The following is a 57,671-nucleotide window of genomic DNA, read 5'->3' as shown; positions in this document are numbered from 1 at the left end:
GCGCATGCAAGGTGGCCAGCACCTTGTCTTCCATCGGCAGGCCTAGCGCCTTGAAATAGCTGGGGTGCTTGATCTCCGGAATCAGCCCGATGGGGCGCCCGGTCGCTGCCGATTCTGCGGCGACGAAATCGATGATCTCGTCGAAGGTCACGATCTGGAAGTGCCCGTCCCAGCGCGTACCGCGCAGCTGCGGCAGCCGCTCGCGCGCGCGTAGCGTCTTCAACTCGGCCAGGCTGAAATCTTCGGTAAACCAGCCTTCCATCGCCTGACCGTCGATGGTCTTGCGCGTTTTGCGCGCAGCGAACTGCGGATGGCTGGCCACATCGGTGGTGCCGCCGATCTCGTTCTCGTGCCGCGCGATCAGCACGCCATCCTTGGTGGACACCAGATCCGGCTCGACAAAATCGGCACCATCGACAATGGCTTTGGCATAGGAGGCCAGGGTGTGTTCCGGACGCAGCGCACTGGCACCACGGTGCGCGAAGATCTGCACCGTCTTCGCCAGCGGCGCTTCGGCAACCGCCGGGCCGCTCATGCCCATCATCATCGCTCCCACCAGGCAAAGCCGACCGAACTGCATCATGCATGTCTCCACGGAAAACAGATACCGAATCAACGGGTGATCGCAAGGCGGACCTGGCCGATGCGCGATGCGCAATGACGACTGTACACGCGCATCGCGCATCATCTGCAACGCCCGACACTCACGCGTGAGGTCGTATCACCCGCCCTAAAAACCGTCTGCGTCGACAGACGTCGGAAATCGGCGCAACCGCCACACCGCTTTTGCGATTGCCCAATCCCGATTCCCGATTCCCGTCCTCAGAACCTGGCATCCAGCGTCAAGAACACCTGCCGCGGCGCGCTGGCATGGAAGGCCAGCTGACGCCCGTTCGGGTCGGTGTTGGCGAACGCGGTGAGGTTGGAGGCGTAACGCTTGTCGGTGAGGTTGGTGACGTTGAGCGAGAGCTTGAGCCCCTGCAGCACGCCAACCTGGCCGAAGTCATACCCACCGCCCGCATCGAATGAGGTGTAGCCGCCAAAGCCCTGATCGTTGGTGTAGGTGTAGTAGCGCTGGCCGGTGTACTTCCCGCGCAGGTTGAGATTCCACGGCCCGTTATTGAAGGCCAGCTCGCTGGCGAACATGCGCTTGGGCGTGTCGACGGTGTACTTGCCGGCGGTGGGAATCACCACGCCGTTCTGCACGTAGTTGTCGTCGTAGGTCGAACGGTTGATCGAAGCCGAGTTGTACCACTGCAGGTAGCTGGTTGGTTTCCAGATCACCGTCAGTTCGCCACCGCGGCTGCTCACCGAGCCGACGTTGAAGAAGCGCGTGGTGCATGCCGGCGTGGTGCCCTGCTGGATGCTGGCGCACGGGTTGAGCGAAAGCAGGCGGTTGTCGAAGGTCACGTCATAGCCGACCAGCGAAGCTTCGAAGCGGTCGCGCACGAAGCGATAGCCCGCTTCCAGCGTGCGCGATTTCTCCGGCTCCAATGCGCCGACGCTGGCATCGAACGAGGCCTGGGTCACCAGCAATGGGCCGCCCGCGCCGCCACCCTGGAACGCTGCGATGTTTTCCGCGTACGAAGCGAACACTTCCTGGCCTTCGGCGAGGCGATAGCCCAAGCCGATCTGCGGCAATACCGATTCGCTGGCCTTGAGCGAGCCGGTGGCCACCGGCGCTTCCACCGCCACACCCGGCGTCTCGCGCGCGGTCATTTCGGTGCTCGGGCTCTTGATGCCCAGGTCCAGGCTCAGGCGCTCATCCAGGAACTTGAAGTTGCCCTGCACATAGAACTGGCGGGTGGTGATCACGTAGTTCTGCGAGAACAAACGACGGTTGGGATTCTGCAGGAACTTGTCGTCGCTGACCGGGCCGGTAATCCAGTAGAAATTGCGCTCCACATCGTGGTGATTGCGCTCGTACCACAGGCCGGCTTCCAGATGATGCGGGCCCACCTCCCATCCGAGCGAGGCGATGCCGCCAGTGCGGTTGATCCAGTAATTGGTGCTGCGGATGGAGATCGGCAGTGCCTGCGGCGTCCCTGGGTTGGACGCCTGGCCCGGCGACCACCAGTGGCCCTGGCCCTTGTTTTCGTGGTGATAGACCTGCGTGTGCAGGCTGATCGCATCGTTGGGCTGGAAATCGCCGGCCACGTAGAACAGGTCGTCGTCGCGCAAGGCGCGGCTCTGGTAATACGCATCGTCGATGTTGTCGACACCGCCGCTGAAACCGCAACGCGCGGCATTGCGCGTGGCCGGTGCGCAATACGCTGCGGCCAATGCGCGGTTCCAGTCCGGCGCGTACAGATTCCAGTCCCAGCCCAGGCCACGCGCCATGCCGCTCTTGGACAGGTACGCGTAGTCGGCCTGCGAGGTGCGCGATGTGTCGGCGAATGCGGTCAGCTTGCCGCCATCGAACTGGTACACGCCCTTGGCATTGAACTGCCGCGTGGTGGTCGGCGATTCCGGGCGCGCCCACATGTCGGCTTGGGCATTGATGCCGGACAGATACGCCGAAAACCCGTTGTAATCGCCGGTATCCACGCGCAGGAAGGTGCGGCGGTTGGCATCGGAACCCACCGTCTGCGACACCTGCCCGCCGAACACGCTGGACGGATCGGCCGAGTAATACTGGATGGTGCCGCCCAGGTTGCTGGTCGACGCGGTGCCCAACGCACCGATGCCGGAGGCCAGCTCCACGCCGCCGAAGTTTTCCGCAATCAACGCGCGGCTGATGTTGAGGCCGTTGTAGTTGCCATAGGCGTTGTCGCCCAGCGGCAGACCGTCGAGCGTATAGCCCAGGCGGGTGCCGTTGAAGCCGCGCAGGCTGATCGTCTGCGATTCTTCGTTGGCACCGAACGCATCGTTGGATTGCACGTTCACGCCCGGCATGCGGTTGAGCAGCTTCTGGATGCTGGTGCCCGGCGGCAACACCGCAATGTCCTGCTGGGTGATGCGCTGCACCTGACGCGTTTCGCCCTGGCCGATCACCGACACCGCATCGAGTTGCTGCACGGTCGCACCGGTATCAGCAGACACTTCAAGGTCGGCGGCGTAAGCGGCAGGCGCGAGCACGAGCGCGGCGAGAACGGCGGCACTTAACTGATGGGTCTTGGGCATGAGCGGCGTTGGGGACGAGTCAAGAGATGGCGGCAAGCGTGCGACAGTTGTCTTGCGCCGGTGCGACCGAAACATGACAGTGCAACGACAACCGTTTCGCATCCCTCGCCGTTGCTGCGTCGCGTTGGCATGCAGCTGTCATCGAGCCGTCGTAATGTGCGAGCTCTTCCATTGGTGTTGTCTGAGGTCGCCATGTCGCAGCGCATTGCTTGCCACTCTCATCGGACGCTGGTCAGCGTTGCCATCGCCGCACTGTTGATCGGCAGCGGCATCGCAAGTGCACGCGACAAGGCAGCCTCGAAAGATTCGGTGCTCGCCACCGACGCGCATGGGTACCTGGAGAAACAACAACTGCCCGACAGCGTGCAGCTGGTGCCACCGCCACCGCAGGATGGCAGCGCTGCGCTCGCCAACGACGAGGCGGTCGCCAAGGCCATGCTCGCCCTGCGCGGCACACCGCGCTGGGAGCTGGCCGCGCAGGACGCGGTCCTGAGCTTTCCGGCTGCGGCCACGCACTTCAGCTGCGCGCTCGGCATGCAGATCGACCAAGCCAGCACCCCGCATCTGATCGGTCTGCTCGAACGCAGCATGCGCGATGCCAGCACCGCGACCAGCGCCGCCAAGGCACGCTATCAACGTCCGCGTCCTTTCATGCGCAACGCGCAACCGATGTGCACCCCGGCCGATGACGCGGCCCTGCGCAAGAACGGCTCCTACCCCTCCGGCCACACCGCCATCGGCTGGACATGGGGCCTGATCCTGTCCGAAATCGCCCCCGCCCACCGCGACGCCCTGCTCGCGCGTGGCCGCGCCTTCGGCGACAGCCGCCTGGTCTGCAACGTGCACTGGCAGAGCGATGTCATCCAGGGCCGCATGGTGGGCGCCGCCACCGTTGCCGCCTTGCACGGCAATCCTGCGTTCGAAAAAGACCTGGCCGCCGCACGCCGCGAGATCGAACAGGCGCAGGCCAAGCAGCCGGCAGCCTCCCCGGTGGCTGCGTGCAACGCGGAAAGCGAAGCGCTCAAGACCGCATTGCCCGGGGTGATGTAGTCCACGGCAAGCGCACAGCCGCTGCGCCTGGGTTGCTCGGACGGTGTGCGACAGGTTGCGCACGCATCGCCGCCCACGCAGGTATTGTGCTGGGGCGAATGGGCCTCGGTGCCGACTGGTTCCGACGGTTCCCGCGCTTCATCGCACCGGGAACCACCGCATCACTTGCCGATGCAAAAACTCGAGAAGATCTTGCCGAGCAGGTCATCGGCACTGAGCTTTCCGGTGATCTCGCCAAGCGCTTCATGTGCCAGGCGCAATTCCTCGGCAGCCAGTTCCAGCTGCTCGAAACCGAGCTCCAGATCGGCAGCATCGGCATGCTGTTCGGCCCGACGCAGCGCCTCGACATGCCGCGTGCGAGCAGAGAACTCGCCGTCGACGCTATCCACGCCATCGCCGAGCGCAAGCGCGCGCAGGCGAATGTGCAATTGCTCCAGTCCTTGTCCGGTCACGGCAGAGACAGCGATCGCATTGGCATCGAGCGATGCGGCATTGCCGAGCAGATCACATTTGTTGTGGATCCACAGCTGACGCGGCACGGCATCGATGGCATCGCCGATGGCGTCGCGGGCGGCCTGCGGGTCGCGTGCATCCAGCACCACCAGCGCCAGGTCGGCGCGCTCCAGTTCGACGCGTGCGCGGCGCATGCCTTCGCGTTCGATCGCATCGCCGCCATCGCGCAGGCCGGCGGTATCGACCAGGGTCAACTCGAAACCGTCCAGCTGGATGGCTTCGTGCAAGGTGTCGCGGGTGGTGCCGGCAACATCGGTGACGATCGCGCGGTCGCTTCCGGCCAGCGCATTGAGCAGCGAACTCTTGCCGGCGTTGGGCGGACCGATCAACACCGCATGCAGGCCGTCGCGCAGCTTGCGTCCGCGTTCGGCATCGCGCAGCAGCTGTGCGAGCACGTTGCGCGCCTGGCCCAGGCCATCGCGTACTTGCTTGCCGCCCAAGGTGTCGAGCGGCTCGTCGGCAAAGTCGATGGCTGCCTCGACATGGATCCGCAGGCGGGTCAGGGTCTCGGCCAATGCATCGACCCGTTGCGAAAACACGCCGTCCAGTGCGCGTCGCGCCGCGCGTGCCGCCCGCAGGTCGCCGGCTGCGATCAAGTCGGCAATGGCTTCGGCCTGTGCAAGATCGAGTTTGCCGTTGAGAAACGCACGTTCGCTGAATTCGCCGGCGCGTGCCTGACGGGCACCCAGTGCGATGCAGCGGGCGACCAGTTGCCGCAACAGCACTGGGCTGCCATGGCCTTGCAGCTCGACGACGTCTTCGCCGGTAAAGCTGTGCGGCGCGTTGAACCACAGCGCAATGCCATCGTCGATGACGGCGCCCTGCCCGTCGCGAAAACGTGCGTAGTGCGCATGTCGCGGCCGCATCCGCGCAATTCCAAGGTGCGCTGCGATCTGCACCGACTGCGGCCCGGACAAGCGCACGATGCCCACGCCGCCGATTCCGGCAGCACTGGCGATGGCAACGATGGTCGAGGTGGAAGACGACATGGGCACTGCTCTATGGTGGATTGAAAGAGGACATGTGGATTTTAGACGGCGCAGCCACCAGCGCCGAGCCACATGTTTGCCGGCACTTTTAAGGCGCCTACCGTTGCGACAATCGCGCTGTCTGGCGTCTGCACGCCATGTCGTGTCGCTACTTCGGTCACAACGATTGCAGCTGCGTACGCGCCTGCTCCACGCCACTGCCTTGCGGCTGCAATTCCAGGTACGTGGAATAGGCCTTGCGCGCCTTGTCGCGATCGCCTGCCTTTGCATATGCATCGCCGAGATTGAGAGAGGCCACCGCGCGCGAGGGATCGATCTTCAAGGTATTTTCCAGCCAACGCGCCGATTCGGCAAAGCGCACCTGACGGTAATACACAACGCCCAGGTTGTTGGCCGCCAGCGCGAAATCCGGGCGCAGCTTCAGTGCTTCGGCAAATTGCTCGGCCGCATCGGCATAGCGCTTTTCCTTGTACAACTGCAGGCCGCGTTCGTTGGCCAGTTGTACGCGTTGGCGATCGCTGCTCTTCACTGCGGTGGGCACACCAGCCTGGCTTGCCCGCCTTGCAGCGTCTTCACCGTCACCGGCGCCGCAGCCACCGTCGCACCGGCTGCGGCCGGCGCAGGGGGCACTGCATCCACGCGTCCGTTGAGCGCAATCGCATCGGCCGACAGCTGCGCGGTCTCTGCAGTGAGAAATTCTTCGCCGCTGGGCACCTGGAACACGAATTCGCCACCTTGCGAACCGGGCAGGCTGCCCAATGCCGGCGTCTGCGCCGAGACTGCCGACACCGCAGGCGCCACGTACGCGGCCAGTTCGGTCCCGGTAATCAAGCCGTCGCTATTGAGGTCGCCCTTGCCGGTCAGTGCCTGCAACAGCACCCAGGTGAACACCGAATGCCCATTGGGCCCGCTATCGGCCACCTGTTGATCGGCGCCGCCGTCGGTGAGCATCTGGCGCGCGACACGCCGCGCGTTCTCGCGCAGATACGCGCCGGACGTCGGCCCGCCACGCGTCAATCCCAGCCCGCTGTAACACGCATCCATCACGAACAAGACGTGCTTGGCCTGCAGGCTTTCGGCGCAGATTCCACCTCGTCCGGCACCGCGGCAATCGTCGCGAACCGGCGCGCCTCCTCGAAGATCAGCACGGTGTCGAACGATGCGGCGATGCGTTCGCGTTGCTCCAGGTTTTCATGAAACAACTGCTGGCCCACGTTACTGGAGGTGACGCGATCGCGTGGCCCTTGTTTGTCCTCATCGGCCAGCACGATGATGCGACGGTGCCGGTCCCGTTGTTGGCGCAGTTGCGCGATCAAGGCACGCGTGGCGTCCCCGGTCTTGTCCGCCTGCGTGCCAGCGGCGGCAGCATCGCTGACGTCATGCCTGCCGCAGCCGGCCAGCGCCAGCACGCCCATGCAACTTGCGCACAGCAACAGGCGATGCAACGGCGATGTGGTCACGACGGCGTCCTTGGCGAGAGAGAAACAGGCAATAAATGCGGGCTGACATGCAGAAAGCCCGCCTTGCGGCGGGCCTTCTTGAACTTACTTGGCGTTGGCCTGGATGATCTTGCTCGGCTTCTCGCCGTGCTGGCGGATCATCCACCATTGGATCAACAGACCCAGGCCGCCGTTGACCACCCAGTACAGCACCAGACCGGCCGGCATGAAGGCCATCATGACGCCGAACACCAGCGGCATGAACTGCATCATCTTGGCCTGCATCGGGTCCATGCCCGGGGTCGGGGTCAGCTTCTGCGTCGCCCACATGATCGAGATGTTGAGCAGCGGCAGGATGAAGTACGGGTCGCGCGCAGTCAGATCCTGGATCCAGCCCAACCACGGCGCCTGGCGCAGTTCCACCGACTCCACCAGCACCCAGTACAGCGCGAAGAAGATCGGCATCTGGATCAGCAGCGGCAGGCAGCCGCCCATCGGGTTGATCTTTTCCTTCTTGAACAGCTCCATCGTCGCCTGCTGGTACTTGACGCGATCGTCGCCGTAGCGCTCCTTGAGTTGCGCCAGGCGCGGCTGGAAGCGGCGCATCTTGGCGCCGGACTTGTACTGCGCGGCCGACAGCGGATACAGCGCCAGACGCAGCAGCACCACCAGGCCGATGATGGCCCAGCCCCAGTTGTGCAGGAAGCTGTGCAGATGGCTCAACACCCAGAACAGGCCCTGGCCGATGATGGCCATGATCGAGAAGCGGCTGTAATCGACCACGCGGTCCAGGCCCTTGACGTCTTCCTTGGCGATCAGGCTGACCAGCTTCGGGCCCACCCACAGGCGCGCTTCGGTGCTGGCGGTCTGGCCAGGCGCCACGGTAAAGGCCGGGCCGCGCAGTTCGGCCACGTCGCGCGGGCCGTCCTGGGCCAGCACGTACAGCGAGGCCTGGTCCTTCTGCGGAATCCAAGCGGTGAAGAAGTGGTGCTGTAGCAGCGCCACCCAGCCGCCGGTGATCTGGCGATTCAGGCCACCGTCGTCCATGTAGTCCTTGAACGCACGACGCTCATAGCCTTCCTGCGGGCTGTACCAGGTCGCACCATTGAAGCTGAAGGAGTCCGGATTGGTCATGCCGCGGCTGAGAATGGTCGGCACCCGGCTCAGCTTGCGGAACACGTAGCCGTTCCAGGGCGCGCCACTCTTGTTGATCACCTCGTCCTTGATCGAGATCGCATAGCGGCCGCGCTCCAGGGTAAAGGTGCGACGGATCGAGACGCCGTCAGGGCCATTCCAGACGAACGGCACCACCAGCGTGTTCTGGCCCTTGGCCATTTCGAACGTCGTGCCCGGCTGCTCGGCGCGGAAGCCTGCCACGCCCGGCACCGGCGAACGCTCGCTGGCCCAGCCGCTGGTGGCGTTATACGGGTGCGCCGGATCCTCGGTCAGCAGGCTGACCGGCGCGGTGCCGTCCTTGGTCTGCGGGAATTGCAGCAGCTCGGCATCGAGCACGCTGCGGCCATCCAGCTTCAGGCGCAGCACATCCGAGGTCACGGTTACCACCGGTGCAGCGCCGGCAGCAGCCGGTGTCGCCGCAGTGCTACTGGTCGCCGGCACAGTGCCCGGCGCGCCGGCCTGCGGAATGGACTGGGCCGCGGGCACATTGGCCGCGCTCGGCGCCGCCGCATCGAGATCGCGCGCCGCCGGCACCGACTGCGTCGCCGCGGCCACCGGCGCATTGGCAGCCGCCTTGTCCTTGCCCCACTCCATCCACAGCAACGCCGCGACCATCAGCCAGGCAAAAATCAGGAAAACACGGGTCTGGTTCATCGGGCAGCAACTCGCTCAGTCGGAACTACAGTTCCGGCTCTGTCGGGGAAGGGGAGGATGGGCGCACCGTCCTGGCGGGCGGCATTGTGCCGGGCGCAGCAGGCAGGGGCAATGCGCCGGCACGGCGCAGCAGACGCACGAAGGCATCGCGAATCTGTGGATTGGTCGCTTTTGCCGCCGCCGAGCGCGCTACGATGACGTAGTCGCCACCGGCCAGTTCGGGCAAGAGATGCCGCATGGCGTCGCGCAGCACGCGCTTGATGCGGTTGCGTCCGACCGCGCGCGTATCGACCTTGCGCGACACTGCCATGCCCAGACGCGGCGGCGTATCGCCGGTGCGCCAGTGCAGGCTCAAAAGTGGGTCCGAGGTGCGACGTGCAGTATCGAAGACGATCGTATATTGCGCACGCGTACGAACCCGCGCAGAGCGAGGAAATCGCCTGCACGGGTTCGATGCGTTCACGGTAGGGACTGCCTCGGCCGCAGGGAGCGGCGCGGCAATCAAGCGCTCAGGCGCTTGCGGCCCTTGGCGCGGCGGCGAGCCAGGATCTTGCGGCCGTCGGCGGTTGCCATACGTGCGCGGAAACCATGGTCGCGTGCTCGCTTGAGATTGCTGGGTTGGAAAGTACGCTTGGTGGCCATGGGGCCCTCTGCATGAATGGAGACTAATAGAACCGGCAATTCTATAGGCCTTGCGCGCCGCCGGTCAACACCCTGCTCGCTTTACTGCGGATGAGGACACCACCGGCCTGTGGATCGCCCTGTGAATAACTCTGGGAAAACCCTGCCCTCGGTGCTAGGCTGGTCCATCCTCTTTTCACTACCGGGCTGCGAGCACGGCGCTTTTCTGCGCGCCGCAGCCAGCAACAGATGATCACACGTTGATGGATGCTTGGCCCCGCTGTCTGGAACGTCTCGAAGCCGAATTCCCGCCCGAAGATGTCCACACCTGGTTGAAACCCCTGCAAGCCGAAGATCGCGGCGACAGCATCGTGCTGTACGCCCCGAACGCCTTCATCGTTGACCAGGTGCGCGAACGTTACCTGCCGCGCATTCGCGAACTGCTGGCGTATTTCGCCGGCAATGGCGAAGTCGCGCTGGCGGTCGGTTCGCGTCCACGTGCGCCCGAGCCGGCCCCTGCACCCGTGGCCGTGCCGAGCGCGCCGCAGGCTGCACCGATCGTGCCGTTCGCCGGCAACCTGGATTCGCATTACACCTTCGCCAACTTCGTGGAAGGCCGTAGCAACCAGTTGGGCCTGGCGGCCGCGATCCAGGCTGCACAGAAGCCCGGCGACCGTGCGCACAACCCGTTGCTGCTGTACGGCAGCACCGGTCTGGGCAAGACCCACCTGATGTTCGCGGCCGGCAATGCGCTGCGTCAGGCCAATCCGGCCGCCAAAGTGATGTATCTGCGTTCGGAGCAGTTCTTCAGCGCGATGATCCGGGCGCTGCAGGACAAGGCGATGGACCAGTTCAAGCGCCAGTTCCAGCAGATCGATGCGCTGCTGATCGACGACATCCAGTTCTTCGCCGGCAAGGACCGCACGCAGGAAGAGTTCTTCCACACCTTCAACGCGCTGTTCGATGGCCGCCAGCAGATCATCCTGACCTGCGACCGCTACCCGCGCGAGGTCGAAGGCCTGGAGCCGCGGCTGAAGTCGCGCCTGGCCTGGGGCCTGTCGGTGGCGATCGACCCGCCGGACTTCGAGACCCGCGCGGCCATCGTGCTGGCCAAGGCGCGCGAGCGCGGCGCCGAGATTCCCGACGACGTGGCATTCCTGATCGCCAAGAAGATGCGCTCCAACGTGCGCGACCTCGAAGGCGCGCTCAACACCCTGGTGGCGCGTGCCAACTTCACCGGGCGCTCGATCACGGTGGAATTCGCCCAGGAGACGCTGCGCGACCTGCTTCGCGCCCAGCAACAGGCGATCGGCATTCCCAATATCCAGAAGACCGTGGCCGATTACTACGGCCTGCAGATGAAGGATCTGCTGTCCAAGCGGCGCACCCGCTCGCTGGCGCGCCCGCGGCAGGTGGCGATGGCGCTGGCCAAGGAACTCACCGAGCACAGCCTGCCGGAGATCGGCGACGCCTTTGCCGGCCGCGACCACACCACCGTGCTGCATGCGTGCCGCCAGATCCGCACGTTGATGGAGGCCGACGGCAAGCTCCGTGAGGACTGGGAAAAGCTGATTCGCAAGCTCAGCGAGTAAGCCCTCGGCTACCATCGGCGCCGGGCTGGAAAAAAGCGTGGAAACGTTGGGGTCAAATGCGGGAGAATCTGTGGATAACGTTGCACCGCAGTCCGGTTGTAAAACTATCCACAGGTTGTCCGACCAGCTCAGGCGCACTAGTCCAACGCGTTTCAGATGCTGAAATGTCTTTGGAAACAAACAGTTATGGTGGTTATCCGCTGAAAACGGCCCTACCATCACCACCAAGCTTTTGATTTATTCCATATCTTTTAAAGCATAGGGGCACGGAACCACATGCGTTTTACACTGCAGCGCGAAGCCTTCCTCAAACCATTGGCACAAGTGGTCAATGTGGTCGAACGCCGTCAAACCCTGCCCGTCCTGGCCAATTTGCTGGTGCAGGTCAAGGATGGACAGGTGTCGTTGACCGGCACCGACCTGGAAGTGGAAATGATCTCGCGCACGCTGGTGGAGGACGCGCAGGACGGCGAAACCACAATTCCGGCGCGCAAGCTGTTCGACATCCTGCGCGCCCTGCCCGACGGCAGCCGCGTCACCATTTCGCAGACCGGCGACAAGGTCACCGTGCAGGCCGGGCGGAGCCGCTTCACTCTGGCGACGTTGCCGTCCAACGACTTTCCGTCCGTGGACGAAGTCGAAGCGACCGAGCGCGTCGTGGTGCCCGAAGCCGGTCTCAAGGAGCTGATCGAGCGCACCGCGTTCGCCATGGCCCAGCAGGACGTGCGCTACTACCTCAATGGCCTGTTGTTCGACCTGCGCGACGGCTTGCTGCGCTGCGTGGCCACCGACGGCCATCGTCTGGCGCTGTGCGAGATGGAGTTGGAAAAAGCCGGTGGCGCCAAGCGTCAGATCATCGTGCCGCGCAAGGGCGTGACCGAGTTGCAGCGTCTGCTGGAAGGTGCCGATCGCGAGGTCGAGCTGGAAGTGGGCCGCAGCCACATCCGCGTCAAGCGTGGTGATGTGACGTTTACCTCGAAGCTGATCGACGGGCGGTTCCCGGACTACGAGGCGGTGATTCCGATCGGCGCCGATCGCGAGGTCAAGGTGGATCGTGAAGCGTTGCGCGCGTCGCTACAGCGTGCGGCCATCCTGTCCAACGAGAAGTACCGCGGTGTCCGTGTGGAAGTGTCTCCGGGTCAGCTGAAGATCAGCGCGCATAACCCCGAGCAGGAAGAGGCGCAGGAAGAGATCGAGGCCGATACCAAGGTCGACGACCTGGCCATTGGCTTCAACGTCAACTATTTGCTCGACGCGCTCTCGGCATTGCGCGATGAACACGTGGTGATCCAGCTGCGTGATGCCAATTCGTCTGCATTGGTACGTGAAGCCAGCAGCGAGAAGTCGCGTCATGTGGTGATGCCGTTGCGGCTCTGATATCTCGTTCCACGTGGAACACGGGAAGCCCGGCGAGTGCCGGGCTTTTTGTTTGTGCCGGTCTGTCGCTTGCGATGTGTAGGTAGCTTTCGTGGTCCGGTCGCCTGTGGCGCCCCCACGCGGGGTGGGCTGAGCGACCGCAATCGCGCACGACTTGCAGCGATAAAGCCCTTAGCGCAGTCGTCGCGGGTGTGGGTCCGGCACGTTTGATCGACCAAACGCGCCCCAAGCCCTTGCCACCTGGGTGTGTGCGTTCGCTAGACACCGGCACAGCGGCGAGCCTCGTACAAATCGAGTGCCAGAGTTCTCCGGTGACGGCCGGCGACCAAGCTTCGCGCTAGCCAAAGTCGCGGCTACCGCGTGCGTGGGGCCATCGTGGAGCTGCTGCCATAGGCGCGCATCGCTGCATCACGTGTCTGCAGTGTTTCAAAAGCTCGGACGTGGTTGGCAATTTGCGGATCCGTCAGGCCGCTAGTCTCGACCTGGCCGGAGCCGACCCGGTTCATTCGCCCGGTCTTTGATCCTAGCTACTGGCTTGGTTCCAGAGGCAGCAAGAGCAAGCAGAGAGAACTACCTTGTCTCCCACTAGCAAGTTGAGTTTTTAAAGTTTCACCTTGGTTGAAACTGAATGTGTTCAGGACTCAAGCTCGGTCGGCGGAGTTGCTGTCGGCTATACGCGGTGCACGCGCTCGGTTCCCTGGTGTTTTTGACTTATACACATCGCACTTTGCTTTTAAATCTATAAATAACTTAAGAGCTTTGTGGTGATGGTAGGGGCAGATTTTGCGTAGAAACATACCAAGTGATTGTTTGTAAAGGAAATTGAGGGTTCGAAACCCTGTGCTTATCGCCCTGTTTTCCCATCCAGAAGCTGTGGATAAGCAGAAGCACCTCCATAGACCATGTTTTTATCCACATGTTATCCCCTGCCTGTCCAGTCAGTCCTGGGGGCCATGTCTGCACAGGTTTCATGCCGATCCCGTATCCTTCGACCCGACCGGCATGCCGGATTACAGCCCAGAGCACACCGATCGATGCATGTAGTGAGGTTGTCCATTCATCGGCTGCGCCGGTTTCAAACCGTCGAGCTTCATCCCTCCAGTGCCTTGAATCTGCTGACCGGCGACAACGGCGCAGGCAAGACCAGCGTGCTCGAAGCGCTGCACCTGATGGCCTACGGCCGCAGTTTCCGCGGGCGCGTCCGTGACGGTCTGATCCAACAAGGCGCCAACGACCTCGAAGTCTTCGTGGAATGGAAAGAAGGCGGCGGCGCTGCGGGCGAACGGACGCGTCGAGCTGGCTTGCGTCATAGCGGGCAGGAATGGACAGGGCGTCTGGACGGGGAAGATGTGGCTCAAGTTGGCTCTCTTTGCGCTGCGCTGGCCGTGGTGACGTTCGAGCCCGGCAGCCATGTATTGATCAGTGGCGGTGGTGAACCCCGCCGCCGTTTCCTGGACTGGGGCTTGTTCCACGTGGAACCCGATTTCCTGACCTTGTGGCGCCGCTACGCACGGGCACTCAAACAACGCAACGCGTTGCTGAAACAAGGCGCGCAGCCACGCCTGCTGGACGCATGGGACAACGAACTTGCCGAATCCGGCGAAAACCTGACGTCCCGGCGCATGCGCTATCTGGAACGCCTGCAGGACCGGATGGTTCCAGTGGCAGATGCCATCGCGCCAGCGCTGGGACTGTCTGCGCTGACGTTCGCCCCGGGCTGGAAGCGCCACGAGGTCTCGCTGGCAGATGCCCTCCTGCTTGCGCGCGATCGCGATCGCCAGAACGGCTATACCTCGCAAGGCCCGCACCGCGCAGATTGGATGCCCAGCTTCCTCGCACTCCCGGGCAAGGATGCGCTGTCCCGGGGACAGGCCAAGCTCACGGCCCTTGCCTGTCTGCTCGCACAGGCCGAGGACTTCGCCTTCGAACGCGGCGAATGGCCGGTCATCGCCCTGGATGATCTGGGTTCGGAACTGGACCGGCATCATCAGGGGCGCGTGCTGCAGCGGCTTGCTTCCGCGCCGGCGCAGGTGCTCATCACCGCAACCGAGACCCCGCCGGGCCTTGCAGACGCCGCTGCACGATTGCAGCAGTTCCACGTGGAACACGGCCAGATTGCACGACAGGTAGCGGCCAACTGAGCCGCAACGGCCGGCACGGGCCGACTGGTATAATTTGTTCGCTATCCCCCTTTTCTCACGGCGCGGAGCGGCGATCGCTGCCTTCGCCCGTGTTGTGGAGCCAACGGCACGCGCATGACCGACGAACAAAACACCCCGCCAACACCCAACGGCACCTACGACTCCAGCAAGATCACCGTGCTGCGTGGCCTGGAAGCCGTCCGCAAGCGCCCCGGCATGTATATCGGCGACGTCCATGACGGCACCGGCCTGCATCACATGGTGTTCGAGGTGGTCGACAACTCGGTCGACGAAGCCCTTGCCGGGCATGCCGACGACATCGTGGTAAAGATCCTGGCCGATGGCTCGGTGGCAGTTTCCGACAACGGGCGCGGCGTGCCGGTCGACATCCACAAGGAAGAAGGCGTGTCGGCGGCCGAGGTGATCCTCACCGTGCTCCATGCCGGCGGCAAGTTCGACGACAACAGCTACAAGGTCTCCGGCGGCCTGCACGGCGTTGGCGTCTCGGTGGTCAACGCGTTGTCCGAGCACCTGTGGCTGGATATCTGGCGCGACGGCTTCCACTACCAGCAGGAATACGCGCTGGGCGAGCCGCAATACCCGCTCAAGCAGCTGGAAGCCTCGACCAAGCGCGGTACCACGCTGCGCTTCAAGCCGTCCGTGGCCATCTTCAGCGACGTCGAGTTCCATTACGACATCCTGGCGCGGCGCCTGCGCGAGCTGTCCTTCCTCAATTCCGGCGTCAAGATCACCTTGATCGACGAGCGCGGCGAAGGCCGTCGCGACGATTTCCATTACGAAGGCGGCATCCGTAGCTTCGTGGAGCATTTGGCGCAGCTGAAGTCGCCGCTGCACCCGAATGTGATCTCGGTGACGGGCGAGCACAACGGCATCATGGTGGACGTGGCCCTGCAATGGACCGACGCCTACCAGGAAACCATGTACTGCTTCACCAACAACATCCCGCAGAAGGACGGCGGCACCCATCTGGCCGGCTTCCGTGCGGCGCTGACGCGTGTGCTCAGCACCTACATCGAACAGAACGGCATCGCCAAGCAGGCCAAGGTCGCGCTGACCGGTGACGACATGCGCGAAGGGATGATCGCGGTGCTTTCGGTCAAGGTGCCCGACCCCAGCTTCTCATCGCAGACCAAGGAAAAGCTGGTCAGTTCAGATGTACGCCCGGCGGTGGAAAACGCCTTCGGTGCGCGTCTGCAGGAGTTCCTGCAGGAGAACCCGAACGAAGCCAAGGCCATCACCGGCAAGATCGTCGATGCCGCACGCGCGCGCGAAGCCGCGCGTAAGGCGCGCGACCTGACCCGCCGCAAGGGTGCGCTGGACATCGCCGGCCTGCCGGGCAAGCTGGCCGACTGCCAGGAAAAGGATCCGGCGCTGTCGGAACTGTTCATCGTCGAGGGTGACTCGGCAGGTGGCTCGGCCAAGCAGGGTCGCAACCGCAAGAACCAGGCGGTGCTGCCGCTGCGCGGCAAGATCCTCAACGTGGAACGCGCCCGCTTCGACCGCATGCTGTCCTCCGACCAGGTCGGCACGCTGATCACAGCGCTCGGTACCGGCATCGGCCGCGACGAGTACAACCCGGACAAGCTGCGCTACCACCGCATCATTCTGATGACCGACGCCGACGTCGACGGCTCGCACATCCGCACCCTGCTGCTGACCTTCTTCTACCGGCAGATGCCGGAGTTGATCGAGCGCGGCTACATCTACATCGGCCTGCCGCCGCTGTACAAGCTCAAGCAGGGCAAGAGCGAGTTGTACCTGAAGGACGACGCGGCGCTCAACGCCTACCTGGCCAGCAATGCGGTCGAAGGTGCGGCGCTGATTCCGGCCACCGACGAGCCACCGATCACCGGCGAAGCGCTGGAGAAATTGTTGATGCTGTTCACCAGCGCCAACGAAGCGATCGCGCGCAACGCCCACCGCTACGACCCGGCCCTGCTCACCGCGCTGATCGACCTGCCGCCACTGGATGTGGAAAAACTGCAGGCCGAAGGCGACCAGCATCCGACCCTGGACGCGCTGCAGGCCGTGCTCAATCGCGGCACTCTGGGCACCGCGCGCTATCAGTTGCGCTTCGACCCGGGCAGCGACAACGCGCCTGCCACGTTGGTGGCCATCCGCCGCCACATGGGCGAAGAGTTCACCCAGGTGCTGCCGATGGGTGCCTTCGAAAGCGGCGAACTGCGCCCGCTGCGCGAGGTGTCGCTGGCCCTGCACGACCTGGTGCGCGAAGGCGCGCAGATCGTGCGCGGCAACAAGAGCCACCCGATCACCAGCTTCGCGCAGGCGCACGCCTGGTTGCTGGACGAAGCCAAGAAGGGCCGTCAGGTGCAGCGCTTCAAGGGCCTGGGCGAAATGAACGCCGAGCAGCTGTGGGAAACCACGGTCAATCCCGACACGCGTCGCCTGTTGCAGGTGCGCATCGAGGACGCGGTGGCCGCCGACCAGATCTTCAGCACCTTGATGGGCGATGTGGTCGAACCACGCCGCGACTTCATCGAGGACAACGCGCTGAAGGTGTCCAACCTGGATATCTGAGTCACCAGCCCCGGCCGGCACGTCGCAACCACGGCGTGCCGGCCGGGGCGGTGTCCGCAGGACGACGATGCGCACCGATCTTCCACCGCCTCCGGCACCACGCACGGTTGCCGGCAAGCCGCCGCTGCTGCCCGTGCTCGTGGGTTTCTGGGTCGACGTGCTCATCGCCGCCGGCCTGTTGCTGACGCTCAGCGTGGCCGGCTTTGCGTTGTGGGGCGCGGTGCGTGGCTTTGGCTATGTACAGGCGGCCAAGGCGCAGGGGCTGACCCCCTCGCCTACCGAGGTCATGGCCGCCATTGGCCAACCCGGTGTGATGGTGCAGCTGCTCACCGCGCTGGTCAGCACGGCCACGCCGGCGCTGCTGTTGTACTACTGGCGTCGCCGCGCCACCCCTGCCGAACAAACCGCTTCGCGGGCTGCCGCGCGCCGCGCCTCCACCTGGGGCTGGACCGCGCTGATCGCCGCCGCCGTGTTCCTGCTGAGCAATCTGGTCAGCGCGGCGGCTTCGGCGTTGGGCATCAAGCCGGTGCCCACCAACCTGCCGTTGATGAAAGAAGCGCTCCAGCAATGGCCGCTGGCACTGACGCTGTTCGCGGTGGTCATCGCGCCGGCTTACGAAGAACTGCTGTTCCGTCGCGTGCTGTTCGGGCGCCTGCTCGCTGCCGCTCGCCCGTGGCTGGGGATCGTGCTGAGCGGGGCGATTTTCGCGCTGGTGCACGAAGTACCCGGCATCAGTGGTAACGGCCCGGCCGCGATCGCGCAGCTGTGGCTGGTGTACGGCAGCATGGGCGCGGCGTTCGCATGGCTGTACTGGCGTACCGGCACGTTGTGGGCCCCGATTGCCGCGCACGGCATCAACAATGCCACGGCGCTGGCAGCGCTGTACTTTTTCGGGCTTGGCTGAGCCCCCAAAGCGGTCAATTGCGAGAACCCAGCCGCAGCGGGGCGATGCCTGGGCATCAAATGGATTCGCACACCTTGGACAGCCGATCCCCCCGGCCCGGCACACGTTGTCGGCCGCGCGGAACCGTTTGACGAAAAGTTAAGACGAGCCTGCCAAAATGCCTCCATGGTTCTAGGGGGATCGAATGAAAGCTAGGCTGTTGATCGTTGTTGCCGTGCTTGCACTGACGGCGTGTGCCACCACAACTTCGCCAACCGGCCGCCGACAGGTGGTGGGCGGCGTATCGCAACAGCAGTTGGACCAGTTGGGCGCGCAATCCTTCGCGCAAACCAAGGCCAAGGAAAAAGTCAGTACCGACGGCAAGCAGAACGCCTACGTGCAGTGCGTGGTCAACGCACTGGTGGCGCAACTGCCGCCGCAATGGCGCGAAACCAAGTGGGAAACCGCGCTGTTCGTGGATAACGAAGCCAATGCCTTCGCCCTGCCTGGCGGCAAGGTCGGTGTCAACACCGGCATCTTTACCGTCGCCAAGACGCAGGATCAGCTCGCCGCGGTGCTCGGGCATGAAATCGGCCATGTCATTTCCCGTCATCACGAAGAGCGCATTACCCGTCAACTCGGCGCGCAGACGGGCCTGGGCATCATCGGCGCGCTTGCCGGCGCCGCCTATGGCGACGGAGCGGCCAGCGCAGTCAATCAGGTCGGCGGTATGACCGCCCAGACAGTGTTCCTGCTGCCGGGCTCGCGTACCCAGGAAAGCGAAGCCGATGTGGTCGGCCAACGTCTGATGGCCCAGGCCGGGTTCGATCCGGCGCAGGCGGTGACGCTGTGGCAGAACATGATGGCCGCCAGCGGCAATCGCCAACCGCAGTGGCTGTCGACCCACCCCGACCCTGCCAACCGCATCCGCGAACTGCAGGCCGACGTTGCCCAGCTCGAACCGGTGTACCAGCAGGCCAAGCAGAGCGGACGCGCACCGCGTTGTGGCTAGAACTGCCGACGACATCCGCGCGGCCGCCGTCAACCCGTACGAACACCGATTCCGTGCAACGCATGCCTGCCTAACCTGGGGTTGCAGGCGCAACCACACCGGTCACGGCCTGTTAGCGACGCTAAGACAGCTGTTCCCCGCTTCTGATTGCCGCAACACAACATGGAAACCGTTTTCGGGAACTGAGACTTTCTGCTAAGTTTGCCGGCCCAGATTTTTCGTACAGCGCCCATTCCGCTTTTCGTACCGCCCGACGGCGGATCGTCCGAGGTGAAACATGAAACTGCTCAACCGCAAGCAAGCCCTGTTGTCCCTGTTCATCGCCGCGTCGCTGGGTGGGGCTGTCGTTACCGATGCGGTCGCGCAGTCGGACCGTTCCTCGGAACGCGCCAGCCGCAAATCCAAGAGCGGCAAGGCCGAGGAGCTGTACCCGCAGTCGACCCGTCAGGCACCGACGATCAAGCCGTCCTCGAAGTTGAGCAGCAAGCTGCAGAAGCTGATCGAAACCTTCAACAAGGGCGAGGACTACCAGGGCGTGCGCACCCAGGCCGATGAGATCCTGGCCAACGGCGCTGCCAACGACGCCGACAAGGCGTTGGCCGCACAGCTGGCTGCCCAGGCCGCTTACAACCTGGACGACACCGCCGGTGCCAAGAAGTACCTGCAGCAGGCCATCGGCCTGAACGCGCTGGACAACAACGGCCATTTCCAGTCGATGCTGATGCTGGCGCAGTTGCAGATGCAGGACGACCAGCAGGCCGAGGGACTGGCCACGCTGGACAAGTATCTGGAAGAGAGCAAGTCGCAGCGTCCGGAAGATCTGATCCTCAAGGGCCAGGCGCTGTACCAGACCGAGCGCTACAAGGAAGCGATCCCGGTGTTGAAGCAGGCCATCGCTGCCTCGCCAGAGCCCAAGGACAGTTGGAACCAGCTGCTGATGGCGTCCTACGCCGAAGCTGGCCAGACCGGCGAAGCCGTTGCTGCCGCCGAGGCGCTGGCCGCCAAGACGCCCAACGACAAAAAGGCGCAGCTCAACCTGGCCAACATGTACATGCAGGCCGACCAGATGGACAAGGCCGCAGGCGTGATGGACAAGCTGCGTGCCTCCGGTCAGTTGACGGAAGAAAAGGAATACAAGCAGTTGTATTCCATCTACGCCAACACCGAGAACAAAGAAAAGGACGTCATCGCCGTCATCAATGAGGGTATGCAAAAAGGCATCCTCAAGCCTGATTATCAGACATACCTTGCCCTGGCCCAGTCGTATTACTACAGCGACGATGTCCCGAAGGCGATCGAAAACTGGCAGAAGGCCGCACCGCTTTCCAAGGATGGCGAGACCTATTTGAATCTGGCCAAGGTGCTGCATTCGGAAGGTCGCATCCCGGAGGCCAAGCAGGCCGCACAGCAGGCGATCGCCAAGGGTGTTAAAAAACCCGAAGACGCCAAGAAGATCATCAACCTGAAGTAAAAAAAGAAAATAAACCCCCGAAATCCCTGTGTTTTTAGTGGTTACAGGACTCGGGATTGGTATAAGCTTGGGAGTTCCTGCGGTGTCAAAGCCGTCCGAAAACCTGGGGATCATCACAGTGATCCGGGCCCCCACTGAAAGAGCCATTGGCGCATGACGGAACAACTCGTTATCCACAGGCATGACTACGATGCCGGGAACCAGGGTCTGAGCTGGGCCCGCATTATCGGCATTGCTTTTGTAATTGCTTTGCACCTCACTGCACTGATGATGTTGCTGATCCCTGCAGTGGCGCCGAAGGCTCCGGCAGAGAAGGAGCGCACCACCATGGTCACCTTGGTGGATGCACCGCCTCCTCCCCCGCCGCCGCCGCCGCCGCCGCCGCCGGAAGACAAGCCGCCGCCGCCGGTCAAGAATCTGTCGCCGCCGAAGCCGTCACCGGTTCCGCCGCCGCCGGAAGCTCCGGTCGTCGACGTTCCCGAACCGCGTCCGAGCGATATCGTCACGCCGCCGAGCCCGCCGAGCCCGCCGGCTCCGCCGAGCGACATTGGCGCCAGCGTCGATATCTCGTCCAAGAACATGAACCCGCCGAAGTACCCGCCGGCTGCATTCCGTGCCGGTGTCCAAGGTGAGGTCATCCTGATCGTGGATGTGGATGCCAGCGGCAACGTGACCAACGTGTCGGTCGAAAAGTCCAGCCGCAACCGCGACCTTGACCGTGCCGCGATGGACGCAGCACGCAAGTGGAAGTTCAACGCCTCCACTGTCAACGGGCAGAAAGCCGCCGGACGTGTCCGCGTCCCGGTCAACTTTGCTCTGAACTGATCCCACGGGCCGGCCACGGTCGGCCCAGGATCCTGTCTTCCTTTCGCTCCACCCTTCATCACCACACACAACAAAGGTAAGCGTCATGCTGCAGGAATTCTTTATCGCCGCCGCTGCAGGGGGCTCCAATCCGTCGGCCGCTCTGTCGCAGATGGGCTTCGAGCACTTGATCACTGAAATGACCTCCAGCCCCGGCGACTTCGCCGTGTCCTGGGTCGTGTTGATCACCCTGATCGCCATGTCCGCTGCCTCCTGGTACTGGACCGTCATCAACATCTTCCGTGCCACCCGCCTGAAGAGCGCGGCTGACCGCGTCACCACCGCGTTCTGGGATGCCCCGAATGCACAGGACGCCATCCGCGCCATGGAAGAACAGCCGGCTTCCGAGCCGTTCTCGAAGATCGCGCTGGACGCCGCCCAGGCTGCTGCGCACCACCAGCGTGCCGAAGGCAGCACCGGTGGCCTGGGCGAGAGCCTGAGCCGTTCGGAGTTCGTCGACCGCGCCCTGCGTCAGGCCGTGACCCGCGAAAGCACCAAGCTGCAGTCGGGCATGACCCTGCTGGCCACCGTCGGTGCGACCGCGCCGTTCGTCGGTCTGCTCGGTACCGTGTGGGGCATCTACGGCGCGCTGATCAAGATCGGTGCAACCGGTTCGGCCTCCATCGACGCCGTTGCCGGCCCGGTGGGTGAAGCGCTGATCATGACCGCGATCGGCCTGTTCGTCGCTATCCCGGCCGTGTTCGCGTTCAACTTCTTCTCCAAGGTCAATAGCTCGGTGATCGCCAAGTTCGACACCTTCGCTCACGACCTGCACGACTTCTTCGCCACCGGTTCGCGCGTTCGCTAATCCGGTCGTCAAGAACGCCTTCGCAACGATTTAGACGGAGCCCGTTATGGCCTTCAGTAGTGGAAACAGCGGTGGCCCGATGGCCGACATCAACGTGACGCCCCTGGTGGACGTCATGCTGGTGCTGCTGATCATCTTCATCATTACGGCACCGCTGATGTCCCATAAGGTCAAGGTGGAGCTGCCAGAGGCCAACTTGATCCAGAAGAAAGATGCGGAGAAACGCGCCGCGCCGATCACTCTGGCCGTCAAGGAAGATGGGTCGCTGTACTGGAACGACGAGCCGATCTCCAAGGAAGCCCTGGAGTCGCGCCTGTCCACCGCTGCACAGCAGACCCCGCAGCCGCCGCTCAACCTGCGTGGCGACCGCACGACCAAGATGCGTACGATCAACGAGATCACCAAGATCGCGCAGGGTCAGGGCATGCTGGACGTCGGTTTCGTTGCAACCAAAGTGAAGGGGCAGTAAGCCATGGCATTTAGTACTGGTGGAAGCCGTGGGCCGATGGCCGATATCAACGTCACGCCCCTCGTGGACGTGATGCTGGTGCTGCTGATCATCTTCATCGTGACCGCGCCGATCATGACCTACCCGATCGCCGTGGATCTGCCGCAGCGGGTGCTCAACCCGCCACCGCAGACAACCGAACCGCCGCCGCCGATCGAGTTGCGTATCGACGCCAGCAACCAGGTGTTCTGGAACAACAGCCCGACGCCGGTCGACGTGTTGCAACAGAAGATGGAAGAAGTGGTGCAGGCCGATCCGACCAATCAGCCGGAACTGCGCATCGATGCAAATCCGGATGCGGAGTACGAGGTGATGGCCAAGGTGCTGGCCGCTGCGAAGAACTCGCAGATGAAGAAAATCGGCTTCATGCAGCAGTAAACGTATCTGCAAGACCGCAACACAACAGTCATGACGCGACTGCAACGCCACCGGAAACGGTGGCGTTTTTTTTATGCGTTAGGTGGGTGATCGTGCCTGCAAACATGCCTGCAATCCAACGAGCGTGAGTGTGGTACGCCGAAGCAAAAAAAGCGGCCATTGCTGTGAAAGACTGTCGATCAATGCCACTGACGTGCTTTCAGACGGCATGCGGTAAAACGCGCGCATCTCGGCGTCCAACACCTGCCCATGCACTAGGCGCGTAATGATTGTGAACGCCGCCGTATCCTGCTGCGCATGCCGCGCACAAGGCGCGCCGATGCATCGACCGACACCATTGTGCCTGCGCGCAAGCCGCCAGTGGTCCGCAGGCGTCCATCGCCCACCTCTTCGACCCAAGCGCGTTAATGGCAGCACTTGTGTACGCCCCAACGCCCAGCACCGCATTGCCGTGCCGATGCCGTGCCGCCCGCGCACCCGCGTCGAGTTGCCGATGCAAATTGCAGGTGTATGCTCGGTCGTGCAGCACCCACGATCACAGAACCGGAGGCAGTCATGGCTTTCAGTACGACAGGGAATCGGGGACCGTTGGCGGACATCAATGTCACCCCGCTGGTGGATGTCATGTTGGTGTTGTTGATCCCCTCGAGCCGCCTGCACCGATCGCAGTGCGGCTGGATGCCGACGGACAGTTGTTCTGGAACGCCAGCCCGGTGACGTTGCAGCAACTTCAGTCCAGGTTGATCGAGCAGATGCAGGCAACTGCAGGAAATCAACCGGAACTGCGCATCGCCGCCAGTGCGGACGCCGAGTATGCCGTGATGGCCAGCGTGCTGGCGGCTGCAAAGAACGCGCAAGTGCAGCGCATCGCCTTCGTGCAGTAGTGTTCCTGCAGGCGCGTACTGCGCTTGGCCACGTGCACTGCATGCAACATCGCGCGATGCGGTTGCCCAGGCGCCTATCGCGTCTTCGGACGCGATAGGCATGGGAGTTCATCAAGGGTGTTCCTCACCGGCAGCAATTGACCATCGCGACCCAAGTGCTCGTCGTGACGTTCCTGCGCAGCATCCACTTACGCGATGGTCGTTGTCGCCAACCCAGGCATCGATCACCGATGCCGACGTTACCGCATGAACTCAAGCGCTAACGTGACCGCTACGCAGAATGTCCACGTACGCGCGCACGCTTGCATCCAGTCCCTGATACAGGGCTTCGCTGATCAAGGCGTGGCCGATCGACACTTCCAGCACGCCCGGCACAGCGGCGAGAAAATCGCCCAGGTTGGCTTGCGACAAATCGTGCCCGGCATTGATGCCCAGGCCTGCGGCATTGGCACGCTGGGCGGCGTTGGCGAACAGCGCCAATGCGGTATCGGCCTGGCCGTTGGCGTGCGCGTGGGCATAGGGGCCGGTGTACAACTCGATACGGTCTGCACCGAGCGTGGCCGCGCGGGCGATGTCCGGGTTACCTGCATCGACGAACAGGCTGACCCGGCTGCCCAGCCGCTTGAACGCTGTGATCAGCTCGGCGAGCTGCGCGGTGTCCTGCGCAAAATCGAAGCCGTGGTCGGAGGTCAATTGCCCGTCGCCGTCGGGCACCAGGGTGATCTGCTGCGGGCGCGTGGCACGGCACAATTCCAGCAGGCCCGGATAGCCCGCGCGTGGCGGCGCGAAGGGGTTGCCTTCGATATTGAATTCCACCGCGTGCGTGCGCGTGAGCGCACCGAGTGCCAGCACGTCGTCGGCACGGATATGCCGCTGGTCCGGGCGCGGATGGACGGTGATGCCATGCGCGCCGGCGGCAATGCAGGCGCGTGCGGCCTGCGCCACGTCCGGGTCGGCACCGCCGCGCGAGTTGCGCAGGACTGCGATCTTGTTGACGTTGACGCTGAGCTGGGCGGTCATGCGGCGATCAGGCCTGCGGCTCGCTGTCGCGTGCGGCGGCCAGGGCGGCCGACTTGCGTGCTTCTGCCAGCTCGCGCAGGCGGCGCAGCTCGGCCGGGTCGATCATGCTGCTGGTATCGCGTTGGGTGTCACCCATGCGCGAGGCGAACCAACCGCGCGTCCACAACAGCAGCAGCAGCAACGCCACCAGCAGCGAGGCCACCAGCAACCACACGTGCGGCGTACTGAAGGCCAGCACCAGCGCACCCAGTGCCATAAGCAGAAACAGCCAGTGCATGACGAGCTCCCCGTTGAGTGGCGGCAGTGTAGCGCCGCGCCCGGCGCGGTTCCACGTGGGCACCGTGCCGTTGGTCAGAGCAGCGGCGACAGCAGCCGGGCAAAGGCTTCCGGCAGGCGCGAGCGCCATAACGGCCGGTGCCGCGCGAATTGCACTTCCTGCGCCTGCTGCAGATCGGTGCCGATCAGCCCGGCCATCTCTGCCGCCACTGCCTGGTCGCGGAACAGCATCGACAGCTCGAAATTCAGCCGGAAGCTGCGGCTGTCGAAATTGGCGCTGCCGACGATGCAGACATCGTCGTCGGCCAGCAGCGCCTTGGTGTGCAGCATGCGCGGGCCGTACTCGTAGATGCGGACACCGGCTTCCAGCAGCTCGTCAAAATACGAGCGTGCCGCGTAGGTGACCAAGCGCGAATCGCTGACACGCGGCACCAACAGGCGCACGTCCAGCCCCCCGAGCGCGGCCGAGGTCAGCGCCATGCGCGCTGCCTCGCCGGGCACGAAGTAAGGAGTGACCAGCCACACGCGGTGCTTGGCTTCATGGATGGCGGCGACCATCAGGCGGTGGATCGCTTCCCACGACGAATCCGGACCCGACACCAGCACCTGCGCATCGACCGTGCCTTGCGCGCGGGTGGGCACATCGTCGGGCCATAGCTGCTGGCCGTGGAAAGCTGCGCGGCCCTGGCCGGTGGCATAGAGCCAATCCTCCAGGAACACCAGCTGCAGACTGCGCACGACATGGCCTTGCAGGCGCACGTGCAGATCGCGATACGCCTGCTTGCGCACCTGCTCGTTCTCGTCGTCGGTGACGTTGATGCCGCCGGTGAAACCGATGCGGCCATCGATCACGATCACCTTGCGGTGGGTGCGCAGGTTCAACCACGGCCGCTTGAACGGCTTGAGCAATTGCGAGGGATGGAACCAGGCGGTTTCCACCCCGGCCTCGCGCAGCGTGCGCAAGGCGCGTCGGGTCATTGCCGAGGAGCCGATCGCATCCATCAGCAGCCGCACCTTGACCCCGGCACGGGCACGTTCCATCAGCGCAGCGCAGATCGCGGTGCCGCTTTGGTCGGGCTGGAAGATGTAGTACTCCAGATGGATATGGTCGCGTGCGCCCCGGATCGCTTCGATGATGGCGGCGTACGTGGCAGCGCCATCCACCAGCCAGTGCACTTCGGTGGCGCTGCTGGGCGCCAGCCCGGTGGTGGACTGGGCGATCTTGGCCAGCTCGGTGCAATCGGCATCCGGCGGGCAGACGCTGCTGTAGCTCTCCATGCCCGAGCGCGAGCGCCCGCGCCGCAGCCGCTGCCGTTTGACCTTTTGCGGGCCGAGCCAGTAATAGATCAGCAGCCCCAGGTACGGCAGTGCCGCCAGCGACAACACCCAGCTCAGCGTGGCCACCGGTTCGCGCTTCTGCAGCACGATCCAGCCGGCGATCCATAGCAGGTACAGCACATAGGCGGCGAGGAGGAGCGCTTCGAGGTGGGGAATGGTGGCCAGCCACTCCCACGCGCCCTGTGCAAGTGCGAGCATGCGCGGATTCTACGGGGCGCACGCGGTATTGGGATGCCCGTCCGCTGCCCGCGTCAGTGAGGTGGCGATTGCGGCGGCGGCACGCAAACGCTGCCGATACCGGCTTGCACGCCCCGCTGCCCTTTGAGCCGGTAAGACGTGCCCACTCTGCAGGCGTCGGTATCGTGCCCAGGCGCTCCAGCCTGGGCACGGCGCACGCCTTGTCTCGACGCGCCACAGGACGCTTCGCACTCACCTCAACGTACATAACACGCTCTAGGATGAGCGCCGGAATGCAGGCTGCCGCGCGAAGGCTGATGGGTGTCCAGGACAACTCGCCTGTTTGAACTGCTCGGCCTGCTGCGTGCGCACAGACGGCCGGTGTCGGCAGCTGCGCTGGCGTCCGAGTTGGGTGTATCGCAGCGAAGCCTCTACCGGGATATCGACACCTTGCGCGCGCTCGGTGCGCCGTTGGAGGGCCAAGCCGGCGTTGGCTATTACCTGAAGCCGGGATTTTTCCTGCCATCGCTGGCGTTTTCGCAGGAGGAACTGGATGCGGTCATGCTTGGCCTGGATTGGGTCAAACAACGGGCCGATCCTGCCTTGGCCAGATGTGGTGAAAGCGCCCTGGCGAAGATCCTGTCTGCCAGAAAGCACGGCGATGGCGCCGGCACGGACATCGCGCCGTCGGCGATTCTTACCGCCGCTTCCACATCCGAGTCGGTCGATCATCCGCAGACCGCCATGTTGCGCGACGCCATTCGGCGGCAATGCAAACTGGCGATCGACTATGTCGATGCGCACGACACGCCGTCCGAGCGCATCGTCTGGCCGATCGCCCTGGTGTATTTCGACGACGTGCGCGTCTTGGCAGCCTGGTGCGAGCGCCGCTGCGCGTTCCGGCATTTTCGTGTCGATCGGTTGCAGATACAGGCACTGCTGGAAACGCGTTACCCGCAGTCGCGCCAGGCGTTGGTGAAGCAATGGCGACAACAGGACCGCGACTGGCGTTCGTTACTGACAGTTTCTGACACGGCGCAACGCTAGCGTGTGTTGGCCGCTTCCCTTGCGCGGAAGCCAGACCAAGGAGACTGACATGGTTGCGTTTTCACCCGATGCGCTCGCTGCATTCCTGGACAACGAGGACACCTCGGCGATCGTCATGTTGAACCTGATTCGCTTCCAGCCCGATGGCGGACGGCAGCGCTATCACCAGTACCTGCGGCTGGCCGAGCCGATCCTGGCCCGGTTCGGCGCGCAGATTGTCTTCAGCGGCGACGGCCTGCCGGTACTGACCGCGGGCCAGGCACATCCGTGGGATGCGGTCACGCTGGTGCGGTATCCGGATCGATCCGCCTTCAAGCAGATGATTGCCGATGCGGCGTATCAGCAAGCCTTCGAGGTTGGACGTTCGGCCATTGCGCAGATCGTGCTGCAACCCTTCCACGGCATCACGCTGTAGCCATCTGCCGGACGTGCTGCAGCGCGTGGCCGGCGCTGGCGCCATGGTTAGATGCTGCTGCCGGGCGCGTTGCATGCGCGTCGGTGGTCGAGGCCGCTGTGGGTGGTGCAGACAGATCCGGCAGGATCAAAACAAGTCCAGCTGCGGCGTGTCCGGTCTGGGTGGACGGAACTGCGTGGTATCGAGCCTGGGCAATCGCCCGAATCCAAGGCGCCGATACGCGATGGAAAATCGCTGCGCGATCAGTTCTGCAAACGGGCCCTCGCCGACCATGCGCTTGCCGAAGCGGCTGTCGTAGTCCTTGCCGCCGCGCATCTGCTGGATCAGGCTCATGACATGCTTGGCACGATCGGGATAGTGCAGCTCGAGCCATTCGCGCCATAACTGGGTGAGTTCGTGCGGCAGGCGCAGCAACACGTAGCCAGCCGAACGTGCGCCGTGGGCTGCGGCCGCGTCCAGAATGCGCTCCAGTTCCTTGTCGTTGATCATCGGGATGACCGGAGCGACCAGCACGCCCACCGGTACGCCGGCAGCGTGTAGCGCCTGCATGGCGCGCAGTCGCGCATGCGGCGCGGCGGCACGCGGCTCCATCTTCGCCGCAAGCCGATTGTCGAGCGTGGTGACCGAGAAATACACCGACACCAGGTTGTGCTGCGCCATCTCGGCCAGCACATCGATGTCGCGTTCGATCAACGCCGCCTTGGTCACGAAGCTGACCGGGTGACGGGCCTGCGCAAGGACTTCCAGGCATTGCCGGGAGATGTGCAGGCGCCGCTCGGCGGGCTGGTAAGCATCGGTATTGATCCCCAACGCGATCGGCGAGCACTGGTAGGACGGGCGTGCGATCTCCGCGCGCAGCAGCGCGGCCGCATCCGGCTTGGCGAAGATCCGCGTTTCGAAATCCAGCCCTGGCGACAGATCCAGATACGCGTGCGAGGGTCTGGCAAAGCAGTACACGCAGCCGTGCTCACATCCCCGGTACGGGTTCACCGACTGCGAGAACCCGATGTCGGGCGAGTTGTTGCGGCTGATGATGCTGCGCGCGATTTCCTCCGCCACCACGGTCTTGGGGCGAAAGGCAGTCTCGCCATCGGCATCGAGCGCGCCCCAGCCATCGTCTATCTCGACGGCGGTGGTGACCGAGAAACGACCGGGCACGTAGGCGGTGGTGCCGCGCCCCTTGATGACCGTGCGCGAGCTGCGGACATCCCGCTCCGCTGCCGCGCTCGCGCTGGGTGAAGAGTTCTTCTGCATGCAGTTAGTATTCTTACTAACGGCGCACGGTGCAAGCAACGCGTACTGCAGTGGGAGGCGAGCACAAGCATTGCGACGCAACGCAAGGCGCACTCCAGGGGCCGAGTCCGGGGGGATCGGGAGTCGAGAATCAGGAATCAGCAAAGCAACAGCAGAAAGCGCCGCCGCTGCGATTCCCGATTCCCTATTCCCCGCCGTAAAGCGCCTGCGCCGATTGAAACAGGATCCAGCTGGTGGCAATGAACTTGTCGCCGCCGACCGGGCGGTTGCCGCGGTGGGTATGGGTGAAGGCGGTGGGTATGGGTGAAGGCGGTGGGAGCGATCAGCAGGCTGCCGGTGCGTGGGCGGGCCTTGCGTTGCTGGAACAGGAATTCGGTTTCGCCTTGCGCGAAGTCGTCGTTGAGATACAGCGTCCACAGCAGATGCCGGTGCAGCGTGTCGGCATTGGCATCGCGCGGATACAGCTCGCAATGCCAGTACGGGTAACCGCCCTGGTCGGCGGTATACCACTGCAGATTGATCGCGCCCGGGCGCAGGCAGGTGCGTGCCAGATCGCCCAGCGCCTGGTCGCTCATCTGCACGATGTCCTCGGCCTCCAGGCGATGCGGTGTGCCATCGGCCGTGGTGACCTGCAGCATCAGCGGTGAAATCAACGCCTGCGGATACTGCCGCAGATAGGTGAGCACGCCCTCGAACACGGCCTGTTGCAGGCGGTTTTCCACTTCGGCCCATTCGGCCATCCCACTGATGCGCAGGTCGCGGCTGTGCTTGAGGTCGGGAAAGACGCCGCCACCGATGCGGCCGGGATGCAGCTGCTGGCTCTGGCGCATGCGCTGCACGATGGCCACGCACTCTTCGTGCGCGATGGCGTTATCGGTGATCTGGATGAAGTCGGGTTGGCTCATGCGCCCGACCATAGCAATCTGGCGCGCCGGCTGCAGCGTTCGCCATGCATTGCGCAGGCTGGATCGGCACGCGATGTTGTTGGCATCCCAGTACGCGGCTAGGTGGCAACACCGTGCAGGGGGAAGCGCTGCGCTGAGGCGATGTGTCCTGCCTGCTTCCTTGTTGCTTGTGCTGTCTGCCCGTGTCGTGTGTGGAGCGTGCAAGGCAACAAAGAAAAACCCCGCCGAAGCGGGGTTTTTGCTCATTCAACGCGTGCTGCGGCGATCAGAACTTGTAGTTGATCGACGCGGCCAGCACGTCGCCCTTCACGTCGTAGCTGCCGGCAAGACGGTCGCCGGTGGCGCTGCGGGTGTCGCTGGTCGGGTCGCTGGTGAACAGGTGGGTGTAGCCGAAGTTGTACTCGGTCTGCGCCGACGGACGCCAGCTCATACCCAGCGAAACCCACTTGCGGCTCGCGTCCGGCACGCGCACGTCGCGGTGTTCGGCCGTGGTCGGGGTCTGGTCGTACGCCAGGCCGCCGCGCAGGGTCACCGTATCGCTCAGACGGTAGTCGGCACCGATCGAGGCGAAGGTGGTGTCGCGGTAGGAGAAGTCCAGCACGCTGTCGGGCTGGTTGGAGGCGAAGTCCACGGTCACCTGGTCGAACTTGCTCCAGGCGGTGCGGGTGACGTCGGCCATGATCGACCACTGCTCGTTCACGTTATGCGTGAAGCTGGCGGTGGCGCTGGCCGGCAGCTTGACGGTGGCGCGGCCCTTGGTATCGACGAAGGTACCCGGTGCGGCCACGCTCAGCACGGCGGCAGCACTGCCCGGCACGGTGAAGTCGGCGGTGCCGTCGGTGATCTTGTGTTCCACCTGCGAGCGGTAGCTGAAGCCGATGTGGGTGTTCTCATCGATGCTGAACAAGCCGCCCAGGGTGAAGCCCACTTCGGTGCTGTCGCCCTTGATGCGCGAGTAGCCATCGGCGCTGCCCGGCGCGAAGCCCGGCACGCGGCGCGCAGCCAGCACGCTGCCGAAATCCACCGCGTTGGCCAGGTCGATATCCAGACGCTCGGCGAACACCGAGGCACCGAAGGACACGTACGGGTTCACGTCATAGGAGAACGCGACGTTGAAGTCGATCGCCTGCAGCTCGGTCTTGGTGCCGTGGTAGCGGCCGACCCAGTCGCGGTCGTATTCGGTCTTGAAGCCGAACGGCACGGTCAGCGAGGTGCCCAGGTGCATGTTGTCGTTCTCGCCGAACGGCACGTGGAAGTACATCGCCGGGACCGGCGCGATCATGCCGGCGTCGCCGCCGTTGCCGCCGGAGACCGGAGCGCCGTTGGCGTAGGCCGCGGTGTCGGGCTGGAACTTGGCCGAGAAGCTGATGGCGCTGACGTCGGCCTGGAACAGGCGACCGTCCAGCTGGCGCATGCCTGCCGGGTTGTTGGCGATGATGGAGGCATCATCCGGGGCGCTGCCCGAACCTGCGAATGCGCGGCCGAGGCCCTTGGCGCTGTTTTCCTTCAGCCGGAACGCGGCGCCGTGCGCCTGACCAACGGCCAGCACGCCAGCGATACCGACGGCCAACAGGGTGGCGCGGCTGAGAGTGGAAGCGGTAGACATAAGTTGTAGCTCTCCGGATAAGGACTGCAATGGTCGGTTCAGCGCCCGCGTCCAGCACCAATCCAGTGCCCGGAGCGCGCCGGAGACCCTCCCCCGACATACGACGCCGTACGCAGTATACCCATGACGATTAACCGAAAAATAACAAGGCGTGCGCTGAACGTGGCGTCAGGTCAGGGTTGGGTTCAGCAGCGTGGACCGGCTATTGTCCCCGTCCGATGTTCGTCTCTCTTCCTTCCCGCAAGAAACCCACCCCGCGCTGGGCGGTGCCGTTGCTGTTCGCCACGGTGTGGCTGGCGTATCTGTGGTCGATCAGCCGGCCGGGCGAGGCGCGCAATACGTTGTGGCTGGACTGGGGCGCCCTGTCCAGCGGCGTCTCCAATCTGGGCGACTGGTGGGCCACCCTGCGCGACGGCAGCGTGCTGCGCCTGTTCACGGCCCTGTTCCTGCACGCCGACTGGTCACATCTGCTCGGCAACCTGGTGTTCCTGCTGATCTTTGGGCTGCCGGCCGAACGCATCCTGGGCCCGTGGCGGTTGTTGCTGCTGTTTCTGGTTGGCGGCGCGGGCTCCAACCTGGCGGCGATCTTTGCCATCGGCACGCCGGACCGGGTGATCATCGGTGCCTCGGGTGCGGTGTCGGCGTTGATCGGCACGTACCTGGCGCTGTTTCCGGGCGCCAAGCTGGGCGTGGTCCTGCCGCTGGGCGTGTTTCTGGAATTCATCCGGGTGCCGGCGCCGCTGTTGATCGGTGCCTGGGCACTGCTACAGGTGGTGTTCGCCTACATCGGCCCGGCGTTCGGCATGGTGGCGTGGTCGGCACATATCGCCGGCTTCGTGTTCGGCATCGTGTACGGCCTGTATGTGCGCGCGGCGATCGCGCGGCGGCTGCGCAAGCGCCACGGCTTCTGAGGCGTGCAGCACACCGGCTGTACCCGCAGGCCGCAACCCGTGCGTGGCCCAGGTACCGGCACGATGCCGCGCATGTCGCTGTCCAGGCGCGCGCCTATAATCGTGGGCATGTCCAAGCCTCTGTACAAAGTCACCTTCCTCAACCACGGCAAGGTGTACGAGCTCTACGCGCGTGAGGTCACCGGCAGCCATCTGTGGGGCTTCAACCAGATCGGCGAGCTGGTGTTCGACGTGCACGACGGGCTGGTGGTGGACCCCACCGAAGAACGCCTGCGCGAGGAATTCGGCAATACCAGAACCTTGCACCTGCCGATGCAGAGCATCGTGCGGATCGAAGAAGTCCAGAAAAAGGGCCAGTCGGTGATTCGCGACGCCACCACCGGCGACAAGGTGGTCACCCCGTTCCCCTCGCCGATCAAGCCACGCTGATGCGCGTTGTGGTGCCCGACGACTATCAGGGCGCCGTCGCTCGGCTGCCCTGCCTGCAGCAACTGCAGGGCCACCAGGTGCAGGTGCTGGGCGCGTTGGACGAGGCGCTCGACGCGCGCGCCGCATGCCTGGCCGACGCCGACGCGTTGGTGTTGATCCGCGAACGCACGCGGGTGGATGCGGCGCTGCTGCAACGGCTGCCACGGCTGAAACTGATCAGTCAGACCGGGCGCGTGGGTGCGCATGTGGATGTGGCGGCGTGCACCGCGTTGGGTGTGGCGGTGGCCGAAGGCGTCGGCTCGCCGGTGGCGCCGGCCGAGCTGACCTGGGCGCTGATCCTGTCGGCCAGCCGTCGGCTGGCCGACTACCAGCATGCATTGCAACAGGGACGCTGGCAGGCGCTTGGCGATCCCGGCTTGGGCCGCGTGTTGCATGGGCGCACGTTGGGGATCTGGAGTTACGGGCGAATCGGCCAACGCGTGGCCGGCTTCGGGCGCGCCTTCGGCATGCAGGTGTTGGTGTGGGGCGGCGAGGCGTCCTGTGCGCAGGCAGCGCGCGATGGGTTCGCGGTTGCGGGCAGCCGCGAGGAACTGTTCGAACGCAGCGACGTGCTGTCGCTGCATCGGCGCCTGACTGCGCAGACGCGGCATGACATCACCGCACAGGATCTGGCGCGCATGCGCGACGATGCGTTGCTGGTCAACACCAGCCGCGCCGAGTTGATTGCGCCTGGCGCCTTGCTTGCTGCGTTGGACGCGGGCCGGCCGGCGCAGGCCGCGCTGGATGTGTTCGAGCACGAGCCGGTGCTGGACCCGCGCGATCCGCTGCTGCGGCATGTGCGCGTGCTGGCGACTCCGCATCTGGGATACGTGGAGCGCGACAGCTACGCGCTGTATTTCGATGCGGCGTTCGACAACGTGCTGGCGTTCGCGGCGGGCACACCGCGCAACCTGGTCAATCCCGAGGTGTTGGCAACAACGCAGCGGGTGTGATTCCCCGCTGGGCTAGCGCGGTCTTGAAGCAGCCAGCAAGCCGCGCGCTGCTGCCTGGTGAGCGGGCCCGATGTCCGGTGTGGCATGTACCACTCCTCCAGCGATTCCTGTGTGCCGACCGGACCTACGTCACGACGACGCGCGCAGGTCTGTCGCCCACACTTAGTTGACCGGCTCGGCAGGCTTGTCCGCCGGCGGCGTCGGCTGCACCGGTTCGGCTGGCGCTGCGGGTGCAGTGGCCGGCTTGGCCTTGCCTGCAGGTTCGGCCGATCTGGGCTTGTCCGTGGTCGCCGGGCGCGCTGCGGCGGGCTTGGGCTCGGCACCGGTCTTGGCTGCCTTCGCCTTCTGCGCGGCCTGCGCCTTGGCGGCGGCGCCGGGTTGCTTGAGTTCGGCCAAGGCTTCGGTGATCGGGCCGTCGCCCGGCAGCACGTCGCCGGCGCTGTAGCCCTCCTCGCCTTCGTCGTCGCCGCGCAGGTGGCCCGGCAAGGTGGCTTCGCTGTAGTCGGTCAGGCTGGCCGGCGCATCGGCATCGCCCGGCTGCGGTTCGGGGGCGAGCAGCACGTCCGGCACGATGCCGCTGGCCTGGATCGACTTGCCGCTGGGCGTGTAGTAGCGCGCGGTGGTGAGCTTAACCGAGTCGCCGTTGTCCAGCGGCAGCACGGTCTGCACCGAGCCCTTGCCGAAGGTGCGGCTGCCGATGATGCGTGCGCGCTTGTTGTCGCGCAGCGCGCCAGCCAGCACTTCCGAGGCACTGGCCGAGCCGGCGTCCACCAGCACCACCACCGGTGCGCCATTGAGCAGATCGCCCGGAGTGGCGTCGAACTTGGCATCGCTGATGGAGATGCGCCCGCGCGTGCTGACGATATTGCCCTTGTCCAGCAGATCGTCGGCCACCTGCACCGCCGAGGTCAGCAGACCGCCGGGGTTGCTGCGCAGGTCCAGCACCAGGCCGCGCAACTTGCCGCCGGCCTGCAGCTGCTTGAGGTTCTTCTGGAAGTCGGCGCCGGTGTCGGCCTGGAAGGTGCTGATGCGGATGTAGCCGTAGCCCGGCTCCAGCAGCTTGCTGCGCACGCTGGCCACGCGGATGGTTTCGCGCTGCAGGGTCACATCGAACGGCTTGGGCGTCTTGTCGCGCATGATGGTCAACACGACCTTGCTGCCGGATTCGCCACGCAGCGGCTCCATCGCCTTGCTGGCATCGATCGGCTTGCCGTCGATGGCCACGATCACATCGCCGGCGCGGATGCCGGCGCGCGCGGCCGGGGTGTCGTCGATCGGCGCGATCACCTTCAGGGTGTTGTCCTGCTGCTGCAGCAGTTCCACGCCGATACCGTCGTAGGCGCCGGTGGCCTGCTCGTCGAAGGCTTCGGCATCTTCCTTGTCGAAATAGGTGCTGTGCGGGTCCAGGTCCGAGAGCAGGCCGCGCACGGCCGCGTGCATCAGCTTCTTGTCTTCGACCGGATCGACGTAGGCCTGCTTGACCGCGTTGTACACCGCCACGAAACGGCGGATCTCATCCAGCGGCACCTTGGACACAGCGGCTTCATTGGCTTCCGGATCGTCCGCGCTGGCCTGGGCGGCGGCGGGGCCGGCCTTCTGCGCCCAACCAGGCGACGCGAACAGGGCCAGCGACAGGGCAACGGACAGGACGGCTACGCGCATGAAGCACTCCGACAAAGAGATAAGGCGCCCCGCAGCGCGGAGCTGACCGGATTATGCGCGAAGCAGCGGTAAATCCGCGTTGAATCGCGGGTGGTGCGCGGCGCTCAGCGGCGTTGCAGCCAGCTCGATGGATCCACTGGCTGCCCGTTGCGACGCAATTCGAAGTACAGCGCCGGCACGCCCTGCCCGCCCGAACTGCCGACCTTGGCCACCGCGTCGCCACGTTTGATCGATGCGCCGGCATCGCGCAGCAAGGTGTCGTTATGCGCGTACAGGCTCATGTAGCCGTTGCCGTGGTCCACGATCAGGATCATGCCGTAGCCGGTCATCCAGTCGGAAAACACCACCGTGCCATCGGCCACTGCAGTCACGGTGGTGCCCTTGGGCGCGCCGATCAGCACGCCCTTGCTGGTGTGGCCATCGGGCAAGGTGGCATTGAAGCGCGCCAGCAGATTGCCCGCCACCGGCCAGCTGAGCCCACCGACCTTGGGGGCCGGTGCGTTGGCGATCACCTTGGGCGGCGTCTTGCCGGGGTGATCGGAACGCTCGGTTTTGCTGCGCTTGGCCTGCGCGGCGGCTTCGGCGGCGGCGCGTCTGGCGGCAGCGCGCCGTTCGGCTTCGGCCTTGGCGGCAGCCGCGCGCAGATTGGCGAGCAGTTGTTCCAGCGCCTTGGCGTCCTGGCCGATTGCCTTTTCGCGCTCGGCGCGCTGTTTGTAGCGATCGTCCAGCTGCGCGACGGTGGCCGCCTGTTGCGAGCGATCCTTCTGCAACGTGGCCGCCTGCGCCTTTTGCTGCGCACGCGCGGCATCCAGCGCCTGGCGCCGGGTGGCGATGTCCTGTTCCACTGTCGCCAGGGCATCCAGTTGCGTGGTCAGGGCATGGATGCGCTGCGCGCGCGCGTTTTGCACATAGCGGTGATCGGCCAGCATGCGCGTGGCATCGCCCACCGTGTCCTGCGATAGCAGCACCTTCAACGGTGCATTGCGACCCACCTGATCGGCCGCGCGCAATAACGCCGCCAGCTGCGTGCGCTGGCTTTGCAGGCCCCGCTGCAACTGCGCACGTTCCTGCTGCAGGCTGGAAAGATGTTGTTCCTGCGCGCGCATCGCCGCTTCGGTCTCGCTCAATGCACGTGCAGTCTTGGCCACTTTCTCGTCGGCCTGGCGCAACTGTTGCGCGGCGGTGCCGCGCTTGCCTTCCAGCTCGCGTCGATCGGCGCTGATGGTCTTGAGTTCATCGCGCAGCTGCTGCAGTTTGCGCTCGGTCTCGCGCTGGCTCTGCGCGCTTGCGCCCATGCTGCCCAGCAAGGTGCAGGCCAGTACGCCCACCGCCAGCCATATCCGTCCACGGCCGGTGGCAGGAGCGAGCGGCAGGCGCGACAGCGGTGCAGGCGAAGGGGGCAACGAAAGATCCAGTGACTTCAGGCAGGTGCGCGATTGTAGCCAAGCATGATGTGATCGCCGCCACGCCCCAGACAACCGCCGCCGCGCGAGGTTCAGCATGAAGCCCCAAATTCTTCTCCTGGCACTGTCCCTGGTCTGCACGAGCGCCTGGGCCGACGAGGACGTCAGCAAGGTCAACGGCAAGATCAGCGCAGATGCCGGCAAGACCTATGGCGCTCTGGAAACGGTCAACGGCTCCATCGAGATCGGTGCCGGTGCGCAAACCAAGAACGTGGAAACCGTCAACGGCGGCATCCGCATCGGCGACAACGCGCGTACCGGGGGCGTGGAAACGGTCAACGGCTCGATCACGCTGGGCCAGAAGGTGATCGTGTCCGGCGGACTGGAAACGGTCAATGGCAGCATCCTTGCCGAGCGCGGCAGCCAGATCAGTGGCGGAGTGGAAACGGTCAACGGGAGCATCGGGCTGGTGGGGACCGAGCTCGGCAAGGGCATCGAGACGGTCAATGGCGACATCACGGTCGGGGTGGGCTCGCATGTGCGCGGCGGCATCGAAGTGAGCAAGCCGAGCTTCGGTTTTTCGTTCCAGCCCTCGCGCAAGCCGCGTGTGGTGATCGGCCCGGATGCGGTGGTCGATGGGCCGTTGCACTTCGAGCGCGAGGTCAACCTGTACGTGCACCGCAGCGCCAAGATCGGCGCGGTGAGCGGCGCCACCGCGCGCAGCTTCGACAGCGACGTCGCACCGAAGGACTGACCGACGCAACACGCACCTGCCGCTGCGTGCGCCGGATCCAGGGCACCTGCTCCAGGCGCCCTGCCCGGCCCGCCATGCGGCTGCAGCACACGCAGCTACGCGCTCACCTCACCATGCGGCGCAGGCTCTAAGATCGGGATTCCGCCGCACGAGGAGTTCCGATGCCCCGCAAGATCCTGTTGTGCCTGGCCACGACGCTGGCCCTGGCCGGCTGCAAACGCGAACCCGCCGATGCGCCCAGCGCGCCTGCCGCGCAGACGCCGACCGAGAGCGCGCCCAGCGCGCCGGTCAGCCGCCACACCTTCTCCCCGGACATGACCGCCGGCGACTTCGCCGAACTGGTCAAGACACTGGCGTCGGACGACTTCGAAGGCCGCGGCCCGGGGACGCCCGGCGAAGAAAAGACCGTGACCTACATTCGCGACCAGATGCAGCGCATCGGGCTGCAGCCCGGCAATGGCGACAGCTGGTTCCAGGAGGTGCCGATGGTGGAAACCACCGCCGATGCATCCACCGCCCCCAGCCTGCGCAGCGGCGAGCAGACCCGCACCCTCGCCTTCGGCACCGACATCGTGGTCGGCACCCGCACCGGGCAAGCCGAGGTCAAGCTGGACAACAGCGAGCTGGTGTTCGTCGGCTACGGCGTGGATGCGCCCGAGCAGCAGTGGAACGACTACGCCGGCCAGGAATGGAAGGGCAAGACGGTGGTGATGTTCGTCAACGACCCGGGCTTCCATACCGACGATGCCAAGTTGTTCGACGGCAAGCGCATGACCTACTACGGGCGCTGGACCTACAAGTTCGAAGAAGCCGCACGCAAGGGCGCGGCTGCGGCGTTGATCGTGCACGACACACCCGGTGCCAGCTATGGCTGGGACGTGGTGAAAAATTCCTGGTCCGGCCCGCAATACGACTTGCCGGCCAAGGACGACCCCGACCCGCGCCTGCCGGTGCAGGGCTGGATCAGCGCCGAGACCGCCAGGCAATTGTTCGCCAATGCCGGTCTGGACCTGGCGCAGGCCTACAAGGATGCCAGCAAGCGCGGCTTCAAGCCGGTGCCGTTGAAGGCCAGCTGGTCGGTCGACCTCAAGAGCACGATCGCGGCGAAGACTTCGCGCAATGTGGTCGGCGTGCTGCCGGGCACCAGCCACGCCGACGAGGCGGTGCTGTACATGGCGCATTGGGACCACCTGGGCAAGCATCCGGGCGAAAGCGGCGACAACATCTACAACGGCGCGGTGGACAACGCCACCGGCGTGGCCGGCATCCTGGAAATCGCCGACGCATTCGCCCATCAAGACCCCAAGCCGGCGCGCTCGGTGGTGTTCCTGGCGGTGACGCTGGAAGAATCCGGCCTGCTGGGTTCCAAATACTACGTGGCCAACCCGAGCTTCCCGCTGGACAAGATCGCGGCGGTGATCAACCTGGATGCGATGTCGGTGGCCGGGCGCGCCCGCGATGTCACCGTGGTGGGCATGGGCAGCTCGGAGCTGGAGGACATCCTCAAGCCGATCGCGGCAATGCAGGGGCGCACCCTGCACGCAGAAGCCACCCCGCAAAACGGCTCGTATTTCCGTTCGGATCACTTCAACTTCGCCAAGGCCGGCGTGCCGGCATTGTATGCCGATGGCGGCGAAGACCTGCGCGAGGGCGGTACTGCCGCCGGACGTGCCGCGGCCGAGGACTACGGACGCCACCGCTACCACGCGCCCGGCGACGAATACGACGCCGCCACATGGAAGCTCGATGGCACCATCGAAGATCTGCAGGTGGTCTATGGCGTGGGCAAGGAAGTGGCCGCTGACGAGCGTTGGCCCAACTGGTACCCCGGCAATCCGTTCAAGGCCGCGCGCGATCGCATGATGGCCGGCAGGCCTGGCACAAGTGCGGCGGCCGCGCAGCCGGCCGACGCTGCCAGCACGGCCACGCAGACGAACACGGCCAAGCCCCGACGCTGAGGCTTGCCGATCCATCGCTGCCACACGGTGTCGCAGCGACGCACCAGTGCTCTGGTTCGCGCCGCCATCGGTGAGAATCTTCTGTTAGGCAAAAGGTCTCCCATCGGAGGCCTTCGCGTTGCTGCGTCATGTGAGGCACCTGGCCAATCGCCAGGCAACATCACTGAGCTACGATCTTGCGCGATCGGTTGCTTGCTGCACTGACGCTCCATGTCGGCCCAGGGAGCGGCAGCGTGACCATGCTGCGAGCGTCCTCTGCATGCTCGATCTGCCCTAGCCGCCTGGCAGGCGAACATGACGTGCGCCAACTCAATCGTTATCCACGCTCACCACGTGACCGTCTTCCGGATCCACGTGCAGTTCGACCTTCTGCCCGTTGCGCTTGGCATCGGCCTTCCACAGGCCATCGGTGAACTTGAGGTCGTGCACATCGGCATAGCCGCCGGTAGACAGGGATGCGCGAACGTCGGCTTCGCTGAGCTTGGAGGTGGTCTGGTCGCCGTAGACGCGGCCAGTCACCGGATCGATGTGCACGTCCACGTCCTTGCCGTCGCCGCTACGCGCGTCTGCCGTCCAGACGCCGTGCTCGAACTTGACGTCGTGCACCTTGGTGTAGCCCTTTGCGGTGAGCATGCTGGTGACCTCACCGGAGGTGAGCGCCTTGGCCGGCTTGTCGGCCGCCTGTGCCAACGTACCCTGCAACAGCAAGGCAAGGGCGCCGATCAGTGCGGTCTTCATCAATCGCTGTGTCATGGGAATGCTCCTGCAGTGAAGTGCGCTCATGCTGGAGGGCGGCCTATCGCCATCAGGTGAAAAGGCCCGAGCGGCCGCGACGAAAGTTCAGTTAGCTGAAATGCGCAGCTGCCAATTCACCTGCGCTGCACGCGTTGTTTACATCCAAACGGCTGTTGCGGCCGAGCACGCATGGATGTAGCCATCCAAGATGGAAATCGCAGCAGTCCGCGTGTGCATCCCATCGTGCCAAGGCTGTGTGCCCGGGCGCGCTGCGTGCATAAAACAAAGCCGCCTTACGGCGGCTTGTTTGGCATCAGCGTGTCGTGCGTGCAACGGATACGCTTGTTGCCGAGGTCGATGCAGCGGAAGTGCGCGCTGCTGCAGCAGCGACCGGTGCACGCGTGGCCAGTGCGGCCTGCGGCGACAGGATCGCCATCTGCGGCTTGTCGGTGCCGTCCTTGTTGGGGTGCACGCTGTACGCGTAGCTGAGGTTCCACCACGAACCGGCCGCCCACCAGGTCCAACCCAGCCACACATCTGCATTGGTTTCCATATGGGACAACATGCCTTGCAGCGCCTGGTTGCACACCGCATTGTTGGCGGTGCCGAATTCGGCCAGAAAGCCGCGCTTGCGGTTGGTGCGCAGCCACTGCGTGAAGTTGCGCAGGCGCTCGGCGCCAATGGTGCTGCTGACACACGTGCTGCTGGTGCCGCTGGAATCGGCATCCAGATACTGATGCACTTCGAAGGCGTAGCGATCGAGCGGGTCGTAGATGGACGTCAGCGCGGTGGCGTTGGAGTAGCCATCGTTGGTGGTGGAATACCAACTGTGCGCGCCGGTCCACAATGCGCCGGGCACCAGAATCAGGTTATTGGCACCGGTCCTGCGGATGGCATCGATGGCGGCCTGCGCTGCGCCGGCCCATTCGCTGGCCGAAATATTGTTGGGCTCATTCATCAGCCCGAACATCACCGCGTTGTCGCTGTTGAACACCAGTGCGAGACGACGCCATAGATCGGTGAACGTTGCCACCGGTACTTCCGGGCTGCCGATCTTGTAGCCGTAATACTTGGCGTAGTTATGGATATCGATGACCAGATACATGCCGGCTGCCTTGGCGCGTGCCACGGCCTGTTGCAGCAACGCGAGTTGGGCCGGATCCAGTTCGCCGCCCGCGGTGGGCTGCAGCCGTTCCCACAGGATCGGCAGGCGGATGGTATTCATGCCGACACCGGCGAAATAGGTGTAATCGCTGGCCGCGGCGTACATATAGTCATTGTTGAGGACTCCGGGCTTTTTGGAAGATGCGTATTCGGCACCGGACAGATTGACGCCGGCATAGGTGAGCGCGCGCGTCTGCGCGTGGGCCAACGGCAGGCTGCCAAACACGATGAAAAGCAGCGTGGAGCGCAGTAGCGTGCGCAACGAAAAACAGACAGCGGACATGACACAACTCCTCAGACGGGGGGAGATGCAGCCAAGTGCGTGCGCGTTGCGCGCGATGCGCTGCATCCGTCTGAATCAATGCATCAGCCGTGCCCAAATGCTGCGTGTCGTCGATCCAGCGCCGATATGCGAACTGCATCGCAGTCACACTCTGCAAGGCGCGTTGTCGAGATTTATAGGCCGCACAAAAGCGCGTGATATCACCCGATATTTGCGTCAGTGCGGCATGCGCTCTTCCACGCTGTCGATTTTGCGTCGTATGGAAGCGCCTGCCGTCAGTTGCATGGCGTCATGTCCATGACGTTATGCCGCATTGAAACTGCCACCTAGACTGCAGGCATAGGCTGCCTCAATCCCTTCCGAGAAAAGACGGGCAGAGCGGCCAATCGCGGTAAGGCTCAGCCCGGTAGAACGCGCGTGCTCGCTACCGTCTAGAAACGTGATCTGCGTGGCGACGATGCCTGCTGCGCCCGCGCGCGTCTGCCGTTGCGAACAGCAGCCAAAGCACCGGCGTGCAAGCGTCAGGCGGGCGCGGCGGGCGTTGGCGTGGACCACCTGCGTTGTGCTTTGCGCGCCATTCGCGCCTGCCTGACGACAACTCGCTACGTGCGTCGGTCGCGTTTAATCGGTAATCCGGCGCGCACGCGCGCTCAATATCGACATCTGCGGCTTGTCGCGCCCATGCGCATCCGGTTGCACGTTGAACGGATACGCCGCGCTCAACCACGCGCCTGCCGCCCACCAGGACCAGCCGATCCACACATCGCTGTTGGATTCCATGTAGCCCAGCATGCCGTTGAGCGCGAGATTGCAGGTGACCGTATTGCCGGTGCCGAATTCGCCGAGAAAGCCGCGCTTTTTGTTCAAACGCAGCCATTCGGTGAAGCTGCGCAGCCGTTCGACCCCGACCGTGGCGCTGACGCAACCGCCGCTGGTGCCGCTGGTGCCGCTGGAATCGGCATCCAGATATTGATGCGCTTCGATGGCATACCGATTGAGCGGGTCGCGAATGGATGCCATCGCCACTGCATTGGATTGCCCGGCCACCGTGGAGTACCAGCTATGCGCGCCTGTCCATAACGCACCCGGCACCAGAATCAGATTGTTCGCGCCGGTCTTGCGAATGGTGTCGATCGACGCCTGTGCGGCCGTTGCCCACGCCTGCGGATCGATGTCGTAAGGCTCATTCATCAGTCCGAAGATCACGGCGTTGTCGTTCTTGAAGGCGATTGCCAGCCGTCGCCATAGATCGTTGAAGGTGCTGATCGGCACTTTCGTGCTGCCGATGGTGTGGCCGTAATACTTGGCGTAGTTGTGCACATCCACGATCACGTACATTTTTGCCGCCTTGGCGTTGGCGACTGCCTGCCGGATCAACGCCAGCTGGGCCGGATCCAGCTCGCCACCTGTCTTTGGCTGCAGCCGTTCCCACAGGATCGGCAAGCGCACGGTGTTCATGTGCTTGCCGGCGAAGTAGGCATATTCATCGGCCGCCGGATACCGATAGTCGATGTTGAGCACGCCGGGCTTTTGCGAGGATTTGATCTCGGCGCCGGAAAGATTGACGCCTGCATACTTCAGGCCGGTGGCGCTTTGCGCCTGCGCCAGGGGCATGGTGGCCAGCAATAGGAAAGACAGCGCGCGGCAACGCAGCCGGCGCGTATGCGTGGTGAGGGATTTCATGGGGGAACTCCTGAGACTTCTGCGTGCGAAAGAGCTGTGCAAGGACGACGTGCCGAGACGGGCATGAGCTCGTTCGATGTACGACAGCAACGCGTCCATCACCAGACTAGGCGTATGCGCCCGCACAAACTACGGTTGAGAGGGATCAATCGGCCAAGCTGTGCAGTGACACGCAGTTCTTGTGTTAGAGCGCGCACGCATGGCCCGAACGCACCGCACCGTTTGCGCATGCTTCAAACCAGTGGCACACTATGACCTGCGCGATGGCGTGCTGCGCATCGCAGGCGAATGCAGCTGCGTTGCGTGCAAAGCCTCTGCGCTGAAGCGCTTATCTGTTCATCGCGATGGACTGCCTGATTGTCAATGCTGTCGTCGGGCAGTGCCAACCACCGCGGCAGACAGAGCGCAGGTGGCGTGCGCAATCGCGGTGGCGCGATACGGGATGAGATCGCTTGCGCGTCGTCCACGCACTTGGTGCGAGCGCGTTACCTCAGCGCGTCGTCGCGACGGCTGCTGTGCACTGCAGCTTGCACAAGCGCAGGCAAGACATGGCACGCGCTCGATGCCGGGCTGTTGCGCGCCATCGAAGAGCGCACATCGGCAATCGGAAGCATTTGAGCTGGCGCGGGATGGCTTCTGCCTTCTGTGCGACCACCGCGAGCTAGCGGCGGTCTGCTCTTCTGCGAAGCAGACTGCCCTCCAACGCGATGCACGGCAATGGACACAAAAAAAGTGGCCGCAACACAGGTCGCGACCACCTCTGCCTGCCCCGTTGCTTACTTGCCGGCGCGGCGTGCGTACTTGCTCAGGATCGCCATCTGCGGTTTGTCGCTGCCGTCCTTGCCCGGCTGCACGGTGAAGGGGTAGTCCGGCTTCCACCAGGAACCCGCCGCCCACCAGGTCCAGCCCAGCCACACGTCGCTGTTCTTTTCCATGTAGGTCAGCATGCCTTCCAGCGCCTTGTCGCAGACCGGATTGTTGGCCGTGGCGAATTCGCCCAGAAAGCCTTTCTGCTTGTTCTCGCGCAGCCACGAGGTGAAGCCCTGCAGCTTTTCCTGGCCTACCGAATCGCTGGTGCATACCGGCTTGGTGCCGCTGTAGTCTTTATCCAGGTATTGATGCGCCTCGAAGGCCAGGTTGTTGCCCGGGTCCTTGAGGATTTCCAGCGCCTTTGCGTTGGAGACGCCGTAGCTGGTGCTGCGCCAGCTGTGTGCACCGGTGTAGGCGGTGCCCGGCACCAGGATCAGATTCTTCGCGCCGGTCTTGCGGATCGCGTTGATCGCTCCCTGCGCGGCATTGGCCCAGTCGGGTGCGGAAATGCCATTGGGCTCGTTCATCAGCCCGAAGATCACCGCCTTGTCGTCCTTGAACTCCAGCGCCAGCCGGCGCCACAGATCGGCCAACGCGCTGGCCGGCACATCGCTGGTACCGATGCGCTTGCCGCTGTACGTGGCGTAGTTGTGCAGATCCAGGATCAGGTACTGCTTGTTGGCCTTGGCTGCCTCGAGCGACTTCTTGATCAGCCCCAATTGGGCCTGGTCCAGCTGACCATTGAGTTCGGGCTGCACGCGTTCCCACAGGAACGGCAAGCGGATCGTATTCATGCCCTTGCCGGCGAAATAGCTGAAGTCCGAGGCGGCAGGATAGGTGTAGTCCTTGAACAAGGTGCCGGGTTTCTTGCGCGAGTTGAACTCGGCACCGGACAGATTGACGCCAACATACTTCAGGCCGGCGCTTTCCTTCTTCGGCCCGGCGGGCTCCTTGGCCTGGACCAACGGAATGGCAGCAATCAGGGTCAACGCGAGCGCAGCAGTGCGCAAGCGGGACAAGTGCGGGGGGGTGCGGAACATGGAAGCCTCCTTCGGCATCGACGTGGGCGGCCGCGGTGGGAGGGCACGGCCAGCAGAGATGGTGCGCGGCGATCAGCTGCTGCGTGAGCCTAGGGGCTCGCACGTTAGCGCGCCATTCACGCGCATCGCGCGGATTTGATCGTGCACGAACACCTGCAGGGCGCATCATGCCGCTGCGGTAGCGTTCGCAAGAGGGCAGGCAAGACGGACTGTCGCACGAGTGCGACATCTGCCTGTTTTAAGCTACCAGTCCTTCCTTTTTGTCGTTGGCGCTCCTTGCCGATGACGCAACGCCCCGGAGCTTTCCCCATGAGCACAGCCCACGCCTACGCTGCCCAGGCCGCCGATCAACCACTTGCCCCATTCGTGTTCGAACGCCGTGCGCCCGGCCCCAACGACGTGCAGATCGACATCGCCTACTGCGGCGTGTGTCACTCGGACCTGCATACCGCACGCAACGAATGGCACAACACGCTGTACCCCTCGGTGCCCGGCCACGAAATCGTCGGCCGCGTCACGGCGGTGGGCAATGCGGTCACCGGCTTCAAGGTCGGCGACCTGGCCGGTGTTGGCTGCATGGTCGATAGCTGCCGCAGCTGCGCCTCCTGCCAGGAAGGCGAAGAACAGTATTGCGAAGCCGGCTTCACCGGTACCTACAACGGGCCGATGTTCGGCGGCGGCGAGAACACCTACGGCGGCTATTCGGACCATATCGTGGTCGACCAGAAGTACGTGCTGCGCATCACCCACAGCGACAACCTGGCCGCGGTGGCACCGCTGCTGTGCGCCGGCATCACCACCTATTCCCCGCTGGCGCACTGGAAGGTGGGTCCGGGCCAGAAGGTAGGCGTGGTCGGTCTGGGTGGCCTGGGCCACATGGCGGTGAAGATCGCCAAGGCGATGGGCGCCACCGTGGTGCTGTTCACCACCTCCGAAAGCAAGCGCGCCGATGCGCTGCGCCTGGGCGCCAGCGAAGTGGTGATCTCCAAGGACGAAGCGCAGATGGCCGCGCAGTACAACACCCTGGACTTCATCCTCAACACGGTGGCCGCACCGCACAACCTGGACCCGTTCCTCAACGCGCTCAAGCGCGATGGCGCCATGGTGCTGGTCGGCGTGCCGGAGCAGTCGCACCCGTCGCCGGCGGTGTTCAACCTGATCATGAAGCGCCGCACCCTGGCAGGCTCGCTGATCGGCGGCATTCGCCAGACCCAGGAAATGCTGGATTTCTGCGCCAAGCACAACATCGTCTCGGACATCGAAACCATCCGCGCCGACCAGATCAACGCCGCCTACGAGCGCATGCTCAAGAGCGACGTGAAGTACCGCTTCGTGATCGATATGGCGACCTTGGATAAGGCGGCCTGATTCGTTATTGCTTCAGGCTGTAGTGCTGCCGCTTGCGCCGTTATTGGGCGCAAGCGGTCAAGCTTATGTCGATCGCGAAGAAGATTCGGTTTTGTGAGGCTCACGCCGCGGCAGGCCGCGACATCAATGAATTATTTTGCGCCACCTTGAATATCTCAGCTAGCTGCTTCTTTTACGAGTGCTGCTGCAAGATCGCTAGGAGTTTGCGAGAGTGCTGCACGAGTCATGAGGTCGTTTGGTGAAAGCGCAAATCGTCCGTAGTGCTCAAACAGCAGTCCGAACAAGATGGGATTCTGTTGGGAGTGGATGCCCACATCCATGAGCGACTGCGCGGCTCCAAGCAGGTGTGCCCTTAGACTGCTTGGAGCAACGACAGAAACACCTGTCCGGTGGTCCAGAACATGTATTGCGCCAGCGCCAAACAAATCAAGCGTCACCATCAGACTTCAGTCACCCTGCGCGATCGGATAGGGCACAAAAAACCTAACAACAACGTCTTCCACTGCCCCCGACGGCAATTTAAATTGCAAATTGCGCTCTGCGAATATCGGATTCATGACGTGGATTCGAGTCTGCGGCTTAGCATTCCCTACGCCGCAGCCGGCTCCTTGACCTGCGCTTTGACCCCCAGCAATTGCACGATGCTGCCCGCCGCGTCGCGGCCTTCGGCCACTGCAGTCACCACCAGGTCGGCACCGCGCACGCAGTCGCCGCCGGCGAACAGGCGCGGGTTGGTGGTCTGGTAGGGCAGGCGGCCGTTGCCGTCGGCCGGGGCGACGATGCGGCCGTTGCTGCCGGCTTCCACGCCTTGTGAGGCCAACCAGTCGGGCAGGGTGGGCGAGAAGCCGAAGGCGATGATCACCACGTCCGCTTCCAGCAGCGATTCGCTACCTTCCACCGGTACTGCGTTGCGGCGGCCGCTGGCATCGGGCTCGCCTAATTTGGTTTCCACCACGGTCACGCCGATGGCTTCGTCGTCGGCGCCGGATTCGATCGACAGCGGCTGACGATTGAACAAAAAACGCACGCCTTCTTCGCGGGCGTTGGCGACCTCGCGTGCGGAGCCGGGCATGCTGGCTTCGTCGCGGCGATAGGCGCAGGTGACCTTGGCCGCGCCCAGGCGAATGGCGCTGCGCACGCAGTCCATGCCGGTGTCGCCGCCGCCCAGCACCACCACGCGCTTGCCGGTGAGGTCGGGCAGGGCGAGCTGGTCTTCCCAGCCGGCGATCGGCCGGCCGTGCGGGTCGTTGCCGCTGACGATGCGGCTGTTCTGCACCAGGAACGGCAGCGCCGGCAGCACGTTCTTCAGGTCCTGCCCGGGCAGGCCGCCGTCGGTGTAGCGATAGGCGCCGGTGCCGAGGAAGACGGCGTCGTACTCGGCCAACAGTTGTTCGATGCTGATGTCCTTGCCGATCTCCACGCCCAGGCGGAACTGCACGCCCATGCCTTCAAGGATCTCGCGGCGCTTGCCGATCACCGACTTGTCCAGCTTGAAGCTGGGGATGCCGAACTGCAGCAGGCCGCCGATCTGCTCGTAGCGGTCGTACACCACCGCTTCGATACCGGCGCGCGCCAGCCGGTCGGCGCAGGCCAGGCCGGCCGGGCCGGCGCCGATCACCGCCACGCGGTGGCCGCTGGGCTGCACGTTGCCCAGGTCCGGACGCCAGCCCATCTTGAAGGCGGTGTCGACGATGTACTTCTCCACCGCACCGATGGTGACCGCGCCGAATTCTTCCAGCGTGCAGCTGCCTTCGCACAGGCGGTCCTGCGGACACACGCGTCCGCACACTTCCGGCAGCGGGTTGGTGGAATGGCACAGCGCGGCGGCTTCTTCGATGCGGTTTTCCTGCACCAGCTGCAGCCACTGCGGAATGGCGTTGTGCACCGGGCATTTCCAGCTGCAATACGGATTACCGCAGTCCAGGCAACGGCCGGCCTGGTATTGCGCGTCGGCCTTGTCGAACCTGCCGTACAACTCGCCCCAGTCGCCGGACGTGCGCAGTTCCACCGGAATGCGCGTGGGCATGGTCCGTGGCAGGTCGAGGAATTGGAAGGCTTGTTTGCGGCTCATAGGCGCTGGGAATCGAGAATGGGGAATGGAGAATCGGAAAAGCGGGTCGCGACGAACGGGAAGAGGGTCGGGGAACCGGTTTTACAATTCCCGATTCCCCATTCTCGATTCCCGGCGGCGGCTACGCCGCCCGCCTGAGCGACTCCGTCAGCGACTCGATGCTGGCGGCCTTGGGTTTGACCAGCCAGAACTTGCCGATGTAGTCGCGGAATTCGTCCAGGATCTGCTGCGCCCAGATGCTGCCGGTGAGTTCGCGGTGGCGGCTGATCAAGGTGTGCAGGTGCTGGCGATGGTTCTCGAAACCTTCGGCCGAGACGCGGTGGATGTCGATCAACTCGTGGTTGTAGCGGTCCACGAAGTCGCGCTCGATATCCAGCACGTAGGCCAGCCCGCCGGTGAAGCCGGCGCCGAAGTTCAGGCCGACCTTGCCCAGCACCAGCACCACCCCGTCGGTCATGTATTCGCAGCAGTGGTCGCCGGCGCCTTCCACCACCGCCAGTGCGCCGGAGTTGCGCACCGCAAAGCGCTCGCCGGCGCGGCCGGCGGCGAACAGCTCGCCGCCGGTGGCGCCATACAGGCAGGTGTTGCCGACGATCGGCGTGTTGCGTGCCTCGAAGCGCGCGCCGCGTGGCGGACGCACCACCAGGCGGCCGCCGGCCATGCCCTTGCCGACGTAGTCGTTGGCTTCGCCTTCCAACTCCAGCTGCAGGCCACCGGCGTTGAACGCGCCGAAGCTCTGCCCGGCGGTGCCGCGGAAGCGCAGATTCAACGGCGCATCGCTCATGCCGTGGTTGCCGTGCGCGCGTGCGATGGCGCCGGACAGGCGCGCGCCGATCGAGCGGTCGGTGTTGTGGATCAGGAAGCGATGGTCGCCGCCGCGCTTGTTGGCGATCGCATCGGCGAGCAGGCCGTCCATCTGCGTGGCCAGGCTGTCGGGCGATTCGTACAGGCGTTGGGCCGCGCAGTGACTGCCGTCGTACTGCGCATGCGTGAGCAGGCGCGACAGGTCGACCTTGACGCCCGGGCGCGGCGAGACGTCCAGCTGTTCCAGCAGGTCGGTGCGGCCGACGATCTCGTCCAGCGAGCGCACACCCAGATACGACAGCCACTGGCGCACTTCTTCGGCCAGCAGGCGGAAGAAGTGTTCCACCCGTTCCGGCAGGCCGGTGAAATAGCCGGCGCGCAGGCGCTCGTCCTGGGTGGCCACGCCGGTGGCGCAGTTGTTGAGGTGGCAGATGCGCAGGTATTTGCAGCCCAGCACGATCATCGGCGCGGTGCCGAAGCCGAAGCTGTCGGCACCGAGCAGCGCGGCCTTGACCACGTCCAGGCCGGTCTTCAGGCCGCCATCGGTCTGCAGGATGGTGCGCTCGCGCAGGTCGTTGGCAACCAGCGCCTGGTGCGACTCGGCCACGCCCAGTTCCCACGGCACGCCGGCATAGCGGATCGAACTGACCGGGCTGGCACCGGTGCCGCCGTCATGGCCGGACACGGTGATCAGATCGGCGCCAGCCTTGACCACGCCGGCGGCAATCGTGCCGACGCCGGCATGTGCCACCAGCTTCACCGACACCAGCGCGGTCGGGTTGACTTGCTTGAGGTCGTAGATCAGCTGGGCCAGGTCTTCGATCGAATAGATGTCGTGATGCGGTGGCGGGCTGATCAGGCCGATGCCGGGCTTGGCGTAGCGCAGCCGGGCAATCAGCTCGTTGACCTTGTGGCCGGGCAGCTGACCGCCTTCGCCGGGCTTGGCACCCTGGGCGACCTTGATCTGCAGCACTTCGGCGTTGACCAGATATTCGGGAGTGACACCGAAGCGGCCGGAGGCCACCTGCTTGATCTTGGAGCGCTTCTCGGTGCCGTAGCGGGCCGGATCCTCGCCGCCTTCGCCGGAATTGCTGCGCCCGCCCAGGCGGTTCATCGCGATCGCCAGCGCTTCGTGCGCTTCCGGCGACAACGCGCCCAGGCTGATGGCGGCGCTGTCGAACCGTCGCAGCACGTCCTCGGCCGGTGCCACGTCATCCAGCGGAGTGGGGGTGTCGGCGCGCTTGAGCTGCACCAGGTCGCGCAGCGTGGAGGCCGGGCGCGCATGCACCGCGTCCACGTACTTCTGCCAGTCGCCGGCATCGCCGGTACGGGTGGCACGCTGCAGCGTCATGACCACGTCGGGGTTGTACATGTGGTACTCGCCGCCGTGCACGTACTTGAGCAGGCCGCCCACCTCCGGCTTGAGTTGGTCGTTCCAGGCACGCACGGTCAGCTCGCGCGCCTCGGTGTCCAGCCGCGCCAGGTCCACGCCGCCGATGCGCGCCGGGGTGTCGGCAAAGCACAGGTCCACCACGTCCGGGTCCAGCCCGACGATCTCGAACAGCTGCGCGCCGCGGTAGCTGGCGATGGTGCAGATGCCCATCTTGGAGATGATCTTGGACAGGCCCTTGTAGATGCCCTTGCGGTAGCGGCGGCCGATCTGCGACTGCTCGCCGCCCTTGCTCAGCTGCAGGATGCCGCGCCGGCCCAGGTCGAACAGGGTCTGGTAGGCCAGGTACGGATACACCGCGGTGGCGCCGACGCCGAGCAGGCAGGCCATGTGGTGCGGGTCGCGCGCGGTGCCGGTCTCGATGATCAGGTTGACGTCGCAGCGCAGGCCCACCTTGCACAGGTGGTGATGCACCGCGCCGGTGGCCAGCAGCGCATGCGCCATCGGCCGGTCCGGCACCGGGTAGCGGTCGGACAGCAGCAGCATCACCGCACCGGCGCGCGCTGCGGCTTCCACCTCCTGGCAGATGCGCTCCAACCCGGCCTTGAGGCCTTCTTCCAGGCTATAGGACAGGTCGATCAGGCGGTTGCGCTCGACGTACTGCTCCATCTTCAGCAGCTGGCGCAGTTTGCGCTGGCTGAGCACCGGCGAATTGAGGATGACGTGGTTCACCGTCTCCGCACCGGCGTGGAAGATGTTGGTCTCCTTGCCAAGCTGTGTGGTGAGCGACATCGCGATGCCTTCGCGCAGCGGGTCGATCGGCGGGTTGGTGACCTGCGCGAACGCCTGGCGGAAGTAGTCGTACAACGGCCGGGTCTGACGGCTGAGCACCGCCATCGGGGTGTCGTCGCCCATCGAGCCGGTGGCTTCCTGCTCGGTTTCGGCCAGCGGGCGCAGCACCTGTTCCACTTCCTCGGTGCTGAGCTGGAACAGCTTGTGATAGCTGCGCAGGGTCTGCTCGCTGAAGGGCTCCTCCACCAGCGAGGGGTCGATCAATTCGGTCTGCAGATAGGTCACGCCCTGCTGCAGCCATTGCTTGTACGGGGCGCGCGCACGGTTGATGCGGTCGATGGCGTCCGAGTCCAGCAGGTCGCCGCGCTTGAGGTCGATCGCCATCATTTCGCCGGGGCCGAGCTTGCCCTTGCGGGTGATGCGCTCGGCCGGCAGCTCCCACACGCCGGCTTCGGAGGCCACCAGGAAATGGCGGTCGGAGGTCAGCATCCAGCGCGCCGGGCGCAGGCCGTTGCGGTCGAGCATGCACGCCGCATAGCGGCTGTCGCAGGCCACGATACCGGCCGGGCCGTCCCACGGTTCGGTGTTGAGGCCGTAGAACTCGTAGAACGCGGCCAGATCGGCGTCCTTGAACTCCAGCGACTGGGTGGCCGGCGGCACCAGGATGCGCAGCGCCTGCAGCAGGTCCATGCCGCCGGCGATCAGCAGCTCCAGCATGTTGTCCAGGCTCTGCGAATCGGAGCCGTGCATGGAGATCACCGGATCGAACTGCGCGATGTCGAAGCGCGGTGTCTGCCATACCCTGCTGCGCGCCTGCGCCCAGCGCCGGTTGCCTTCGATGGTGTTGATTTCCCCGTTGTGCGCGAGCAGCCGGAACGGATGCGCCAGCGGCCAGCGCGGCAGCGTGTTGGTGGAAAAACGCTGGTGGAAGACAATTGCGCTGGATGAGAGGTCGCTGCGCTGCAGGTCCGGGTAGAACGTGCTCAGCTTGTCCGGCAGCACCATGCCCTTGTAGCTGATGCCGTTGGGCGAGAGGGTGGTGACGTAGAAATTTTCGACCGCATGCAGCGCCTGCTCGGCGCGCCGGCGCGCCAGGAACAGCGCCAGGGTGAAGCCGTCTTCGGTCTGTTCGGCACCGGCATCGACAAAGACCTGTTCGATACGCGGCAAGGTATCGCGTGCCAGCTGGCCGCACACGCTGTCATCGGTGGGCACCACGCGCCAGCCGCGCAAGTGCACGCCGGCGCTGTGCAGCTGCGCTTCCAGTTCGGCCCGACATCGCGCGGCATCGGCTTCGTCCAGCGGCAGGAACACCACCCCGGCTGCGTAGCGCGTGCCCAGGGCGATGCCGGCATCACGCGCCAGCCCGCGCAAGAACGCATCGGGTTTGCGAATCAGCAGGCCGCAGCCATCGCCGGTGAGCCCGTCGGCGGCGACACCGCCGCGGTGGGTCATGCGCGAGAGCGCCGCAATCGCGGTATCCACCAGCGCGCGGGAAGGTTGGTCGTCCAACTGGGCGACCATGCCAAAACCACAGGCATCGCGCTCATCGCGCATGCTGTTGTAGAGACCGTCGTCGTTGAGCCCTTGGCGAGTGCGGGGGGCCATGTCTGCCTCTTTGCGATCTTAGGAGAGCGGCGACGACGTTGCAGCGCTCGATCCGTGGAGCGTTCGAAGAGGTCACCGGATGATCGACTAGACCACAGTTGATGCGGTGCCGCAATACACCGTTACAGCTGCAACGAGAACCATTGCAATCCCTTGTGCCAGCAGGCTTGGCGCCGGTCTTGCGACAGGCGCCAACGCCGTCTCAGCCGCAGCGCACCGAGCTGATCACGTTCTTGGCGTCCACTTCCAGATTGAGCCGTTCGCCATTGAATTCCATGGTGGTCATCTGGCCGGGTTTGAGCACACGCACCGACTTGGCGCCGGCGTCGCTGCGTGCCTGTTCGCCCACCGCATCGGTCAACGGCTGGCCCACCAGCGATTGCACCTGGGTGGCATCGCAGCTGCCGATCGGCGGCGCTTCCGGCGCCGCATCCGGTGCGGGCGCAGCGGCTTGTTCGGCCGCGTGCTGGGCATTGGCGGTGACGGCTTCCTGCTCATCGGGTTGCGGTTTGTTGCAGGCAGTCAATGCAGTCAGCACAACCAGGGTGCAAGCCAGGCGGGCAATAGGCAGGACAGCGCGCATCGATGACTCCAGCAAAGGGGGACGCGCAAGCATAAGCACAAAGTCACGCGACGGGCATGGCTTGCGCACACGGCGTTGTCGCTGCGTTGACGCAGCCTAGTCCTGCTGCACCTAACAATCGCGGCCAGTCCTTCGACCTGTGCGCAATGAAAGCCAAACGTGTTCTTCGCAATGCCACAGTGGCCGCCAGTACGGTCGGCAAGCTCGCGGCGGTCGCCACCGGCGCGGCGGTCGCCACGGCCGCCGTTGCAAGCGCGGCAGCGGTGGCGCAGGCCAAGGCGACCGCGCGTGCGGCCGGGCTGACCTATGTCAACGATCAACAGCCCGGCATCAGCCGCCGCAAGGCCGGCAAGAGCTTCAGTTACCGCGATGCCGACGGGCAACGCATTGCCGATGCCGAGACCTTGCAGCGCATCCGTTCGCTGGCGATTCCGCCGGCCTATACCGAAGTGTGGATCTGCGCCAAGCCCAATGGCCATCTGCAGGCCACCGGGCGCGATGCGCGGCGGCGCAAGCAATACCGCTACCACGCCGACTGGGCGCAGGTACGCGGCGAGGGCAAGTTCGAACGCGTGATCGCCTTCGGTACCGCGCTGCCCAAACTGCGGCGGCGGTTGCGTCGCGATCTGCTGCTGTCGGGATTTCCACGCGAAAAGGTGCTGGCGATCGTGGTGGCGTTGCTGGCCGACACCCTGGTGCGCGTCGGCAATGCCGAATACGCACGCAGCAATCGCTCGTACGGACTGACCACCCTGCGCAACCGGCATATGGAATTTCTGAAAGGCGGCCGCGCGCGGCTGAAGTTCCGCGGCAAGAGCGGCCAGGACCACGATATCGAAGTGGACGACAAGCAGCTGGTCAAACTGATCCGGCAATGCCAGCAGCTGCCGGGGCAATCGCTGTTCCAGTACCGCGACGACGATGGCCAGTTGCAGCCGGTGGATTCGGGTGAGGTCAACGACTATCTACGCGAGGCGATGGGCGAAGACTTCACCGCCAAGGATTTCCGCACCTGGGGCGGCACCTTGGCTGCACTGCAGCGGCTGGCACGCCTGCCATTGCCCGAGCGCAGCAGCGAACGCGCGCTGAAGCAGGTGCAGAACGATGTCATCCGTGAGGTGGCCGATGCCTTGGGCAACACGCCCTCGGTGTGTCGCAAGGCCTACATCGACCCATGCGTCTTCGAAGGCTGGCGTGCGGGCCAGCTGCAGGCCATGGCCACCGGTGTGCGTGGCGAGCGCCAGTGGGAGGCGGCCACGCTGAAGTTCTTGAGCGCTTCGCGTAGCAAGCTCAAGACACAGGCGAAGTCTGTGGCAAGGCGCAAGTCGGCGTAAGCGCCCGAGGCTGACACGCCACGGCATTCGCCACAGCCAAGGGGTCGGCGTGCGCGGGCATCACGTACCGCGCGCACGCCAGTTCCTGCGCGTCGCTCATGTCCGCCTGGCGACGATCAGCGACGCGGTGTCAACCACTCCAGGTGGCCGTCTCGGGACGCAGACAGCAGCGCGTGCCGTACCGAATCCCGAATGTCGATTCCCCAACCCGAATCTTCAGCCGCAATAGATTGCAGTGATGCTGTTGTTCGGGCCGGTTTCGATGGTGAGCTGATCGCCGCCGCTTTCGCTGGCGCCCTGGGCCGGGTCGGCCAGGCCGCTGGCGGTGGTGCCGCCGGTTGCGCGCTCGCCGCGACGGACGATGACCGTCTGGCTGTCGCTATCCACGCGCGCACGTTCGATGGTCTGCGCGGCTGCCGCCAGACCCACCGCACCACGCACCTTGTCGCTATGGCACTGGCCGGAGATGGCGCCGTCGATGGGCTGTATCTGCGCGACCTGGTTGGAGGCACAGGCCGACAACAACGCAGCGGCAGCGAGTGGGGCGAGGATACAGATCATCGGGAATCTCCAGGGCAAGAATGCCGCAAGCGTGAAGCTGGCGTTGTCGGGATGGCATGAAGATGCTGCGCCACGCCGTGCGAGAGACAAGCGTCACCTGGTTTGTCGCGTGCCGCCAGCCGGTTCCCCATGGATCGACGATGGGGCACATCGGCGCCGGCTTCTGTGCGGCCTATCCAGGGACGCACTGGAGGTGGTGGCCGAGGACCGCACGGTCGATCTGATGGAAGAGCGGTTCGATGTCGCCATCCGCATCAACCCAGGCCCGGACAGCCGCCTGGTCGGGCGTTGCTTTGCCAAGGAGAGCTTGCACGGGCCATGGCCCTGGCAGCGGCAGACAGACGCTGTTGATAACAGTAGAAGGCGAGAGCAACTCCCGCGTCGCGCCAACGTTGCTGGCGCCAAGATGCGCCAGACGTAAAAACTGTTTTGGAGGACTAAGTGAGAGTCGCGCCCAATGGATGTGGGAAAAGCTGAGAACGAGTAAACCAGCACCGGATAGGAAATCTTCAGGCAAAAGAAAGGCCCCCAAAGGGGCCTCCTGAAGCGCTGATGGCTGCAAGCCCTGTCTACCGCAGGCTTCGACTCCCCTGAAGAGAGCGCCAGTGAATTGAGGACTTCTCCGCTTGACGCAAATCTCGGGCAGTCTTATTGACATCGGAAATTAGGGCCTGGAGATCTTCCTTGGCACGCGCCTTGATGCGTGCAACCTGTGCTAGCAGCTTGGATGTGCCCGTCTTCCTGACTGCTTGGGCCAAGTCGAACTTGTCATCTCTATGGGCGTATGTCTCATGCGGGTCCATAGCCCTAAGAAGCAGAGAGGAACATCGCTCAACATCTTGCTCGACGCATACGTTTGATCGGACTCCTGGCATGCGTCCCGTATGGAGGAGGACTTTGGCTCCACGAAGCGACGCAATGGTGCGAGGAGGGAGCTTCAGGCGTCCTTCCACATCAAAGTCGACTGCATCGTTGCCAGAGCGATCTTCGAGGTCTGGCACAAAGACCATCTGCTCTCTATCCCTGGTTGGAGAGTGCGTAACAGCCGCATGGCGCGTCTTTAGAAAAGAGACTGCGGCTTCTTCATCCATGCCGCGACTACTTGCAAACGAACTAAGCATGGCCCAGTCATCATTCAGTTGCGGGTCGTTAAGGAAGGTCTGATCAACTCACCGCAGATGCGCGACACTATCGCCTTATGTAGAGGATTCATCCATGCAGCTGACGTTCGGTGACGCTGAGGGCTTGGGCAAGCG

43 protein-coding genes and 6 pseudogenes (1 of these 49 running past the window's edge) are annotated in these 57,671 nt (G+C 64.5%); 24 read left to right on the top strand and 25 right to left on the bottom strand.

Going from position 1 to position 57,671, the window contains the following annotated elements:
- Both J7360_RS17365 and J7360_RS17360 read right to left on the bottom strand, forming a co-directional pair.
- Positions 1–583: the 5' portion of a glycerophosphodiester phosphodiesterase gene (locus J7360_RS17365; RefSeq protein ID WP_033481512.1), read on the bottom strand. It extends 512 nt beyond the left edge of the window; the window shows 583 of its 1,095 coding nt (coding positions 1–583); it begins with the start codon at positions 581–583; the stop codon falls past the left edge of the window.
- Positions 584–822: 239 nt separating this feature from the next.
- Positions 823–3,123: a TonB-dependent receptor gene (locus J7360_RS17360; protein ID WP_057661776.1), complete on the bottom strand. Its 2,301-nt coding sequence runs from the start codon at positions 3,121–3,123 to the stop codon at positions 823–825.
- Positions 3,124–3,315: 192 nt separating this feature from the next.
- Here J7360_RS17360 and J7360_RS17355 point away from each other — a divergent pair, with 192 nt between their 5' ends.
- On the top strand, positions 3,316–4,173 hold the full coding sequence (locus J7360_RS17355; protein WP_057661773.1) for a phosphatase PAP2 family protein: 858 nt from the start codon (positions 3,316–3,318) through the stop codon (positions 4,171–4,173).
- 161 nt (positions 4,174–4,334) lie between these two features.
- Here J7360_RS17355 and mnmE read toward each other — a convergent pair whose 3' ends face one another.
- Both mnmE and J7360_RS17345 read right to left on the bottom strand, forming a co-directional pair.
- Entirely contained in the window at positions 4,335–5,675 is a 1,341-nt protein-coding gene (gene mnmE, locus J7360_RS17350) for a tRNA uridine-5-carboxymethylaminomethyl(34) synthesis GTPase MnmE (RefSeq protein WP_057661770.1), read from the bottom strand.
- A 157-nt stretch (positions 5,676–5,832) separates the two neighbouring features.
- A pseudogene (locus J7360_RS17345) lies at positions 5,833–6,755 on the bottom strand (tetratricopeptide repeat protein); the annotation flags it as partial.
- Between J7360_RS17345 and J7360_RS21455 the strand changes: the two are divergent.
- Positions 6,752–7,242, top strand: a pseudogene (locus tag J7360_RS21455) (hypothetical protein); the annotation flags it as partial. The pseudogenes J7360_RS17345 and J7360_RS21455 sit on opposite strands and share 4 nt — an antisense overlap.
- Here J7360_RS21455 and yidC read toward each other — a convergent pair.
- The 3 genes from yidC to rpmH are packed head-to-tail and all read right to left on the bottom strand — an operon-like array spanning position 7,220 to position 9,586.
- On the bottom strand, positions 7,220–8,944 hold the full coding sequence (gene yidC / locus J7360_RS17340; protein WP_022560505.1) for a membrane protein insertase YidC: 1,725 nt from the start codon (positions 8,942–8,944) through the stop codon (positions 7,220–7,222). The pseudogene J7360_RS21455 and the gene yidC overlap by 23 nt on opposite strands.
- A 25-nt stretch (positions 8,945–8,969) precedes the next feature.
- Positions 8,970–9,407: a ribonuclease P protein component gene (gene rnpA / locus J7360_RS17335; protein ID WP_007968218.1), complete on the bottom strand. Its 438-nt coding sequence runs from the start codon at positions 9,405–9,407 to the stop codon at positions 8,970–8,972.
- A gap of 38 nt (positions 9,408–9,445) precedes the next feature.
- Positions 9,446–9,586 (bottom strand): 50S ribosomal protein L34, encoded by a 141-nt coding sequence (gene rpmH / locus J7360_RS17330; protein ID WP_002805908.1) that lies wholly within the window; start codon positions 9,584–9,586, stop codon positions 9,446–9,448.
- Positions 9,587–9,828: 242 nt separating this feature from the next.
- Between rpmH and dnaA the strand changes: the two genes are divergently transcribed.
- The 12 genes and pseudogenes from dnaA to J7360_RS17270 all read left to right on the top strand — a co-directional run bounded on the left by dnaA (position 9,829) and on the right by J7360_RS17270 (position 24,042).
- A complete protein-coding gene (gene dnaA / locus J7360_RS17325; RefSeq protein ID WP_007968215.1) occupies positions 9,829–11,157 on the top strand; it encodes a chromosomal replication initiator protein DnaA in 1,329 nt (442 codons plus the stop codon).
- Positions 11,158–11,433: 276 nt separating this feature from the next.
- Entirely contained in the window at positions 11,434–12,534 is a 1,101-nt protein-coding gene (dnaN, locus tag J7360_RS17320) for a DNA polymerase III subunit beta (RefSeq protein WP_005912436.1), read from the top strand.
- A 1,034-nt stretch (positions 12,535–13,568) separates the two neighbouring features.
- Positions 13,569–14,675 carry a DNA replication/repair protein RecF gene (gene recF, locus J7360_RS17315; RefSeq protein WP_057661769.1) on the top strand — a complete coding sequence of 369 codons (1,107 nt, stop codon included), beginning with the start codon at positions 13,569–13,571 and terminating at the stop codon, positions 14,673–14,675.
- A 114-nt stretch (positions 14,676–14,789) separates the two neighbouring features.
- Positions 14,790–17,234, top strand: coding sequence for a DNA topoisomerase (ATP-hydrolyzing) subunit B (gyrB, locus tag J7360_RS17310; RefSeq protein ID WP_089094340.1), 2,445 nt, complete (start codon positions 14,790–14,792; stop codon positions 17,232–17,234).
- A 67-nt stretch (positions 17,235–17,301) separates the two neighbouring features.
- A complete protein-coding gene (locus tag J7360_RS17305) occupies positions 17,302–18,138 on the top strand; it encodes a CPBP family intramembrane glutamic endopeptidase (protein ID WP_007968208.1) in 837 nt (278 codons plus the stop codon).
- A 184-nt stretch (positions 18,139–18,322) separates the two neighbouring features.
- Entirely contained in the window at positions 18,323–19,129 is an 807-nt protein-coding gene (locus tag J7360_RS17300) for a M48 family metallopeptidase (protein WP_005912440.1), read from the top strand.
- A 277-nt stretch (positions 19,130–19,406) separates the two neighbouring features.
- Entirely contained in the window at positions 19,407–20,600 is a 1,194-nt protein-coding gene (locus J7360_RS17295; protein WP_007968206.1) for a tetratricopeptide repeat protein, read from the top strand.
- Positions 20,601–20,867: 267 nt separating this feature from the next.
- Positions 20,868–21,425 carry an energy transducer TonB gene (locus J7360_RS17290; RefSeq protein WP_003482203.1) on the top strand — a complete coding sequence of 186 codons (558 nt, stop codon included), beginning with the start codon at positions 20,868–20,870 and terminating at the stop codon, positions 21,423–21,425.
- Positions 21,426–21,510: 85 nt separating this feature from the next.
- Positions 21,511–22,272, top strand: a complete 762-nt coding sequence (gene exbB / locus J7360_RS17285) for a TonB-system energizer ExbB (RefSeq protein ID WP_005912445.1) — start codon at positions 21,511–21,513, stop codon at positions 22,270–22,272.
- Positions 22,273–22,318: 46 nt separating this feature from the next.
- Positions 22,319–22,741, top strand: coding sequence for a biopolymer transporter ExbD (locus J7360_RS17280; RefSeq protein WP_057661765.1), 423 nt, complete (start codon positions 22,319–22,321; stop codon positions 22,739–22,741).
- A 3-nt stretch (positions 22,742–22,744) separates the two neighbouring features.
- The gene (locus J7360_RS17275; protein WP_005912449.1) at positions 22,745–23,158 is read left to right on the top strand and encodes a biopolymer transporter ExbD; all 414 of its coding nucleotides are present in this window, start codon (positions 22,745–22,747) and stop codon (positions 23,156–23,158) included.
- A gap of 555 nt (positions 23,159–23,713) precedes the next feature.
- Positions 23,714–24,042: pseudogene (locus tag J7360_RS17270) on the top strand (biopolymer transporter ExbD).
- A 252-nt stretch (positions 24,043–24,294) separates the two neighbouring features.
- Here the strand turns inward: J7360_RS17270 and J7360_RS17265 are convergent.
- The 3 genes from J7360_RS17265 to cls all read right to left on the bottom strand — a co-directional run bounded on the left by J7360_RS17265 (position 24,295) and on the right by cls (position 26,874).
- A complete protein-coding gene (locus J7360_RS17265; protein WP_057661763.1) occupies positions 24,295–25,062 on the bottom strand; it encodes a pyridoxine 5'-phosphate synthase in 768 nt (255 codons plus the stop codon).
- Positions 25,063–25,069: 7 nt separating this feature from the next.
- The gene (locus J7360_RS17260) at positions 25,070–25,339 is read right to left on the bottom strand and encodes a hypothetical protein (protein ID WP_005912451.1); all 270 of its coding nucleotides are present in this window, start codon (positions 25,337–25,339) and stop codon (positions 25,070–25,072) included.
- A gap of 74 nt (positions 25,340–25,413) precedes the next feature.
- A complete protein-coding gene (cls, locus tag J7360_RS17255; RefSeq protein WP_057661761.1) occupies positions 25,414–26,874 on the bottom strand; it encodes a cardiolipin synthase in 1,461 nt (486 codons plus the stop codon).
- 300 nt (positions 26,875–27,174) lie between these two features.
- On the opposite strand from cls, the gene J7360_RS17250 reads away from it, so the two are divergent.
- The gene (locus tag J7360_RS17250; protein ID WP_057661759.1) at positions 27,175–27,900 is read left to right on the top strand and encodes a YafY family protein; all 726 of its coding nucleotides are present in this window, start codon (positions 27,175–27,177) and stop codon (positions 27,898–27,900) included.
- A gap of 49 nt (positions 27,901–27,949) precedes the next feature.
- Positions 27,950–28,315 (top strand): DUF1330 domain-containing protein, encoded by a 366-nt coding sequence (locus J7360_RS17245; RefSeq protein WP_017155966.1) that lies wholly within the window; start codon positions 27,950–27,952, stop codon positions 28,313–28,315.
- A 126-nt stretch (positions 28,316–28,441) separates the two neighbouring features.
- Here J7360_RS17245 and J7360_RS17240 read toward each other — a convergent pair whose 3' ends face one another.
- The 3 genes and pseudogenes from J7360_RS17240 to J7360_RS17230 all read right to left on the bottom strand — a co-directional run bounded on the left by J7360_RS17240 (position 28,442) and on the right by J7360_RS17230 (position 32,080).
- Positions 28,442–29,569: a PA0069 family radical SAM protein gene (locus J7360_RS17240; RefSeq protein ID WP_057661757.1), complete on the bottom strand. Its 1,128-nt coding sequence runs from the start codon at positions 29,567–29,569 to the stop codon at positions 28,442–28,444.
- Between the two features lie 184 nt (positions 29,570–29,753).
- Positions 29,754–30,474 (bottom strand): annotated as a pseudogene (locus tag J7360_RS17235) (2OG-Fe(II) oxygenase).
- A 265-nt stretch (positions 30,475–30,739) separates the two neighbouring features.
- A complete protein-coding gene (locus J7360_RS17230) occupies positions 30,740–32,080 on the bottom strand; it encodes an outer membrane protein transport protein (RefSeq protein ID WP_057661753.1) in 1,341 nt (446 codons plus the stop codon).
- Positions 32,081–32,298: 218 nt separating this feature from the next.
- Between J7360_RS17230 and J7360_RS17225 the strand changes: the two genes are divergently transcribed.
- From J7360_RS17225 to J7360_RS17215, 3 genes are all read left to right on the top strand, one after another.
- The gene (locus tag J7360_RS17225) at positions 32,299–32,991 is read left to right on the top strand and encodes a rhomboid family intramembrane serine protease (RefSeq protein ID WP_057661751.1); all 693 of its coding nucleotides are present in this window, start codon (positions 32,299–32,301) and stop codon (positions 32,989–32,991) included.
- Positions 32,992–33,099: 108 nt separating this feature from the next.
- On the top strand, positions 33,100–33,420 hold the full coding sequence (locus J7360_RS17220; RefSeq protein ID WP_057661749.1) for a DUF1820 family protein: 321 nt from the start codon (positions 33,100–33,102) through the stop codon (positions 33,418–33,420).
- Positions 33,420–34,412, top strand: a complete 993-nt coding sequence (locus J7360_RS17215) for a D-2-hydroxyacid dehydrogenase family protein (RefSeq protein ID WP_007968183.1) — start codon at positions 33,420–33,422, stop codon at positions 34,410–34,412. Before J7360_RS17220 ends, J7360_RS17215 begins: the two co-directional genes overlap by 1 nt.
- A 162-nt stretch (positions 34,413–34,574) precedes the next feature.
- On the opposite strand, the gene J7360_RS17210 is transcribed toward J7360_RS17215, so the two are convergent.
- Both J7360_RS17210 and J7360_RS17205 read right to left on the bottom strand, forming a co-directional pair.
- Entirely contained in the window at positions 34,575–36,074 is a 1,500-nt protein-coding gene (locus J7360_RS17210) for a S41 family peptidase (RefSeq protein ID WP_057661747.1), read from the bottom strand.
- 104 nt (positions 36,075–36,178) lie between these two features.
- Positions 36,179–37,477: a peptidoglycan DD-metalloendopeptidase family protein gene (locus J7360_RS17205; RefSeq protein WP_209034323.1), complete on the bottom strand. Its 1,299-nt coding sequence runs from the start codon at positions 37,475–37,477 to the stop codon at positions 36,179–36,181.
- A 97-nt stretch (positions 37,478–37,574) separates the two neighbouring features.
- On the opposite strand from J7360_RS17205, the gene J7360_RS17200 reads away from it, so the two are divergent.
- The gene (locus J7360_RS17200; protein ID WP_022557790.1) at positions 37,575–38,231 is read left to right on the top strand and encodes a secreted protein; all 657 of its coding nucleotides are present in this window, start codon (positions 37,575–37,577) and stop codon (positions 38,229–38,231) included.
- Between the two features lie 161 nt (positions 38,232–38,392).
- Entirely contained in the window at positions 38,393–40,189 is a 1,797-nt protein-coding gene (locus J7360_RS17195; RefSeq protein WP_209034321.1) for a M28 family metallopeptidase, read from the top strand.
- 309 nt (positions 40,190–40,498) lie between these two features.
- On the opposite strand, the gene J7360_RS17190 is transcribed toward J7360_RS17195, so the two are convergent.
- From J7360_RS17190 to J7360_RS17170, 5 genes and pseudogenes are all read right to left on the bottom strand, one after another.
- Complete coding sequence (locus J7360_RS17190) at positions 40,499–40,942, bottom strand: PepSY domain-containing protein (protein WP_057661741.1); 444 nt, start codon at positions 40,940–40,942, stop codon at positions 40,499–40,501.
- 295 nt (positions 40,943–41,237) lie between these two features.
- A complete protein-coding gene (locus tag J7360_RS17185; protein ID WP_057661739.1) occupies positions 41,238–42,371 on the bottom strand; it encodes a glycoside hydrolase family 5 protein in 1,134 nt (377 codons plus the stop codon).
- A gap of 621 nt (positions 42,372–42,992) precedes the next feature.
- Complete coding sequence (locus J7360_RS17180) at positions 42,993–44,054, bottom strand: glycoside hydrolase family 5 protein (protein ID WP_057661737.1); 1,062 nt, start codon at positions 44,052–44,054, stop codon at positions 42,993–42,995.
- A gap of 129 nt (positions 44,055–44,183) precedes the next feature.
- Positions 44,184–44,387, bottom strand: a pseudogene (locus J7360_RS17175) (hypothetical protein); the annotation flags it as partial.
- Positions 44,388–44,830: 443 nt separating this feature from the next.
- The gene (locus J7360_RS17170) at positions 44,831–45,904 is read right to left on the bottom strand and encodes a glycoside hydrolase family 5 protein (protein WP_057661735.1); all 1,074 of its coding nucleotides are present in this window, start codon (positions 45,902–45,904) and stop codon (positions 44,831–44,833) included.
- A 309-nt stretch (positions 45,905–46,213) separates the two neighbouring features.
- On the opposite strand from J7360_RS17170, the gene J7360_RS17165 reads away from it, so the two are divergent.
- The gene (locus tag J7360_RS17165; RefSeq protein WP_022557795.1) at positions 46,214–47,272 is read left to right on the top strand and encodes an NAD(P)-dependent alcohol dehydrogenase; all 1,059 of its coding nucleotides are present in this window, start codon (positions 46,214–46,216) and stop codon (positions 47,270–47,272) included.
- Between the two features lie 155 nt (positions 47,273–47,427).
- Here J7360_RS17165 and J7360_RS17160 read toward each other — a convergent pair whose 3' ends face one another.
- The 4 genes from J7360_RS17160 to J7360_RS17145 form a co-directional block, all read right to left on the bottom strand.
- The gene (locus J7360_RS17160; protein WP_139792787.1) at positions 47,428–47,712 is read right to left on the bottom strand and encodes a hypothetical protein; all 285 of its coding nucleotides are present in this window, start codon (positions 47,710–47,712) and stop codon (positions 47,428–47,430) included.
- 149 nt (positions 47,713–47,861) lie between these two features.
- Positions 47,862–49,343: an FAD-dependent oxidoreductase gene (locus J7360_RS17155; RefSeq protein ID WP_022557797.1), complete on the bottom strand. Its 1,482-nt coding sequence runs from the start codon at positions 49,341–49,343 to the stop codon at positions 47,862–47,864.
- 121 nt (positions 49,344–49,464) lie between these two features.
- Complete coding sequence (gene gltB / locus J7360_RS17150) at positions 49,465–53,937, bottom strand: glutamate synthase large subunit (RefSeq protein WP_209034319.1); 4,473 nt, start codon at positions 53,935–53,937, stop codon at positions 49,465–49,467.
- Between the two features lie 202 nt (positions 53,938–54,139).
- The gene (locus tag J7360_RS17145) at positions 54,140–54,520 is read right to left on the bottom strand and encodes an I78 family peptidase inhibitor (RefSeq protein ID WP_022557799.1); all 381 of its coding nucleotides are present in this window, start codon (positions 54,518–54,520) and stop codon (positions 54,140–54,142) included.
- A gap of 56 nt (positions 54,521–54,576) precedes the next feature.
- Here J7360_RS17145 and J7360_RS17140 point away from each other — a divergent pair, with 56 nt between their 5' ends.
- Positions 54,577–55,854 (top strand): DNA topoisomerase IB, encoded by a 1,278-nt coding sequence (locus J7360_RS17140; protein ID WP_007973056.1) that lies wholly within the window; start codon positions 54,577–54,579, stop codon positions 55,852–55,854.
- A gap of 216 nt (positions 55,855–56,070) precedes the next feature.
- On the opposite strand, the gene J7360_RS17135 is transcribed toward J7360_RS17140, so the two are convergent.
- Entirely contained in the window at positions 56,071–56,415 is a 345-nt protein-coding gene (locus J7360_RS17135; RefSeq protein WP_057661733.1) for a hypothetical protein, read from the bottom strand.
- Positions 56,416–56,555: 140 nt separating this feature from the next.
- Between J7360_RS17135 and J7360_RS17130 the strand changes: the two are divergent.
- Positions 56,556–56,725, top strand: a pseudogene (locus J7360_RS17130) (LysR substrate-binding domain-containing protein); the annotation flags it as partial.
- Positions 56,726–57,671 lie beyond the last annotated feature (946 nt).

The sequence above is a fragment of the Xanthomonas sp. D-99 genome, from assembly GCF_017746145.1.
Lineage (GTDB): Bacteria > Pseudomonadota > Gammaproteobacteria > Xanthomonadales > Xanthomonadaceae > Xanthomonas > Xanthomonas cissicola.
This window is presented reverse-complemented; position numbering and strand designations above follow the sequence as displayed.

Excerpts from the sequence above, each read along its gene's own strand:
- exbB (WP_005912445.1), top strand. The coding sequence starts at position 21,511 with ATGCTGCAGGAATTCTTTATCGCCGCCGCTGCAGGGGGCTCCAATCCG.
- yidC (WP_022560505.1), bottom strand. The coding sequence starts at position 8,944 with ATGAACCAGACCCGTGTTTTCCTGATTTTTGCCTGGCTGATGGTCGCG.
- J7360_RS17305 (WP_007968208.1), top strand. The coding sequence starts at position 17,302 with ATGCGCACCGATCTTCCACCGCCTCCGGCACCACGCACGGTTGCCGGC.
- J7360_RS17355 (WP_057661773.1), top strand. The coding sequence starts at position 3,316 with ATGTCGCAGCGCATTGCTTGCCACTCTCATCGGACGCTGGTCAGCGTT.
- J7360_RS17280 (WP_057661765.1), top strand. The coding sequence starts at position 22,319 with ATGGCCTTCAGTAGTGGAAACAGCGGTGGCCCGATGGCCGACATCAAC.
- cls (WP_057661761.1), bottom strand. The coding sequence starts at position 26,874 with ATGCTCGCACTTGCACAGGGCGCGTGGGAGTGGCTGGCCACCATTCCC.
- dnaN (WP_005912436.1), top strand. The coding sequence starts at position 11,434 with ATGCGTTTTACACTGCAGCGCGAAGCCTTCCTCAAACCATTGGCACAA.
- J7360_RS17300 (WP_005912440.1), top strand. The coding sequence starts at position 18,323 with ATGAAAGCTAGGCTGTTGATCGTTGTTGCCGTGCTTGCACTGACGGCG.
- J7360_RS17135 (WP_057661733.1), bottom strand. The coding sequence starts at position 56,415 with ATGATCTGTATCCTCGCCCCACTCGCTGCCGCTGCGTTGTTGTCGGCC.
- J7360_RS17360 (WP_057661776.1), bottom strand. The coding sequence starts at position 3,123 with ATGCCCAAGACCCATCAGTTAAGTGCCGCCGTTCTCGCCGCGCTCGTG.
- J7360_RS17290 (WP_003482203.1), top strand. The coding sequence starts at position 20,868 with ATGATGTTGCTGATCCCTGCAGTGGCGCCGAAGGCTCCGGCAGAGAAG.
- J7360_RS17145 (WP_022557799.1), bottom strand. The coding sequence starts at position 54,520 with ATGCGCGCTGTCCTGCCTATTGCCCGCCTGGCTTGCACCCTGGTTGTG.
- gltB (WP_209034319.1), bottom strand. The coding sequence starts at position 53,937 with ATGGCCCCCCGCACTCGCCAAGGGCTCAACGACGACGGTCTCTACAAC.
- J7360_RS17275 (WP_005912449.1), top strand. The coding sequence starts at position 22,745 with ATGGCATTTAGTACTGGTGGAAGCCGTGGGCCGATGGCCGATATCAAC.
- J7360_RS17230 (WP_057661753.1), bottom strand. The coding sequence starts at position 32,080 with ATGTCTACCGCTTCCACTCTCAGCCGCGCCACCCTGTTGGCCGTCGGT.
- J7360_RS17220 (WP_057661749.1), top strand. The coding sequence starts at position 33,100 with ATGTCCAAGCCTCTGTACAAAGTCACCTTCCTCAACCACGGCAAGGTG.
- recF (WP_057661769.1), top strand. The coding sequence starts at position 13,569 with ATGCATGTAGTGAGGTTGTCCATTCATCGGCTGCGCCGGTTTCAAACC.
- J7360_RS17195 (WP_209034321.1), top strand. The coding sequence starts at position 38,393 with ATGCCCCGCAAGATCCTGTTGTGCCTGGCCACGACGCTGGCCCTGGCC.
- J7360_RS17140 (WP_007973056.1), top strand. The coding sequence starts at position 54,577 with ATGGCTTGCGCACACGGCGTTGTCGCTGCGTTGACGCAGCCTAGTCCT.
- J7360_RS17180 (WP_057661737.1), bottom strand. The coding sequence starts at position 44,054 with ATGAAATCCCTCACCACGCATACGCGCCGGCTGCGTTGCCGCGCGCTG.
- J7360_RS17190 (WP_057661741.1), bottom strand. The coding sequence starts at position 40,942 with ATGACACAGCGATTGATGAAGACCGCACTGATCGGCGCCCTTGCCTTG.
- J7360_RS17160 (WP_139792787.1), bottom strand. The coding sequence starts at position 47,712 with ATGGTGACGCTTGATTTGTTTGGCGCTGGCGCAATACATGTTCTGGAC.
- rpmH (WP_002805908.1), bottom strand. The coding sequence starts at position 9,586 with ATGGCCACCAAGCGTACTTTCCAACCCAGCAATCTCAAGCGAGCACGC.
- J7360_RS17240 (WP_057661757.1), bottom strand. The coding sequence starts at position 29,569 with ATGCAGAAGAACTCTTCACCCAGCGCGAGCGCGGCAGCGGAGCGGGAT.
- J7360_RS17210 (WP_057661747.1), bottom strand. The coding sequence starts at position 36,074 with ATGCGCGTAGCCGTCCTGTCCGTTGCCCTGTCGCTGGCCCTGTTCGCG.
- J7360_RS17215 (WP_007968183.1), top strand. The coding sequence starts at position 33,420 with ATGCGCGTTGTGGTGCCCGACGACTATCAGGGCGCCGTCGCTCGGCTG.
- J7360_RS17165 (WP_022557795.1), top strand. The coding sequence starts at position 46,214 with ATGAGCACAGCCCACGCCTACGCTGCCCAGGCCGCCGATCAACCACTT.
- J7360_RS17245 (WP_017155966.1), top strand. The coding sequence starts at position 27,950 with ATGGTTGCGTTTTCACCCGATGCGCTCGCTGCATTCCTGGACAACGAG.
- gyrB (WP_089094340.1), top strand. The coding sequence starts at position 14,790 with ATGACCGACGAACAAAACACCCCGCCAACACCCAACGGCACCTACGAC.
- J7360_RS17260 (WP_005912451.1), bottom strand. The coding sequence starts at position 25,339 with ATGCACTGGCTGTTTCTGCTTATGGCACTGGGTGCGCTGGTGCTGGCC.
- J7360_RS17170 (WP_057661735.1), bottom strand. The coding sequence starts at position 45,904 with ATGTTCCGCACCCCCCCGCACTTGTCCCGCTTGCGCACTGCTGCGCTC.
- J7360_RS17295 (WP_007968206.1), top strand. The coding sequence starts at position 19,407 with ATGAAACTGCTCAACCGCAAGCAAGCCCTGTTGTCCCTGTTCATCGCC.
- dnaA (WP_007968215.1), top strand. The coding sequence starts at position 9,829 with ATGGATGCTTGGCCCCGCTGTCTGGAACGTCTCGAAGCCGAATTCCCG.
- J7360_RS17155 (WP_022557797.1), bottom strand. The coding sequence starts at position 49,343 with ATGAGCCGCAAACAAGCCTTCCAATTCCTCGACCTGCCACGGACCATG.
- mnmE (WP_057661770.1), bottom strand. The coding sequence starts at position 5,675 with ATGTCGTCTTCCACCTCGACCATCGTTGCCATCGCCAGTGCTGCCGGA.
- J7360_RS17225 (WP_057661751.1), top strand. The coding sequence starts at position 32,299 with ATGTTCGTCTCTCTTCCTTCCCGCAAGAAACCCACCCCGCGCTGGGCG.
- J7360_RS17200 (WP_022557790.1), top strand. The coding sequence starts at position 37,575 with ATGAAGCCCCAAATTCTTCTCCTGGCACTGTCCCTGGTCTGCACGAGC.
- J7360_RS17265 (WP_057661763.1), bottom strand. The coding sequence starts at position 25,062 with ATGACCGCCCAGCTCAGCGTCAACGTCAACAAGATCGCAGTCCTGCGC.
- J7360_RS17185 (WP_057661739.1), bottom strand. The coding sequence starts at position 42,371 with ATGTCCGCTGTCTGTTTTTCGTTGCGCACGCTACTGCGCTCCACGCTG.